Annotated in this window: 43 protein-coding genes, 2 tRNA genes and 1 pseudogene; 26 read left to right on the forward strand and 20 right to left on the reverse strand. The window is 64.6% G+C overall.

From position 1 onward, the window contains the following. The first annotated feature begins 18 nt into the window (after positions 1 to 18). Positions 19 to 1,062 carry an AraC family transcriptional regulator gene (locus QM467_RS17270; RefSeq protein ID WP_283367582.1) on the forward strand — a complete coding sequence of 348 codons (1,044 nt, stop codon included), beginning with the start codon at positions 19 to 21 and terminating at the stop codon, positions 1,060 to 1,062. Between the two features lie 31 nt (positions 1,063 to 1,093). On the opposite strand, the gene QM467_RS17275 is transcribed toward QM467_RS17270, so the two are convergent. Next, on the reverse strand, positions 1,094 to 2,131 hold the full coding sequence (locus QM467_RS17275; protein WP_283367583.1) for a YeiH family protein: 1,038 nt from the start codon (positions 2,129 to 2,131) through the stop codon (positions 1,094 to 1,096). Positions 2,132 to 2,231: 100 nt separating this feature from the next. Here QM467_RS17275 and QM467_RS17280 point away from each other — a divergent pair, with 100 nt between their 5' ends. From QM467_RS17280 to QM467_RS17290, 3 genes are all read left to right on the forward strand, one after another. Then, positions 2,232 to 3,149, forward strand: coding sequence for a LysR substrate-binding domain-containing protein (locus QM467_RS17280; protein ID WP_283367584.1), 918 nt, complete (start codon positions 2,232 to 2,234; stop codon positions 3,147 to 3,149). An 810-nt stretch (positions 3,150 to 3,959) separates the two neighbouring features. After that, positions 3,960 to 4,412 (forward strand): nuclear transport factor 2 family protein, encoded by a 453-nt coding sequence (locus tag QM467_RS17285; RefSeq protein WP_283367585.1) that lies wholly within the window; start codon positions 3,960 to 3,962, stop codon positions 4,410 to 4,412. Between the two features lie 192 nt (positions 4,413 to 4,604). Further along, on the forward strand, positions 4,605 to 4,730 hold the full coding sequence (locus tag QM467_RS17290) for a hypothetical protein (protein WP_283367586.1): 126 nt from the start codon (positions 4,605 to 4,607) through the stop codon (positions 4,728 to 4,730). A gap of 139 nt (positions 4,731 to 4,869) precedes the next feature. On the opposite strand, the gene QM467_RS17295 is transcribed toward QM467_RS17290, so the two are convergent. After that, positions 4,870 to 4,945: transfer RNA gene (locus QM467_RS17295), tRNA-Lys, on the reverse strand. 206 nt (positions 4,946 to 5,151) lie between these two features. Here QM467_RS17295 and hflK point away from each other — a divergent pair. From hflK to QM467_RS17310, 3 genes are read left to right on the forward strand one after another with little or no spacing between them, the layout of a single operon-like run. Next, positions 5,152 to 6,183, forward strand: coding sequence for an FtsH protease activity modulator HflK (gene hflK, locus QM467_RS17300; protein ID WP_283367587.1), 1,032 nt, complete (start codon positions 5,152 to 5,154; stop codon positions 6,181 to 6,183). Then, positions 6,180 to 7,070: a protease modulator HflC gene (hflC, locus tag QM467_RS17305; RefSeq protein ID WP_283367588.1), complete on the forward strand. Its 891-nt coding sequence runs from the start codon at positions 6,180 to 6,182 to the stop codon at positions 7,068 to 7,070. Before hflK ends, hflC begins: the two co-directional genes overlap by 4 nt. 26 nt (positions 7,071 to 7,096) lie before the next feature. Further along, positions 7,097 to 8,053, forward strand: coding sequence for a YjbE family putative metal transport protein (locus QM467_RS17310; RefSeq protein WP_283367589.1), 957 nt, complete (start codon positions 7,097 to 7,099; stop codon positions 8,051 to 8,053). 23 nt (positions 8,054 to 8,076) lie between these two features. Here the strand turns inward: QM467_RS17310 and QM467_RS17315 are convergent, their stop codons facing one another. Then, positions 8,077 to 8,445, reverse strand: a complete 369-nt coding sequence (locus tag QM467_RS17315) for a hypothetical protein (protein WP_283367590.1) — start codon at positions 8,443 to 8,445, stop codon at positions 8,077 to 8,079. Positions 8,446 to 8,717: 272 nt separating this feature from the next. Here QM467_RS17315 and QM467_RS17320 point away from each other — a divergent pair, with 272 nt between their 5' ends. Beyond that, positions 8,718 to 10,325 carry an undecaprenyl-phosphate glucose phosphotransferase gene (locus QM467_RS17320; protein WP_283367591.1) on the forward strand — a complete coding sequence of 536 codons (1,608 nt, stop codon included), beginning with the start codon at positions 8,718 to 8,720 and terminating at the stop codon, positions 10,323 to 10,325. A gap of 278 nt (positions 10,326 to 10,603) precedes the next feature. Here QM467_RS17320 and irrA read toward each other — a convergent pair whose 3' ends face one another. Further along, a complete protein-coding gene (gene irrA, locus QM467_RS17325) occupies positions 10,604 to 11,116 on the reverse strand; it encodes an iron response transcriptional regulator IrrA (protein WP_283367592.1) in 513 nt (170 codons plus the stop codon). Between the two features lie 412 nt (positions 11,117 to 11,528). On the opposite strand from irrA, the gene QM467_RS17330 reads away from it, so the two are divergent. The 8 genes from QM467_RS17330 to ccoG all read left to right on the forward strand — a co-directional run bounded on the left by QM467_RS17330 (position 11,529) and on the right by ccoG (position 19,707). Then, positions 11,529 to 12,572, forward strand: a complete 1,044-nt coding sequence (locus tag QM467_RS17330) for an FAD-dependent oxidoreductase (RefSeq protein WP_283367593.1) — start codon at positions 11,529 to 11,531, stop codon at positions 12,570 to 12,572. Then, a complete protein-coding gene (gene thiS, locus QM467_RS17335) occupies positions 12,526 to 12,723 on the forward strand; it encodes a sulfur carrier protein ThiS (RefSeq protein ID WP_283367594.1) in 198 nt (65 codons plus the stop codon). Before QM467_RS17330 ends, thiS begins: the two co-directional genes overlap by 47 nt. Before the next feature lies 1 nt (position 12,724). Then, the gene (locus QM467_RS17340; RefSeq protein ID WP_283367595.1) at positions 12,725 to 13,504 is read left to right on the forward strand and encodes a thiazole synthase; all 780 of its coding nucleotides are present in this window, start codon (positions 12,725 to 12,727) and stop codon (positions 13,502 to 13,504) included. After that, positions 13,501 to 14,106, forward strand: a complete 606-nt coding sequence (locus QM467_RS17345; protein ID WP_283367596.1) for a thiamine phosphate synthase — start codon at positions 13,501 to 13,503, stop codon at positions 14,104 to 14,106. Before QM467_RS17340 ends, QM467_RS17345 begins: the two co-directional genes overlap by 4 nt. A 68-nt stretch (positions 14,107 to 14,174) precedes the next feature. Next, positions 14,175 to 14,912, forward strand: coding sequence for a hypothetical protein (locus QM467_RS17350; protein ID WP_283367597.1), 738 nt, complete (start codon positions 14,175 to 14,177; stop codon positions 14,910 to 14,912). Positions 14,913 to 14,984: 72 nt separating this feature from the next. Next, positions 14,985 to 15,401 carry a hypothetical protein gene (locus QM467_RS17355; protein WP_283367598.1) on the forward strand — a complete coding sequence of 139 codons (417 nt, stop codon included), beginning with the start codon at positions 14,985 to 14,987 and terminating at the stop codon, positions 15,399 to 15,401. A 32-nt stretch (positions 15,402 to 15,433) separates the two neighbouring features. Next, positions 15,434 to 18,154, forward strand: coding sequence for a heavy metal translocating P-type ATPase (locus QM467_RS17360; protein WP_283367624.1), 2,721 nt, complete (start codon positions 15,434 to 15,436; stop codon positions 18,152 to 18,154). Positions 18,155 to 18,282: 128 nt separating this feature from the next. Then, on the forward strand, positions 18,283 to 19,707 hold the full coding sequence (ccoG, locus tag QM467_RS17365) for a cytochrome c oxidase accessory protein CcoG (protein WP_283367599.1): 1,425 nt from the start codon (positions 18,283 to 18,285) through the stop codon (positions 19,705 to 19,707). Between the two features lie 42 nt (positions 19,708 to 19,749). Here ccoG and QM467_RS17370 read toward each other — a convergent pair whose 3' ends face one another. Further along, positions 19,750 to 20,832: a helix-turn-helix domain-containing protein gene (locus tag QM467_RS17370; protein ID WP_283367600.1), complete on the reverse strand. Its 1,083-nt coding sequence runs from the start codon at positions 20,830 to 20,832 to the stop codon at positions 19,750 to 19,752. Positions 20,833 to 21,080: 248 nt separating this feature from the next. On the opposite strand from QM467_RS17370, the gene QM467_RS17375 reads away from it, so the two are divergent. Continuing rightward, positions 21,081 to 22,112 carry a Hint domain-containing protein gene (locus tag QM467_RS17375; RefSeq protein WP_283367601.1) on the forward strand — a complete coding sequence of 344 codons (1,032 nt, stop codon included), beginning with the start codon at positions 21,081 to 21,083 and terminating at the stop codon, positions 22,110 to 22,112. Positions 22,113 to 22,245: 133 nt separating this feature from the next. Here the strand turns inward: QM467_RS17375 and lpdA are convergent, their stop codons facing one another. From lpdA to QM467_RS17430, 11 genes are all read right to left on the reverse strand, one after another. Beyond that, the gene (gene lpdA, locus QM467_RS17380) at positions 22,246 to 23,985 is read right to left on the reverse strand and encodes a dihydrolipoyl dehydrogenase (protein WP_283367602.1); all 1,740 of its coding nucleotides are present in this window, start codon (positions 23,983 to 23,985) and stop codon (positions 22,246 to 22,248) included. Between the two features lie 13 nt (positions 23,986 to 23,998). After that, the gene (aceF, locus tag QM467_RS17385; protein WP_283367603.1) at positions 23,999 to 25,297 is read right to left on the reverse strand and encodes a dihydrolipoyllysine-residue acetyltransferase; all 1,299 of its coding nucleotides are present in this window, start codon (positions 25,295 to 25,297) and stop codon (positions 23,999 to 24,001) included. Positions 25,298 to 25,446: 149 nt separating this feature from the next. Beyond that, positions 25,447 to 28,107 (reverse strand): pyruvate dehydrogenase (acetyl-transferring), homodimeric type, encoded by a 2,661-nt coding sequence (gene aceE, locus QM467_RS17390; protein ID WP_283367604.1) that lies wholly within the window; start codon positions 28,105 to 28,107, stop codon positions 25,447 to 25,449. Between the two features lie 113 nt (positions 28,108 to 28,220). Further along, positions 28,221 to 28,877, reverse strand: coding sequence for a LutC/YkgG family protein (locus QM467_RS17395; protein WP_283367605.1), 657 nt, complete (start codon positions 28,875 to 28,877; stop codon positions 28,221 to 28,223). Further along, the gene (locus tag QM467_RS17400) at positions 28,874 to 30,277 is read right to left on the reverse strand and encodes a lactate utilization protein B (RefSeq protein WP_283367606.1); all 1,404 of its coding nucleotides are present in this window, start codon (positions 30,275 to 30,277) and stop codon (positions 28,874 to 28,876) included. Before QM467_RS17400 ends, QM467_RS17395 begins: the two co-directional genes overlap by 4 nt. Beyond that, positions 30,274 to 31,077, reverse strand: a complete 804-nt coding sequence (locus QM467_RS17405) for a (Fe-S)-binding protein (RefSeq protein ID WP_283367607.1) — start codon at positions 31,075 to 31,077, stop codon at positions 30,274 to 30,276. Before QM467_RS17405 ends, QM467_RS17400 begins: the two co-directional genes overlap by 4 nt. A gap of 123 nt (positions 31,078 to 31,200) precedes the next feature. After that, positions 31,201 to 31,971: an FCD domain-containing protein gene (locus QM467_RS17410; protein ID WP_283367608.1), complete on the reverse strand. Its 771-nt coding sequence runs from the start codon at positions 31,969 to 31,971 to the stop codon at positions 31,201 to 31,203. Positions 31,972 to 32,092: 121 nt separating this feature from the next. After that, complete coding sequence (locus tag QM467_RS17415; RefSeq protein WP_283367609.1) at positions 32,093 to 33,646, reverse strand: bifunctional aminoglycoside phosphotransferase/ATP-binding protein; 1,554 nt, start codon at positions 33,644 to 33,646, stop codon at positions 32,093 to 32,095. A gap of 29 nt (positions 33,647 to 33,675) precedes the next feature. Next, the gene (locus QM467_RS17420) at positions 33,676 to 34,467 is read right to left on the reverse strand and encodes an SGNH/GDSL hydrolase family protein (RefSeq protein WP_283367610.1); all 792 of its coding nucleotides are present in this window, start codon (positions 34,465 to 34,467) and stop codon (positions 33,676 to 33,678) included. Further along, entirely contained in the window at positions 34,416 to 35,519 is a 1,104-nt protein-coding gene (locus tag QM467_RS17425) for an OpgC family protein (protein ID WP_283367611.1), read from the reverse strand. The genes QM467_RS17420 and QM467_RS17425 overlap by 52 nt, the downstream gene beginning before the upstream one ends. 176 nt (positions 35,520 to 35,695) lie before the next feature. Continuing rightward, entirely contained in the window at positions 35,696 to 36,037 is a 342-nt protein-coding gene (locus QM467_RS17430; protein ID WP_283367612.1) for a HesB/IscA family protein, read from the reverse strand. A 192-nt stretch (positions 36,038 to 36,229) separates the two neighbouring features. On the opposite strand from QM467_RS17430, the gene QM467_RS17435 reads away from it, so the two are divergent. The 5 genes from QM467_RS17435 to QM467_RS17455 all read left to right on the forward strand — a co-directional run bounded on the left by QM467_RS17435 (position 36,230) and on the right by QM467_RS17455 (position 41,596). After that, on the forward strand, positions 36,230 to 37,447 hold the full coding sequence (locus tag QM467_RS17435; protein WP_283367613.1) for a deoxyguanosinetriphosphate triphosphohydrolase: 1,218 nt from the start codon (positions 36,230 to 36,232) through the stop codon (positions 37,445 to 37,447). Between the two features lie 213 nt (positions 37,448 to 37,660). Then, a complete protein-coding gene (locus QM467_RS17440) occupies positions 37,661 to 38,959 on the forward strand; it encodes a homoserine dehydrogenase (RefSeq protein ID WP_283367614.1) in 1,299 nt (432 codons plus the stop codon). A gap of 69 nt (positions 38,960 to 39,028) precedes the next feature. Continuing rightward, complete coding sequence (locus tag QM467_RS17445) at positions 39,029 to 39,628, forward strand: glutathione S-transferase family protein (protein ID WP_283367615.1); 600 nt, start codon at positions 39,029 to 39,031, stop codon at positions 39,626 to 39,628. Further along, positions 39,618 to 41,420: a single-stranded-DNA-specific exonuclease RecJ gene (gene recJ, locus QM467_RS17450; RefSeq protein WP_283367616.1), complete on the forward strand. Its 1,803-nt coding sequence runs from the start codon at positions 39,618 to 39,620 to the stop codon at positions 41,418 to 41,420. Before QM467_RS17445 ends, recJ begins: the two co-directional genes overlap by 11 nt. A 100-nt stretch (positions 41,421 to 41,520) precedes the next feature. Next, positions 41,521 to 41,596 (forward strand) — tRNA-Glu (locus tag QM467_RS17455). Between the two features lie 347 nt (positions 41,597 to 41,943). On the opposite strand, the gene QM467_RS17460 is transcribed toward QM467_RS17455, so the two are convergent. Further along, positions 41,944 to 42,633, reverse strand: coding sequence for a trimeric intracellular cation channel family protein (locus QM467_RS17460; protein WP_283367617.1), 690 nt, complete (start codon positions 42,631 to 42,633; stop codon positions 41,944 to 41,946). Positions 42,634 to 42,980: 347 nt separating this feature from the next. On the opposite strand from QM467_RS17460, the gene QM467_RS17465 reads away from it, so the two are divergent. The 4 genes and pseudogenes from QM467_RS17465 to QM467_RS17480 all read left to right on the forward strand — a co-directional run bounded on the left by QM467_RS17465 (position 42,981) and on the right by QM467_RS17480 (position 49,280). Continuing rightward, positions 42,981 to 44,639, forward strand: coding sequence for an NAD(P)-binding protein (locus QM467_RS17465; RefSeq protein WP_283367618.1), 1,659 nt, complete (start codon positions 42,981 to 42,983; stop codon positions 44,637 to 44,639). Then, the gene (locus tag QM467_RS17470) at positions 44,636 to 45,940 is read left to right on the forward strand and encodes a hypothetical protein (RefSeq protein ID WP_283367619.1); all 1,305 of its coding nucleotides are present in this window, start codon (positions 44,636 to 44,638) and stop codon (positions 45,938 to 45,940) included. The genes QM467_RS17465 and QM467_RS17470 overlap by 4 nt, the downstream gene beginning before the upstream one ends. 12 nt (positions 45,941 to 45,952) lie before the next feature. After that, a pseudogene (gene nifJ, locus QM467_RS17475) lies at positions 45,953 to 48,262 on the forward strand (pyruvate:ferredoxin (flavodoxin) oxidoreductase); the annotation flags it as partial. A 10-nt stretch (positions 48,263 to 48,272) separates the two neighbouring features. Then, complete coding sequence (locus QM467_RS17480; protein WP_283367620.1) at positions 48,273 to 49,280, forward strand: dihydroorotate dehydrogenase-like protein; 1,008 nt, start codon at positions 48,273 to 48,275, stop codon at positions 49,278 to 49,280. Here QM467_RS17480 and QM467_RS17485 read toward each other — a convergent pair. The 3 genes from QM467_RS17485 to QM467_RS17495 all read right to left on the reverse strand — a co-directional run bounded on the left by QM467_RS17485 (position 49,253) and on the right by QM467_RS17495 (position 51,840). After that, entirely contained in the window at positions 49,253 to 49,918 is a 666-nt protein-coding gene (locus QM467_RS17485) for a glutathione S-transferase family protein (RefSeq protein ID WP_283367621.1), read from the reverse strand. The genes QM467_RS17480 and QM467_RS17485 overlap by 28 nt on opposite strands. 353 nt (positions 49,919 to 50,271) lie before the next feature. Next, on the reverse strand, positions 50,272 to 50,499 hold the full coding sequence (locus QM467_RS17490; protein ID WP_283367622.1) for an MliC family protein: 228 nt from the start codon (positions 50,497 to 50,499) through the stop codon (positions 50,272 to 50,274). A 312-nt stretch (positions 50,500 to 50,811) separates the two neighbouring features. After that, the gene (locus tag QM467_RS17495; protein WP_283367623.1) at positions 50,812 to 51,840 is read right to left on the reverse strand and encodes an AraC family transcriptional regulator; all 1,029 of its coding nucleotides are present in this window, start codon (positions 51,838 to 51,840) and stop codon (positions 50,812 to 50,814) included. Between the last annotated feature and the right edge of the window lie 630 nt (positions 51,841 to 52,470).

The raw sequence follows: 52,470 nt of genomic DNA on the forward strand, positions 1-52,470 counted from the left end.
TCGACGTGGTGATCGGGAATGGGTGGCCGTACGACCTCATCGGCGTGGATTCAGGGGATCGTCGACATGCTCGCCGACGTCGGTCTGGATGTCGCCGCCATCCTGGCCGAGGCCGGCATCGATCCGGCGTTGCTGGCGAATCCCGACAGTCGCGCGCCAACAGAATTGGTGAGCCGCCTTTGGCGCGCGGCGGCGGAACATTCCGGCAATCCCGCCGTCGGCCTGCTCAGCCCACATGTGCCCAAGCCCGGCAATTTCGACATCGTCGGATATGCGATGTTGACGAGTCCGAACTTGCGCGTCGCGATTGAAAATTTCGCGCGGCATTTGCGGCTGGTCAGCGACGCCGCTTCGATCGATCTCGATTTCAGGGAACGGTCGGTCATGCTGCAATTGCGGCTGTTCGGCGGGCGCGAGCCCATCCCCCGGCAAAGGATGGAATTCGATCTTCTGACCTTGCTGACGTTCTGCCGCTGGGTCGCGGGAAAGACGATCAAGCCGCTCGGAGTCTATCTCGTCTGGCCGGCGCCCGCGGATGTCGCGCCATTCGAAAACGCGTTCCAATGTCCCCTTCATTTCGAGGCGGATTTCAACGGCGTCGAATTTACGCGCGCCGATTTCGACGCGAAGCTGCCGGGCTTCAACCCAGGATTGGCCGGAGTGCACGAAAGTCTTGTGCAACAAAGGCTTGTGGCCCTTGATGGAGCTGGCGTCAGCGTGAAGATCCGCGAGCAAATCATTCACCGGCTGTCCGGCGGCGAACCGCGTCGCGAGGAAATTGCGCGCGCGCTCCATCTCAGCGACCGGACGCTGACGCGACGCCTCAACGAGGAGGGAACGTCCTTTCAGAAGCTGCTCGACGAGACGCGCTGCGATCTGGCGCAAAATTATCTGGCCAAGCCGAACATGACTTTGGCTGAAGTCGCCTATCTACTTGGCTTCGCTGATCAAAGCGCGTTTTTCCGCGCCTGCAGGCGCTGGTTCGATTCTTCACCCGGTCAATATCGCGCTTTTCTGGGCGGAGCGGGCGCGAGCAGGGCGCCGAGTCTGCAACGCGTTTGATCGCGCGCCTTGAGCGCATTGGGAACCGCCTTCAGGCGGTCCCCATCAGGCGGATCAGGGCGTAGCTGATTGCGATCAACGTCAACAGCGAGAGGGTGACGGCGATCGTGGCCCGTCCGCCGACGCGCCGGAGGTTGCCCGGATCGACTTCGAGGCCAAGCGCCGCCATCGACAGGACCGTCAGGACCGTCGTGAAACGCTCGATGACAGGCAGGACTGCTTCCCGAATCAGTCCTCCCGAGCGCAGCACGGCGAGCGCCAGAAACCCGAGGATGAACCAGGGAACGAGTCGCTTCAGCGAGGGGCGCGCGGGCGCCTCGACACCGGTGTCGCGCTTGCCCAAAGCGTTTTGCAGCAGAGATACGCCGAAAAGGACCGGGCCGAGCGTCAAGACGCGGATCAGTTTGACCAGGGCGCCGATCTGGACGCTGAGAACGCCGACCGGGACCGTCGCCGCAAGAACCTGCGGCACGGCATAGACGGTCAGGCCGGCCAGCACGCCATACTGCCCATCGGAGAGACCCAGCAAGGGAACCAGGCCGGGCAGGGCGACCACGGCGATGACTCCGAGAATTGCCGTGAAGGAGATCGAGGCTGCGACGTCCTCTCCATCGGCCTCGATGACAGAGGCGACGGCCGCTATGGCCGAATTGCCGCAGATCGAATTGCCGCAGGCGACGAGCAAGGCCATCTTGTGCGGAAGGCGGAACAGGCGCGCGATGCCGTAGCTTGCGACGAGCGAGCCTGCGACGACAATGGCGACGCCGCCGAGCAGGACTGGACCGGCGGCCGCCAACGCACCCGCGCTCAGCGATGCGCCCAGCAGCGTCACCGCAAGCTCCAGCATGAACTTGCCGCTGAACTTCACCCCTGGCTTCCAGCGCTCGGAGGGCGCCCAGAAGCAGCGCACCAGAGCGCCGCCCAGAATCGCGAGCACGAGCGCCTCGAGGGCGGGGCGGCCGAGGAAATGTTCTTCGAGCGCCTGCCCGCCATAGGCGATGGCGGAGACAGCCGCGCAAAGCGCGACGCCAGGAAGCGTGAGGGAGAGTTTTTCCAATAATGCAGTCATGAGGAGAGCTTTCCACCTGCCATTTCGTGAGGAATGGCTTGCGTCAACTCTCATCATGTATCAAATTCAATTATTTCACAATTCTATGAGATAAACTCATATGTCGATCAATCTGCATTTGCTACGCATGTTTGTCGCCGTCGTTGAACACGGCGGCTTTTCTCCGGCGGCTTTGACGCTCAATGTTAGCCAATCGGCTGTTTCCAAGGGCGTCAAGGAGTTGGAAGGCCAGCTGGGCGGCTCCTTGCTGGAGCGGCGCGCAGGGATGCGCCCGACGGAAACGGGCGCTGTCTTGCTGCGCCATGCGCAAAGGCTTTTCGCAGCGGAACGAAGCGCCGAGGAGGAGTTGCGCGCCCTGCAGGGACTGACGCAAGGCGAATTGCGGCTCGGCGCCAGCACGACGGTGGCGACCTATATGCTGCCGCCATTGCTCGGCGCCTTTCACGCCGCGCATCCGCAGATCAGAATCCGTCTTACCAGCGAGAATACGCGCCAGATCGCCGATCGCCTGCTGGCGCGCGAAGTCGACATCGCGGTCGTCGAAGGCCCGGTGGACGATCCCGAAATCGACGCGAACGCCTGGCGGATCGACGACATGGCGCTGATCGCCGCGCCCGGCCATCCACTCGCTGCACAGATCGGCCCGATTGACCCCGTTGCGTTGGCGAAAATGACCTTGCTTGTCCGCGAGCCCGGGTCGGGCACGCGAGAAGTCGTCGCCGCCGCGCTCGAACAGGCGGGCGTGCATCCGGGCGAAACCATAGAAATCGGAAGCACCGAAGCGATCAAGCAACTCGTCGCCTCAGGCTTCGGCGTCGCTATCGTCTCGCTGGCGGCATCGCAGGATCAGATCGCCTTGGGCGCATTGAAGCCCGTGGAGATGGCCGGGTTGGCGATCAGCCGTCCAATCCACCGGCTTCGTGTCACAGGGCGTCCACTGGCGCCCGCCGCCGCCGAATTCGAGCGCATGCTCTATGGCGAAGCGCCGCTCACACGAACCAGACGAACCAACCGATAGGGGCGAATTTTTGGGCGCTTCGCTAGCGCGGCGGCGCCAGGGCTGCTGCCGCCGCGCGTTGCGGTCTAATCCCGAGGATCGTCGCGGCGCGCCGGAACGAGGCTGGAGTGATCGGCCGTGTGGCCAAGCCTGTGAAAGATCGCCGCACCCCTCTCAAAATCCACTTATCGAGCTGGCAAATCTCTAAAGCCACTCCTATTTTCGACGTCATGTCGAGACGGTCGTCGTTTGATTCTTGACCGCCTCTCCCCAAATCTGCGCGCGAAAAGCAGCGCACGCTCAGGAGAGCCGACGTGAACAAGATCCTCACATCATCAGCGGCGGTGGTTGCCGTCTTTTGCCTTACGACGAGCGCCCCGGCAAATTCGCAGGAATTCTTCGCGAGCGCTTACGCCCGACCCGCGGAAATGGTCGATGGACTCCATGTAGGCACGCGCGTCGAAGGCGCCGGTATATTTGCTCCGGCGAGAGTGGCGGCGCAAAATTGTCACGCGGGAACCGCGTGTGGGCGGCGACTGATCGCGCATTAGGGATTCGGCCGGGGATCCGTCGAGTCCGACCGAACAGTTAGGTTATTCATCGCATTCGGCGCTTCTCCCGCTGCGAAATAGATTGATTTAACCGTCACAAGTTGCGACCAAGCGCTTGGCCTCCGCTTGCCAAAAACCAAATTAGGGATAGCTTTTCACCCCTGCTCGACGGCTGCCCGATATGGCCAGCCCAATAGTCGGCACGAGACCGCCGGAGTTTTCGCATGGCGCGTGGACTCACGTGCATACGATGGCGAGCCGATAGGGGGAGGCGGTCATCATGGACAATGTTCAATTTGTTCAGTCGATTTACGCAGCTTTTGCGCGTGGGGACATAGACTCCGTCGTCGCGGCGTTTGATTCCGACATTGCCTGGATTTCCAATTCCGATCCCGCGCTCCTTCCGTTCGGCGGGGAACGCAGGGGCATCGAAGGTGTCCGGTCGTTTTTCCGCGAACAGGCAGCGAATATCGAAATCGATTCCTACCAGCCGCGGGAATTTCTCTGCGGCCTTGATTTCGTCGCCGTGCTCGGTCGTTCTATCAGCCGCTCAAAAGTGACCGACGAGCCTTTCGAAGACGACTGGCTGCATCTGTTGAGGATCAGGAACGGGAAAGTGACCGAGTTCCGGATTTTTAACGATACCCATGCGTTGGTGCAGGCCCATTATGGCGGAGACATTCATTCTGTCACTGTTGCGCCAACGGAGGCGACTGCAACGCTCCGGCGCTGACGCCGCCTGGAAACGCATCAAGCAACGGGGATCAGCCCACTTAGGAATTTTCAGGGACGACCGGCATAGGGCCTTTCGTCTTTAGGGAACGACGAGAGGCTGCTCGTCGGCGACAACGGAACGAGCGATGCCGCGCCTGGCGTCCCAGGTCCAACCCCGGACAATAATTGGGGCAAGACGGGACAGCACGTCATGATCTTGGGCGTGAGCGCCAAGTCGATGCCGGGCTATTCGCGCACGTTCGACCCGGACCCGACCAAGCCTTTTGGGATGTGGCCGGACATGCCCTACGAGCATCCGATGCTTCCGGTGAAATGAATCTTTGGGGCGGCCAAGGTCGGTGGGGCGATCCCCCATCGTTACCCCTAGAGTTACCCGAAAAGAAAAGCCGGAGGCGAAACACTCCGGCTTTTTCTTTAATTGTCGTTCTATCTTCCTGAAATACCGCTTTTTTCGATGGTGGGCGCTGTAGGGCTCGAACCTACGACCCGCTGATTAAGAGTCAGCTGCTCTACCAACTGAGCTAAGCGCCCATCGAAAAAAATTTCGGCGAGAACGTTTCGTCGTCGCCGAACGAGGCGGTGTTTAGCAAAGCGATACTCGCCTGTCCAGTCGGGCGGCGACGATTTTGCGATTTTGTGACGTCGAGCATTTGAGTCGCTCTGCTCACGGCGCCGTGATAAGAGCGCTGAACCGCCGAGGGCGGGACGGACAGAGGCGGGGCAGGGCCGAAATCGCCATGGATGAGACGCCAGATCAGCTGCGGGAAGCCCACCAAGGCGGCGTTCGCGAAAAATTCCTCGCCTTTTTCGATCTGCCGCGACTGGACCGGCGCGGCTGGGCGCTGCTCGCCGGCCTCGCCTTTCTGCTCTGGCTTTCGACCGGTTTGTACAAGGTCCAGCCGGACGAGCAGGGCGTCGTGCTGCGCTTCGGCGCCTGGGTCGAGACGGCGCCGCCCGGCCTGCATTTTCATTTGCCCTGGCCGATCGAAACCGCGCTGTTTCCCAAAATTACGCAGATTCGCCAGATGCAGCTCGGGCAGGCGGACAACGCCGCGCTCGGCGGCGCGCGCGAAAAGCAGATGCTGACCGGCGACGAGAATATCGTCGAGGCGGACGCTTCGCTGCTATGGCAGGTCAAGGACGCCGGGCAATATTTGTTCAAGGTCTCCGATCCGGACACCGCCCTGCGCATCGCCGCCGAGAGCGCCCTGCGCGAAGTGGTTGGCCGTACGCCGATCCAGGCGGTGCTGTCCGACAAGCGCCGCGAGGTGGCCGACGAGACGCTGAGCCTGCTGCAAAGCGTGCTCGACCGCGAGGGCGCGGGCATCCGCGTCGTGCAGGTGCAATTGTCGCGCGTCGATCCGCCAAGCACGGTGATCGACGCCTTCAATGACGTGCAGCGCGCCCGCGCCGATCAGGAGCGCGCCCGCAACGAGGCCGAATCCTACGCCAACGACATTCTGCCGCGCGCACGCGGCGACGCCGAGCGCATCAAGCAGGACGCCGAAGCCTACAAGTCCCAGACCATCAACCTCGCCCAGGGCGAGGCGCAGAATTATACCGCGATCTACCAGAGCTATGCGCAGGCGCGCGAAGTCACCGCCTGGCGGCTCTACCTCGAAAGCGTCGACGCCATGCTGCGGAAATCCTCGCGCGTGATCCTCGATTCGTCCGGCAAGGGCGCCGGCCCGCTCGCGCCTTATCTGCCGCTCAGCGAGATCAAGCCGGCGCCGCCTGCGCCTGCGCCGGCGGCGGGAGGCGGAAAATGAGAAAGGGCCTTGTCGTCCTGCTGGTTGTCGCCGCGGCGGCGCTCGTCGTCGCTTTGTCGAGCCTGTACACGGTGAATGAGGGCGAGAACGCCCTTGTCGTGCGCCTCGGCGCGCCGGTCGGCGTGGTGGAGACGCCGGGGCTGAAGGTCAAGGCGCCCTTCATCGATTCGGTCATCTTCAACGACGCCCGCCTGCTGCTGCTGGAGACGCCTTCGGAGCAGGTCATCCTTGGAGATCAGAAGCGCATCGTGGCGCAGGTCTATACGCGCTTCCGAATCGTCGATCCGCTGCGCTTCTATCAGAGCCTGCATTCGGTCGGCGAGGCGCGGGCGCAGCTGGCGCAGTCTGTCAGCACCGCGATGCGCCGCGAATTCGGCCAGATCAACCTGCCGACCCTGTTGTCGCCGCGCCGTCAGGAAGTGATTCAAGCGGTCCATGCGGAAGTCGGCGGCAAGTTCCGGCCGCTCGGCGTCGAGGTTACGGAAGTGCGGCTGCATCGCGCCGATCTGCCGCTGGAAACCAGCCAGGCGATCTATGACCGCATGAAGTCCGAGCGCCAGCGCGAGGCCAAGGAACTGCGCGCGCAAGGCTTCGAATGGGCGCAATTGATCCAGTCGCGCGCCGACCGGGACCGCACGGTGATTCTCTCGCAGGCCCAGCGCGCAGCGCAAATCGCGCGCGGCGAAGGCGAAGCGGAGGCGAGCCGGCTGCTCGCCGACGCGCAGAAGGGCGATCCGACTTTCTTCACGTTCTATCGCTCGCTGCAATCCTATCGTCAGGCCCTGGCCGAGAGCGCGCCCGTGCTGCTGCTGACGCCGGATGCGGAATTCCTCAAGGCGTTGAAATTCGGCCCGCCGGACACGCGCGGCCGGACCGACGCCAAATGACCCGCTCCTGAACCGGAAGATCTTTCATGGACGGAGCCGCCGCCGCCTCAACCCTCGGGGTTCTGCTGCAGATTCTGCTCCTGGACCTGCTGCTTTCCGGCGATAACGCTCTGCTGATCGCGCTCGCCTGCCGTCGCCTGCCGGAGAAGCAGGCGCGACGCGCGGCCTGGATGGGCGCGGCTGGCGCGATCGTCCTGCGGCTGGTCCTGACATCGATGACCGGCGTCTTGATGGCGCTGCCTTTCCTGCAATTGTTGAGCGCCTTGCCGCTGCTGGTCATCGCGCTGAATTTGATGAATGGCGAGGACGAGGGCGGCGCGGCGATCGACGACGCCGATGACGGAGGGCAGGAGTCGATGCTCGCCGCCGCGAGCGTCATCATCGTCTCGGACGCGGCGATGAGCCTCGACAATGTGATCGCGCTGGCGGCGGTCTCGGGGGGGAAGTTCTGGCTGCTCGCCTTTGGCCTCGCCGTCAGCATTCCCTTGATCGTCTTCGGCAGCTTCGGCTTTTCCAGCCTGTTGCGGGCCTATCCCCGGCTTGCGGATATCGGCGCCGCCATGCTTGGCTGGGTCGCGGGCGGCATGATCGTCGCGGATCCCCTGTTTGCCGGCTGGGTCAGGACGCAGGCGCCCGCGCTCGAACTGGCGCTGCCGCTGGCCTGCGGCCTTTTCGTCCTGCTGCAAGGGCGTTTCGCCCGCGACGCCGCCGTGCGCGAGGGCGTCGCGAGGCCTCGACCCCCTCGGCCAAAGCCTCGCGCCGCGGCGCCCCCCTTTGTCGAGATTCTCCCGCCGCCCGCCGCGACGCCGCGCGAAATCCCGGCGCTGACGGCGTCGCGGATTGCGGAAACCATCGGCGACGCCGTCGAAGCGCCGCAAGGGGAGGCCATGGAAGCCGGCGACCGCTGGATGATCTTCGGCCTGATCGCCCTTTTCATGATCTTTGGAATTTTCCTGACGGTCGTGGTGATGATACCCGATTAAAGGGTCATCGTCTCATCATCGGCTTACTGGTCCGGGCCTGCGGCGGCAGCGACCTCGGGGGAGGGCAAGCTGCTGACGGAAAAGCCCATCTGCCGGTTGAACTGCAATGCGGCCGTCTGCGCGTTCATCGCGTCGACGCGCTCGCTCGCGCCGCGCGGACATTGAAACGTCAGAGCGCGGTTCTTTCTGGCTCGGAAATATGCTTCGAAGCGATGCTCCAGCTGCGCGCTCTCGGCTGAACTGGCGAAGACGTCGGTGATCACGGCTTCATGGGCCGCCGGGACGACGCCGACGCAGAACCGCCATTCCTGCGCCAGGGCGTGGGCAGGCGCGCTGGTCAAGGCGAGGCCCAGAACCGGGAAAAGGAAAGCTTGGGGGAACAGGCGTGTCATGGGGCGGGCCGCGCGGATCGGCGAAGGGGCGTTTCCGCAATCATTTCGAAGGATGGTAAACAGGCGCTTAACCGGCACCGGAGGCGCCTATTGGGCGCGCAAGCCTTGCAGGAGGCGGAAAACCGATCGGTTCGGTTATTTTTCCGGCCCGGACGGGCGTTTGCGCGCATTGCGCTTCGGAGGCCGGCGCCATCCGCCCTGTTTTCCCGCCGCGATCCCGTCTTCGGAATCTACTTAAGGAAAACAAGATATTTACGAAGGGGGGCTAGAACTTGCGCACCGGCATTGTCGGCGGCGTAAACATTTCGAGTTGGTCGATCATGGGACTGGCGGACCGCCTTACCCCTCAAAACCCCGCGTCCCGCTCCAACAGGGAGAGCTGGTCCTATCCGGCCTTTCACGTCGCGGATCTGAGCGCGGCGTCGCGCTGCGCCGCGCAGGAGCCGCCAGGGGTCCCGGCGCCGGGCGCCGAGCGCATTTCACAGCCCATGCTCGTCGGCGCACTGCATCTGTTCGACGCCCTGAATTTTCCGGCGAGCGGGCTGCTGGCCTATCTGTCCGCGTCGCGGACCGCTTCGCTCGACGGCGTCTGGCTCTGGACGGGGCTCATCATGGCGACCCTGATCGGGCTGGCCGTTCTACAGGCGCGCTATTGCTACACGATCCGCGCCATGGGCAGTTTCGGCCGCCAGGCGGTCAGCCTCGCCCTGGCCTTCGGGCTGGCTCTCGCGCTCTGGAGCGCCGCCGCCATCCAGGCCGGCTTCAGCGAGCCGGAGCTTCTGCGCGGCTGGACTGTCCTCTGGTTCGCGGGCGGCTGGATGACCGGTTGCGGCGCGCGGGCGGTGTTCGCGGGCGCCGTCGTCTTGTGGACGCGGCAGGGCCGCCTCGCGCGGCGGACGGTCGTGGTCGGCGGCGGCGCGCATGCGCTGGAAACCATTCGGCGGCTGGAGAAATCGGGCAAGGGCGCCTTGCAGATTCTTGGCGTTTTCGATGATCGCAATCGCGCGCGCTTGCCGGAGGACATCGGTCGTTACCGGTTGCTTGGCGCCTTCGACGACCTCGACGCCTTCTGTCGCGATGAGAAGGTCGATCTCCTGATCGTCGCGATCCCGCTGAGCGCCGAGGCGCGCTTGCTGCAGATCCTTGGAAAACTGTGGGTTCTGCCGGTGGATGTGCGAATTTCCGCGCTGGGGACCAAGCTTACGCTGCGCGACAGGGTCTATCACCATATCGGCGACGTGCCCTTTCTGCCGGTCTTCGACAAGCCGATCTCGGACTGGGGCAATGCGCTGAAAGCCATGTTCGACGCCCTCGTCGCCCTCGCGCTGATCGTCGCGCTTTCGCCGCTGCTCGCCCTGATCGCGCTTGGCGTCAAGCTCACGTCGCCGGGGCCGATCATTTTCAGGCAAGTCCGCTACGGCTTCAACAATGAGCGGTTCGAAGTGTTCAAGTTCCGCTCGATGTACGACAATCTTTGCGATCCCACGGCGGAAAGGCAGGTCACCCGCCACGATTCCCGCGTGACTCCCTTGGGGGCTTTCATCCGGCGCACGTCGCTCGACGAACTGCCGCAATTGTTCAATGTCCTGCGGGGCGACCTGTCGCTGGTCGGTCCGCGTCCGCACGCCATCAGGGGCAAGGCCGCGGGGAGGGCCTATGAGCAGGTGGTGGACGGCTATTTCGCCCGCCATCGCGTCAGGCCCGGCGTCACGGGGTGGGCGCAGGTCAATGGCTGGCGCGGCGAGACGGATACGATCGAGAAGATCGAGCAGCGCGTCGCCTACGATCTCCAATATATTGAGAACTGGTCAGTCTGGCTCGACCTCAAGATTCTCGCCATGACGCCTTTCGCCGTGTTGTTCGGCAAAAACGCTTTCTGAACGGCGTCCGCAACGGAATGCCGCGTTCAAGGTTGCCATTTTGGTCTGGCGCGCTGGAAGTCACAGGCGGCGCGATCCGCAACAACGACATTGGAAGAGCTACGACGACCAATCAATCCACGTCGTGGACATGAACCGCCTCGACCTCGGCGGCAAGAATCTGCTCAAACCCTCCACCGCCAGCAAGCAGCCGGTCATCGACGTTTCGAAAGACTTGAAATAGCGCCAACGGCGCTCGCTCGACGCGGGCGCGGCGCACGCAGGCGCGCAGCGGTCGTTCAGGCAGGCTCGGATTCGTCGTCGGCGAGGCGGACGATGATGTCCACGCCGACAATCTTCTTGCCCTTGGGCGGCGTGAAGCGCAGCTGTTGGGTGAGGTCCTCGGGCATGTCGTAGAGCGAGGTCATGTCCTCGTCGTAATAATGGCAGTGCGAGCCAGTCTTGGTGTCGTACCAGACCTTCGAGCCATAAAGCGCGATCTCGCGCACCAGGCCCGCCGCGACAAACTGGTGAAGGGTGTTGTAAACGGTCGCGCGCGACAGCGGCATCTTCAGGGACTGCGCCTCGGCGAAAAGCTGGTCCACGGTCACGTGGCGGTCGCCAGCGACGAAGAGCAGGCTCGCCAGGCTGATGCGCTGACGGGTGGGCCGCAGCTCCACGGAGCGCAGCTTTTCCTTGACCAGTCTGGCGAGGGCGCCATTTTTCCAGTCATATGTCGGCTTTGCGACAATGCGCCTTGCCGGCGCATTCTCATGGTCTTGTAGGGTCTCGCCTGCCATTTTCCTGCTCATCCGCCAATTCAAGCACGAGGCTTGTGTTTTTTGAACGGTTCTAAACACGTTGTAAAGAGCCATTCGTGGTTCGGACCTCACTACGCAAGCTCGGCGCCAAGTGATCACGCAAGTTGCGCGCGGCGTTCTGTCCCTTGACGAGAAGGCCAGCCGCGACACATAACGTTCATCATGGCCAAGGGGAGCCCCGTCAGGGGGCTGAGAGGCTGGCGGCGGCGCTCCGGAGTTCGGAGCGGCGGCCCGGCGACCCTCAGGCGGCTCTCATTCGGGCCGCCGCACCTGATCCAGTTCGGACTGGCGGAGGGATGGCGCGAAACGAAGGTCTCCTTCGCTCACGCCCGTTTCCTTTCCGGGGCGATTTTCCCGGAAACTGCCGCTGCAAGGCTTGAAGGGCTTGAGACGAGGGCGAGACATGCGAATCCGCATCATTGGCGCCGGCGCGGCGGGACTCACCGCCGCTTTTGAACTGGTCACGCGGGCCCGAGCGGCAGGGCGCGAGCTTGCGCTCGAAATCGTCGAGAAGAATTCGGGTCCGGGGCAGGGCTGCTCCTTTTACGCGGGCGGCATGATCGCGCCCTGGTGCGAGGCGGAATCGACCGAGCCGATCGTCGCGAGTCTCGGCGCCGAAGCGTTGGATTTCTGGACGAACGTCGTTCCGGTCGCCGAACGCCGCGGCAGCCTCGTGGTGGCGCCGCCGCGCGACCGCGCCGAACTGGCGCAGTTTTCCCGCCGCACCTCGCATTTCGTCGCGCTCGACCGCGAAAGGCTCGCCGCGCTGGAGCCGGACCTCGCCGATAATTTCGCCTCCGCGCTTTATTTCGAGGAGGAGGCGCATCTCGCGCCGCGCGCCGCGCTGGCCCACCTCGCCGGGTTGCTCGCCGCCGAGCCGAACGTCGCCTTCCTTTACGGCGTTGACGCCGCGACCCTGCCCGACAATTGCGACTGGGCGCTGGACTGTCGGGGCTACGCCGCCAAGCCGCAGCTGTCCGGCCTGCGCGGCGTTAAGGGCGAGATGATGGTCGTGCGCTCGGCGGACATCAAGCTGTCCCGGCCGGTGCGGATGCTGCATCCGCGCCATCCGGTCTATGTCGTGCCGCGCCCGGACGGGACCTTCATGATCGGCGCGACCATGATCGAGAACGAGGAGCGCGCGCGGGTCACGGCGCAATCCCTGGTCGAACTGGTCAATTCGGCCTTCGCGGTCCACCCGGCTTTCGCCCAGGCCGAAGTGGTCGAGACCGGCTCGGACGTGCGCCCGAGCTTCGTCGACAATCTGCCGCGCCTCGTGCGCGACGGACGCAGGCTTTATCTCAACGGGCTTTACCGCCACGGTTTCCTGCTGTCGCCGGCTCTCGCCAGCCGCGCCGCGCGGGTCGTGCTGGAAGACGCCTTTTTTCCGGAGGTCATGGATGAAGATCGTGGTCAATGGCGAGACGCGGGACGTGCGCGCGCCTGATCTGGCCGCGCTGCTCGCCGAACTGGACTTTCCGCCGGAGCTTGTCGCGACGGCGGTCAATGAGAGTTTTGTCCGCGCCAGGGAGCGCGCGGGCAGGGCGCTCGCCGAAGGCGACCGGGTGGAAATTCTTACGCCCCGCCAAGGAGGGTGACATGAAAGATCCGTTGCGCCTTTACGATGTCGAACTGAGCTCGCGCCTGCTGGTTGGCACGGCGCAATATCCCTCGCCCGCCATTCTCGCCGAGGCGCTGGCGGCGTCGCGCACGGACGTTGTCACCGTCTCGCTGCGTCGCGAGGCGGGTGGCGGGCGCGCGGGCGAAAGCTTTTGGGGTTTGATCCGTGCGCTCGGCCTGTGCGTCCTGCCCAATACCGCCGGCTGCCGCACAGTCAAGGAGGCGGTGGCGACGGCGCAGATGGCGCGCGAATTGTTCGGTACAAACTGGATCAAGCTGGAGGTGATCGGCGAGGAGGACCTGCTCGCGCCGGACGTGTTCGGTCTCGTCGAGGCGGCGCGCATCCTCTGCGACGACGGCTTTTGCGTGTTTCCCTATACGACCGACGATCTGGTCGTCGCGGAGAAGCTGCTCGACGCCGGCTGCAAGGTGCTGATGCCCTGGGGCGCGCCGATCGGCTCGGGCCGGGGGCTCAACAATCTTTTCGCCCTGCGCGCGATGCGCGCCCATTTCCCGGATGTGCCGCTGGTGGTCGACGCCGGGCTGGGCGCGCCTTCGCAGGCCGCCCACGCCTTCGAGCTGGGCTATGACGCGGTGCTGCTCAACACCGCCATAGCCCGCGCCGGCGATCCAGTCGCCATGGCCCGCGCTTTCGCCGCCGCCTGCGAGGCGGGGCGCACGGCATTCCTGGCGCAGCCGATGGAGCCGCGCGACATGGCCGCGCCCTCGACGCCGGTGCTTGGGCGGGCGTTTTCATGAAGCTCGATCCTTTCTACCTCATCGTCGATCATGTTGATTGGCTGCGCCGCTTGCTGCCCTGCGGCGTCAAGCTGGTCCAGCTGCGGGTGAAAGAGGCCGACGAGGTCGATCTGCGCGCACAGATCGCCGAAGCGCACGATCTCTGCCGCCGGTTTGGCGCGCAGCTGATCGTCAATGACTACTGGCGCCTCGCGCTCGAACTCGGCTGTGATTTCGTGCATCTCGGCCAGGAGGATCTCGCGGTGGCGGATCTCGCGGCGATCCGGCGCGGCGGGCTGAAACTCGGCCTCTCCACCCATGACGAGGCGGAGCTGACCACGGCGCTGGCCGCGCAACCGGATTATATCGCGCTCGGCCCCGTCTTTCCGACCCTGCTCAAGAAAATGCCCTGGGCTCCGCAGGGGCTGGAAAAGATCGGCTTGTGGAAAAGCAAGATCGGCGGCCTGCCTCTGGTCGCCATCGGCGGACTGACGCCGGAACGCGCCGTCGAGGCCCTGCGCGCGGGGGCGCAGAGCGCCGCGGTGGTCACGGACATCACGCTGAACGCCGATCCCGAAGGCCGCGCGCGTAACTGGGTCGCGGCGACCCGGCCTTTCGTCTAGGAAAAAAACACGTTATTACCTCGGTTTCGAAGCCTCGCGCATGGCGGCGCGATGACCGGAGGCGAAGAATGACGGATGTCCGATATGACCAGCTCGTCGCGCACGCGGTGAAGTCGATCATGGATGCGGACGTCTTTTCCAAGCCCTACCCTCATATGATCTTCCGGCAATTCTGGCCGGCGGATTTTTATGCCGAGCTATTGGCCAACCGGCCCGACGACGCTGGCTACGTGCAGCTCAACGGCGCCAATACCCGCCGCCAGTTCACGCTTTTCGACGGCTCCTGCGACGCTGGCGACGACGCGCGCCGCAATCTGTGGAAACTGGTCTCCGACGTTTGCTCCGCCCCTGAGCTGGAGGCGGCCATGCGCACGCAGCTCGAAGAAGGCCTGCGCATCCGCTCCAAAGCCAGCAAGGAAGGATGGCCGGTGCCGATGTATCCGCGCCCGGTGCTCTACAATGATTATGACGGCTACAGGATCAAGCCGCATCCCGACACCCGGCGCAAGGTCATGACCATGATGATCTACATGCCGGAAGACGACAGCCAGAAGGCCCTCGGCACCACGATTTATCGCCTGTCGCCCAAGGGCCTGTTCTCGTGGAAGAGTTTCGGCCTGGCGGAAGACAAGACCGTTCCTTTCCTGCCCAATACCGGCGCCGCCTTCGTCGTGATCCACCCGACCTATGATTTCCTGCACACCAGCTGGCATGGCCGCGATTCGATCAGCCTCGACAATTCCAGGCCGCGCTTCTCGATCCTGAACACTTATTACGCCCAGCCGGTCCAGAAGGCGGTTTACTGACGCGCGCCGCCGTCGCACTATCGTTTCACGGCGCAGCTTGCGCCGCGACGGCGAAGCGCGCCACGGGGGAATATGTTTCGGACGGAAGACGGCGAGCGCCGCTGGGCGGTGCTGATAGTGCCGCTCATGCTTTGCGGATCGCCACTGCTCGCCATCCTGCTCAACCAGTCGCTGCCGGGCTGGAGCTTCATGCCCTATGAATGGCGCAACATCCTGTTCCTGCTGCTGATTCCCTTCGTCATTGGCGTCGTAAGCGAGACGCGACCGGTCCTCATCGGCGAGCTGGAGGCGCGCGACGGCGTGATGGTCTTCGCCGCCATATTGCTGATCGGCTGGTTTTTCCTGCTGCTGAAGGGCTGGGCCTTTGGCCTCTGGCTGAACCTTCTGCCCTTGGGCTATTTTATTTCTCAGGCCGGCGCATTCCATGCGGGGCGATGGATCGGACGAATCCCGCGCCATAAATTGCCGGAAGAGTCCGCCGACGATTGAATGCGCCGCAGCAGGGTCCCTATATCAGTCCCATGAATATTCAGGACAGAAACGACAGCAGGGCGCTCGCCCTTCCCATCGGCGGGATGACCTGCGCTTCCTGCGTGCGTCATGTCGAAGAGGCGCTCAAGGGCGCGCCGGGCGTGCGCGACGCCCAGGTCAATCTGGTCGGCGAGCGCGCCGACCTGACGCTGGGACCTGAGGCCGATCTTGCCGATCTCGCGGCGCGCGTGAAGGAGGCCGGCTACGAGCCGCGCCTGACCCATGTCGAGCTGGGCGTGGGCGGCATGACCTGCGCCTCCTGCGTCGCCCATGTCGAAAAGGCTCTGAAGGCCGCGCCCGGCGTGATGTCGGCGCGGGTCAATCTCGCCACCGAGCGCGCCTATGTCGACGGCCTGGAAGGGGTGATCACGCCCGCCGCCCTGGCCGAGGCGGTGCGCGGCGCGGGCTATGAACCGCGCTTGCAGACGCAGGAAAAAGCCGCGCTCGATCCCTTCGAGCGCCGCGCCGCCGAGACCGCGACGATGCGCCGGCGCTTCATTCTCGCCGCCGCGCTCGCCGCGCCGGTGACCATTCTGGAAATGGGCGGCCATATGTCGCCGGCCTTCGCCGCGCTGACGCATGGCGCTCTCGGCCATCAGGGCGTGATGCTTTTGACGGCGGCGCTGACGACGCTGGTCCTGTTCGGCCCCGGGCGGCGCTTTTTCACTTTGGGATTCAGCTCGCTGTTGCGCGGCGCGCCGGATATGAACGCCCTCGTCGCGCTCGGCGCCGGCGCGGCCTTTCTCTATTCCCTGATTGCGACCTTCGCGCCGGATGTGCTGCCGGAGGGGACGCGCCATTCCTATTTCGAATCCGCCGCGATCATCGTCGCCTTTATCCTGCTGGGGCGCTGGCTGGAGGCGCGCTCGCGCGGCCGCGCTGCCGATTCGATTGGCAAGCTGGCGCGGCTCCAGCCCAAGACCGCCCATGTGCGGCGCCAGGAGCGTCCGGGCATGTTCGCGGTGCGCGATCTCTCGGTGGCGGACGTGCTGGTTGGCGATGTGGTCGAAGTGCGGCCCGGCGAATCCGTGCCTGTCGACGGACTGGTGATCGAGGGCGCGAGCCATGTCGACGAGAGTTTCATTTCCGGCGAATCCGTCCCGGTTGTAAAAAAGCCCGGCGATTCCGCGATTGGCGGCAGCGTCAATTTGGCCGGCGCCTTCGTGCTGCGCGCGACCAGGGTCGGCGCGGACAGCTTTCTCGCCGACGTCATCCGCATGGTCGAAACCGCGCAGGGCGCGCGACTGCCCATTCAGGACCTCGCCGACCGCGTCACCGCGCGTTTCGTCCCGGTCGTGCTGATCCTCGCCGTGGCGACCTTCGCGATCTGGCTCGCTTTCGGCGGTCTCGCCGCTTTGCCGCTGGCTCTGGTCAGCGCGGTCAACGTGCTGATCATCGCCTGTCCCTGCGCCATGGGCCTCGCCACGCCCGCCGCTCTGGTGACAGGTACGGGCCGGGCGGCGGAGTTGGGCGTCATTTTCCGGCAAGGCGACGCTCTGCAAACTCTTTGCGGCGTCAAGACGGTCGCCTTCGACAAGACCGGCACGCTGACGCTCGGCAAGCCGACGCTGACCGGAATTATCGCGGGCGAGGGTTTTGACGAGGCGCGTCTGCTGTCGCTCGCGGCGGCGGTCGAGGCGCAATCGGAACATCCGCTCGGCCGCGCCCTTGTCGAGGCGGCCAAATCGGGGGCGGCGCCCTTGGCGGGACCGATCGCGCATTTCGCCTATCGTCCCGGTCTCGGCGTCACCGGGGAAGTCGACGGCGTCTCGGTTGCTGTGGGCTCGGCTGACCTGCTGACTTCGCTCGGCGCGGCGACGGACGTCTTCGCAGCGAAAGCCGAGGCGCTGGCGGGGCAGGGCGCATCCTGCTTCTTCATCGCGGTCGACGGCAAGCCGGCGGGCCTGTTCGCCTTTTCCGATCCGCCGCGCCCGGAGGCGGCGGAGGGCGTCGCGGCGTTGCGGGCGCTGGGCCTGCGGGTGGCGCTCATCACCGGCGACCGCGAGGCCACCGCGCGCGCCATTGCGGCGCGAATTGGAATTGACGAGATTTACGCCGGGCGCCGCCCGGAGGGCAAGGTCGCGGCGTTGCATGAACTCGCCAAGGCCGGGCCGGTGGCCTTCGTCGGAGACGGAATCAATGACGCGCCGGCGCTTGCCGCCGCCGATGTCGGGATCGCCATGGGCGCCGGAACGGATGTCGCGGTCGAAAGCGCGCAGGTGGCTCTGATGTCGAGCGATCTGCGCAAGGTCGCGCAGGCCTTCGCCCTGTCTCGCGCGACCCTGCGCACGATCAAACAGAATCTCGCCTGGGCTTTTGGCTATAATATCCTGCTGATTCCGCTGGCCATGGGTGCGCTCTATCCATCGAGCGGGCTGCTGCTCAATCCGGCGCTTGGCGCCGCCGCCATGGCTTGCTCAAGCCTGTTCGTTCTGGGCAATGCGCTGCGCCTGCGACAATTTGCCGTCCCTTCCCAAGATGTTGGAGAGAAATCCGTGGCTCAAGTTCCCCAAACCATCTTCGCCGTCTCCGACATGACCTGCGGCCATTGCGCCGACAGGGTACGGAAAGCCGCGCTTTCCGTGGCGCCCGGCTCTGACGTGCAGGTCGATCTGCCGTCCGGCGACGTCACATTGACGCCCGCCGCCGCCGACCCGGCGGCGGTGGCCAAGGCGATCACGGACGCCGGCTACCCGGCCGCCGCGAAATAGGCCGCAACAAGATACTTTATAATATTCGAATATATCTTTATCCTGCACTGGATCAATGCGGCGTGGCGGATTTGGCGCGACCATATGCATGCTTGGCCGCCTAAGCGTTTCCCTGTCAGGACTGCCCCATGAACGAAGACACCATCATCACGGGCCCGCTCTACGCCTCCCGCAAGAAGGTCTATCCGCAGGCGACCCACGGCACGTTCCGCAGGATCAAATGGTTCCTGCTCTGCGCGACGCTTGGCGTCTATTACCTGATGCCCTTCCTGCGCTGGGATCGCGGCCCGAACCTGCCCGACCAGGCGGTGCTGATCGACATGCCGCACCGGCGCTTCTATTTCTTCTTCATTCAGATCTGGCCGCAGGAGGTTTATTATTTCACCGGCCTGCTGATCATCGCGGCGATGACGCTCTTCATGATGAACGCCGTCGCGGGCCGGGTCTGGTGCGGCTATCTGTGCTGGCAGACGGTCTGGACCGACCTGTTCTACGCCGTCGAGCGCTGGGTCGAGGGCGACCGCCGCGAACGCATGCTCAAGGACAAGAAGGGCTTCACGATCCGCCACGCGTTCGAGATCGGCCTGAAGAATTTCCTTTGGCTGATGATCGCCTGGTGGACCGGCGGGGCCTTCGTACTCTATTTCGCCGACGCGCCGACCCTCGTGAAGCAGCTCCTCACCTTCCAGGCGCCGGGCGTCGCCTATACCTGGATCGCGATCCTTACCTTCACGACCTTCATGTTCGCCGGCTATATGCGCGAGCAGACTTGCATCTATATCTGCCCCTGGCCGCGCATCCAGGCCGCGATGACCGACGAATGGGCGCTCAACGTCAGCTATGAGCGCGACCGTGGCGAGCCGCGCATGTCGGTGAAGAAAGCCGCGGCAGCTCACGCCAAGGGCGTGCCGGCGGGCGATTGCATCGATTGCCAGCAATGCGTCGCGGTCTGCCCGACCGGCGTGGACATCCGCAACGGCTCGCAGCTCGGCTGCATCCAGTGCGGCCTGTGCATCGACGCCTGCGACAATGTCATGAAGGAGATCGGCCGTCCGCCGAGGCTGATCTTCTATGACACCGACATCAATATCCAGCGCCGCGCGCAAGGCCTGAAGCCGATCTATCGTCCGATCCGGCCGCGCACACTGATCTATCCCATCATGATCGCCCTGGTGGGTTCGGTCATGGTCTGGAAGCTGGCGACGCGCTCCGACCTCGGCGTCAACGTCCTCCATGACCGCAACCCGCTGGCCATGCCCATGGCCGATGGCGGCGTGCGCAACGGCTATACCGTGCGCCTGCTCAACAAGCAGCCCAATGATCGCGCGGTGAAGCTCTCGGTGTCCGGCGCGCCGGGTCTGAACCTGAAGATCATGGATGGCGCCACGGAGGGTCAGGCCACTGTCGGGCCGGACCAGACGCTGGAGCTGCGCGTGCTGGTCATCGCCCCGCCTGACGCCATTCCCTCCAGTCCGTCACCGATCACCTTCACCGCCGAAGATGTGACGGGACAGGCGAAAGCCAGCGTCAGCGACCATTTCTTCCCGAAATAGCCGAATGTATTGAGGGGCGCCAAGCTAAGACTCGGCGCCCCTTCATTTTGCGCGCGGCGCGCCGATCAGCGCCAACCAATAAGCAAGCGCGTTTCTGTCATGTGGGGCTGGACTTGCCGGCGCCGGGATCGCTGGCGCTATACGCGGCGTCCTTTCGCGCGCCTCGCGCGGGCTGACGCCGTAATGCGCCTTGAACAGGCGATTGAAGGCGCTGACGTTCCGGAACCCGAGCGAATAGGCGATGGGACCGATGCGGCGGCTGGAGTTTTCACTCGCCATCAGCTCCTGATAGGCCCGGTCGAGCCGCGCCTGGCGGATATAGCCGGCGACGCCGCCCACGGGTTCGAACAACCGGTAAAGCGAGGCGCGTGAAAGGCCGAACCGTTTCGTCAAGCTATCGGCATTCAAGCCGGGCAGAGTCAGGTGCTGGTCGATATGGCGCCGGATGATGGCCAAAGACGAGTGAGACCGCGACTCCGCGCCCCCGAGCCCCGCCAGCTCCGGCGCGAGCGCCTTGGCGATCAAGGCGACCACCCCGTCGCAGAGGGCGTCCATCTGCTCGGCGGAGATCTTTTTCGCCTGTTCCGCCAGCAGGCGCAGGCAACCGCCGATCAGGGCGCCGGCGGGCGAGGTTCCCGCGACGACGAATCCATGCAGGGCGTCGGCCCGGCTCATCGCCGCGCGCAATTTGCGGCGTGGAACCCAGATGGTCACATCGGCGGCGTCGCTGTCGCCCGCCGCCAGCGTCAGGTCGAGCGGCTGCTTCATGTCGAGGAACATCAAATCCCCCTCGCCCGCTTCGACGCCGCTTTCGCCGATGCGGGCAGCGGCGCGCCCGGAAAGCTGGAGGCGGAGGGCGAAAACGTCGAGGGCGCATTGCGCGATTGCCGTATCGGAGCGCGCCAGCCTGAGCGAAGGGCAGCGCGACTGGCTCAGAACATGATTGGCGGTGGCGTGCGCAATGTATTTCCCGTCGTCGGCGAGAGTGGAAGCCTCGCCGCCAATCTCGAAGACGCCGGCAAAAACCGCGCTCCATGAGGAAGCGTTTCCGCGCGCGGGTTCCGGCGACAGGGCGCATGGAGCGTCCGGTTGTGACATGCGCGCAGGAGCTGACGGCAATCCCATGGCGTGAAATCCTTCTCGGCCTTTTTCGCTCGCCAAGGAGGACCAGGGCCGCGTCATCAAAGATGCAGGGTCACGATAAAATTTGCAAACTGTCCTATAGACATATCAAAACGTCTCAAGCATCTTCCCTAACGTCAGGCTTTTGCTAGAACCTCTGTCAGCGCGCGGGTCCTGACGATTCGAAGGATCAGCAGCGGATACAGGCGGAGCAAACGCCGCCAGGAACAGATTTTTCACGGGAGCGCCTAATGGCAAATTTTACGATTGATTTCAATGGCTTTGGTACGGGCGGCAACGCGACGACGAGCTATAACGACTCGACGACGACAAATCCGACCGTGGTCCTCTTTAGCAGTGCGGCGATTACGTCGGCCAACAACAACAATGCGAATGATCGCCTCAAGACGCTGGTGCTGAATATTTCCAATCCGGAAGCGACGATGGCGTTCGGTGGATTGGGAAGCAATTTCTCCGTCAGCTTCAACAGCACGACCGGCAATATCACGATCACTTACATCGGCGGCTCGGGCGGCGCGACTTCGACGACGTGGAACGCCGCTCTCCAGAGCATGACCTATTTCAATTCGAATGATGAGTCCCCGACCACCCATACCATCACCTTCGTCTCGGCGACCCCGGCCTCGGGCAGCTATACCTCGTCGACCGCCGCCAATTTTGATACGATCAACGTGATCTGCTTCATGGCCGGCACTCTTGTTCGCACGCCGGACGGCGAAGTCGCGGTCGAGACCCTCAAGCGCGGCGATCTGGTGCTGACCACCGACGGCGTCGCCAAGCCGGTGCGCTGGCTCGGCCGTCAGACCGTTTCGAGCTTCTTCGCCGATCCGGCCCGCAGCTATCCGATCCGCGTCAAGGCCGGCGCCCTGGCCGAGAACGTCCCGAGCCGCGATCTGCTGGTGTCGCCCGATCACGCCCTTCTGGTCGATGGCGTGATGGTCCATGCCGGCGCGCTGGTCAACGGAACCTCGATTGTCCGCGAGGCCAAGGTTCCGACGGTCTTCACCTATCACCATGTCGAACTCGATGATCATTCGCTGATCCTGGCCGAGAACACCCCGGCCGAGACCTTTGTCGACAATGTCGACCGCATGAACTTCGACAATTGGGCCGAGCACCAGGCGCTTTATCCGGAAGGCAGGACGGTTTCCGAACTGCCTTATCCGCGCGCCAAGGCGCATCGTCAGGTCCCGGTCTATATCCGCGTCGCGCTGGCCGAGCGCGCCGAGATCATCGGCGCCGTGAAAAGCGCCGTCGCCTGATCCGAGACGCCATAAGGCAACAAACAAGCGGCGCCAAAAATGGCGCCGTTTTTTTGCGCGTGGATGCGCCGCGCCTCGCGAAATAAAAAAAGCCGCCGGACGATCATCCGGCGGCTTCATAATTGTGGGGTTGTTACTTCTTCTTCGGCGCGATCAGGTCGGTGATCGTGCCCTCGAACAATTCCGCCGCCAATCCGATGGTCTCTGACAAGGTCGGATGCGGATGGATCGTCAGGCCGATATCCTCGGCGTCGGCGCCCATTTCGATGGCGAGCGCGGCTTCCGCGATCAGGTCGCCCGCGCCGGGGCCGACGATGCCGCAGCCGATCAGCCGCTTCGTCTCCTCGTCGAACAGGGCCTTGGTCAGGCCCTCGTCGCGGCCGAGCGACAGGGCGCGGCCAGACGCGGCCCAGGGGAAGGTGGCCTTGCCGAATTTGAGCCCCTTGGCCTTGGCTTCGGTATCGGTCACGCCGACCCAGGCGACTTCCGGGTCGGTATAGGCGACGGAGGGGATCACTTTCGCATCGAAGGCCGACTTGTGGCCGCAGGCGACTTCCGCCGCCACCTTGGCCTCATGTGTCGCCTTGTGGGCGAGCATGGGCTGGCCGACGATGTCGCCGATGGCGAAGATATGCGGCACGTTCGTGCGCATCTGCTTGTCCACCGCGATGAAGCCGCGCTCATCCACCCCGACGCCGGCGGCCTCGGCGCTGATGAACTTGCCATTGGGCTTGCGGCCCACGGCGACGAGCAGCTTGTCGAATGTGTCGTCGCTCTTTGTCCCGTCGGAGGCCTCGAAGGTCACGCGCAGGCCGGCGGCTTCGGCCGAGACCGCGACCACCTTGGTCTTGAGCAGGATCTTTTCATATTTCTTGCCGATGCGCTTGGCGAGCGGCGCCACGATATCCTTGTCGGCGCCGGGAATGATCTGGTCCAGCAGTTCGACGACGGTGATTTTCGAGCCGAGCGCATGATAGACCGTCGCCATTTCCAGCCCGATGATGCCGCCGCCGAGCACCAGAAGGCGTTTCGGAATATCGCTCAGCTCAAGCGCGCCGGTTGAATCGATCACACGCGGATCGTCATGCGGGATGAAGGGCAAGGTCACCGGCTCGGAGCCCGCCGCGATAATGGCCTTGTCGAAACTGACCACCTTCTTCGAGCCGTCGTCCGCGATGACTTCAAGGCTGTTGGCCGAGGCGAAAGCGCCTTTGCCTGTCACGACCGTGACCTTGCGCTGCCTAGCCATACCGCCGAGGCCGCCGGTCAGGCGCTTGACGACGCCTTCCTTCCAGCCGCGCAGCTTGTCGAGGTCGATCTGCGGCGCGGCGAAGGCGATGCCGCCTTCCGACATGTCATGGGCTTCCTCGATCACCTTGGCGGCGTGGAGCAGAGCCTTGGACGGGATGCAGCCGACATTGAGGCAGACGCCGCCCAGCACTGGCCAACGCTCGACCAGCACAACCTTGGCGCCGAGATCGGCGGCGCGGAAGGCGGCGCTGTAGCCGCCGGGACCTGCGCCGAGCACCAGCACTTCGGCGTGCAGGTCGCCAGCGACGGCGGGGGCGGAGGACGGCGCCGTGGCGGGAGCAGGGGCCGCCGCCGGAGCAGAGGCCGGAGCCGCCGCGGCGCCGGCCCCCGCGCCTTCCAGCAGCAGGATGACGGCGCCTTCGCCGACCCTGTCGCCGACCTTGACCTTCACTTCCTTGACCACGCCAGCGACGGGCGCAGGCACTTCCATGGTCGCCTTGTCGGATTCGAGCACGATCAGCGGGTCTTCCGCCTTGATCGCATCGCCGGCCTTGACCAGCACTTCGATAACGGGAACATCCTTGAAGTCGCCGATATCGGGGACCTTGATTGCTTCGGTCATGTTCAGCTCCCGATCACAGCGCCAGCCGGCGGACGTCTTCGAGCAGCACGCAGAGCGCGCGGGCGAAACGAGCGGCGGCGGCGCCGTCGATGACGCGATGGTCGTAAGACAGCGATAGCGGCAGCATCAGGCGCGGGATGAATTCCTTGCCGTCCCAGACCGGAGCCATTTTCGAGCGCACGACGCCCAGGATCGCCACTTCCGGCGCGTTGACAATGGGGGTAAAGCCGGTCCCGCCAATGCCGCCGAGCGAAGAGATCGTGAAGGTCGCGCCCGACATTTCAGCCGGGCCGAGCTTGCCGTCGCGCGCCTTGGCCGAGAGATCGCCCAGTTCCTTGGAGATTTCGAGCACGCCTTTCTGATCGACATTCTTGATGACCGGCACGACGAGGCCGTCTGGCGTGTCGCAGGCGAAGCCGATGTGCCAGTATTTCTTGTTGATCAGGGCGTCCTTGGCCGGATTCAGCGATGAATTGAAATCCGGGAACTGCTTCAGGATCGAGACGCTGGCCTTCATCAGGAAGGGCAGCAGCGAGACACGGTACGGCTTTTTCGCCGCCTTTCCGGCATCGTCCAGCTCCTTGCGGAAAGCCTCGATCTCGGTGATGTCGGCCTCGTCATGCTGGGTGACAGCCGGGACGTTGAGCCAAGCGCGGTGCAGGAAGGGGCCGGACAGTTTCTTGATGCGCGAGAGCGGCTTTTCCTCGATCGGACCGAATTTCGAGAAATCGACCGCCGGAATTTCCGGGATGCCCGAGCCGCCCGAAACGCCCGCCGGGGCGGCTTTGCCGCCGGACAGGAAGGCCTTGACGTCCTCCTTGGTGACGCGGCCCTTCTCGCCCGTGCCGGCGACCTTGGTCAGGTCGATGTCCAGTTCGCGCGCGAGACGGCGCACGGCGGGCGAGGCGAAGACATTGCCGAAATCGGCAAGCGTCCCGCCAGGGCCGAGCAGCGGCGACGGGCCGGCGATCTTGCCGGTGTCGCCCTCGGTCACCGCGATCGGCTCCGGCTTGTATGCGGCCGGCGCTGCGGGCGCGGCGGCGGGCGCCGGGGCGGCTGCGGGCGCTGCGGCGCCTTCGGTCGTCAGAGTCAGGATGGGCGAGCCTTCGCCGACCTTGTCGCCGACTTTCAGCAGGATTTCGCCCACCACGCCGCCGGCGGGAGCCGGGACTTCCATTGTCGCCTTGTCGGATTCAAGCACGATCAAGGGGTCTTCGGCCTTGATGACATCGCCGGCCTTGACCAGGATCTCGATTACGGGAACGCTTTTGAAATCGCCGATATCCGGCACTTTCACTTCAATCTTGGACATTGTTTCAAACCCTGGGAGAAGAGAGCGAAGGGCCATAGCGTTTTCGAGCGATGAAGGTTCGTGTGAAGAACCGAAGGTCCGCGCAGCGAAAACGCGTCTTTACGAAAAGGTGGCGTCCAGATCCGGTTGCATCGGATCTGGACGCCAAATTAGGCGTGCATCGGATCCCGTTTTTCGGGGTCGAGGTGATAGAGCTCGATCGCCTCGGCGACTTTCTTGGCAGGCAGCAATTGTGACTCCGCCATGGCCTTCAGCGCGGCGACGGCGACGTAGTTGCGGTCCACCTCGAAGAAGGCGCGCAGCTTTCGGCGGTAGTCGGAGCGGCCGAAGCCATCCGTGCCGAGGACCTTGAAGCGGGTCGGCACATAGGCGCGGACCTGCTCGGCATAGGCGCGGATGTAATCGGTGGAGGCGACCACCGGGCTGTCGCCCCGCGCGGCAAGCTGCTGCGTGACATAAGGGACGCGCGGCTCCTCCAGCGGATGCAGCATGTTCCAGCGCTCGCAGAGGTCCGCCTCGCGCTTCAGTTCGGTGAAGCTCGTGACCGAGAAAATATCGGCGTGAATGCCGAAATCGCGCTCCAGAAGCTCCGCGCCGGCGATGACCTCACGCAGGATCGCGCCCGAGCCGAGCAGGGTCACGCGCTTCTCCTTCGGCGTGCCCTCGGGCGCCGCCTTGAAGAGATACATGCCCTTGACGATCCCTTCTTCCGCGCCTTCCGGCATGGCGGGATGCTCGTAATTCTCGTTGAGCAAAGTGAGGTAGTAATAGACGTCCTCGCCCTTGCCATACATGCGCTCCAGCCCGTTCTGGACGATGACCGCGACCTCGTAGCCGAAGGTGGCGTCATAGGAGACGCAGTTGGGAATGGTGGCCGAGAGGATATGGCTGTGGCCGTCCTCGTGCTGCAGGCCCTCGCCGTTGAGCGTGGTGCGGCCAGAGGTGCCGCCGAGCAGGAAGCCGCGCGCGCGCATGTCGCCCGCTGCCCAGGCGAGGTCGTGCACGCGCTGGAACCCGAACATCGAATAATAGATGTAGAACGGGATCATCGGCGTGTTGGAATTGGAATAGGACGTCGCCGCCGCGATCCACGACGCCATGGCGCCGGCTTCATTGATGCCTTCCTGCAGCATCTGGCCCGAGCGGTCCTCCTTGTAATAGGAGAGCTGGTCGGCGTCCTGCGGGCGGTAGAGCTGGCCGACCTGCGAGAAGATGCCATATTGCCGGAACATGCCCTCCATGCCGAAGGTGCGGCTCTCGTCCGGCACGATCGGCACGATGCGCTTGGCGATATTCTTGTCGCGCAGCAGATGGTTCAGCACGCGCACGAAGGCCATGGTGGTGGAGACTTCGCGGCCTTCGGTGGATTTGAGCTGCGCTTCGAACGCCGACAGGGGTGGGATGATCAGCGGCTCGCTCTGGCGGCGGCGTGAAGGCAGGTAGCCGCCCAGAGCCTTGCGGCGCTCGTGCAGATAATTGTCTTCTTCCGAACCCGCCGGGAACTTGATCAGCGGGAGGTGCTCGATCTCGGCGTCGGCGACCGGAATCTTGAAGCGGTCGCGGAACTGCTTGAGCGCCTCCAGGCTCATCTTCTTGGCCTGATGCGACATCATCTGCGCTTCGCCAGCCGAGCCCATGCCATAGCCCTTGACGGTCTTGGCGAGGATCAGCGTCGGCTGGCCCTTGTGCTCCGAGGCCGCCTTGTAAGCCGCGAAGACCTTGCGCGAGTCATGGCCGCCGCGGGTCAGGCTCCAGATCTTGTCGTCCGACCAGTCCTTGACCATGGCCGCCGTCTCAGGATAGCGGCCGAAGAATTTCTCGCGGATGTAGGCGCCGTTCTTGGACTTGAAGTCCTGATATTCGCCGTCGACGCATTCTTCCATCAACTGGCGCAGCCGCCCGGTCGTGTCGTTCGCGAGCAGTTCGTCCCAGCCCGCGCCCCAGACCAGCTTGATGACGTTCCAGCCGGAGCCGCGGAAATCGGCCTCCAGCTCCTGGATGATCTTGCCATTGCCGCGCACAGGGCCGTCGAGGCGCTGAAGATTGCAATTGATGACGAAGATCAGATTGTCGAGCTTTTCGCGGCCCGCGAGCGAAATCGCGCCGAGCGATTCCGGCTCATCCATCTCGCCGTCGCCCATGAAGGCCCAGACCTTGCGCTCATGCGTCTCGATCAGGCCGCGCCCTTCGAGATAGCGCAGGAACCGCGCCTGATAGATCGCCATCAGCGGCCCAAGACCCATCGAGACGGTCGGGAATTGCCAGAAGTCAGGCATCAGCCAGGGGTGCGGATAGGAAGACAGGCCCTTGCCGTCCACTTCCTGGCGGAAATTGAGGATCTGCTCTTCCGAGATGCGTCCTTCCAGATAAGCGCGGGCGTAAACGCCCGGCGAGCTGTGGCCCTGGATGAAGATCAGGTCGCCGGCGTGGGTGGCGTCCGGCGCGCGCCAGAAATGCATGAAGCCGACGTCATAGAGCGTGGCGGCGGATTGGAAGCTGGCGATATGGCCGCCCAGTTCCGACGACACCTTGTTGGCCTTGAGCACGATCGCCGCGGCGTTCCAGCGGATCGCGGCGCGGATCTTCGATTCGATCGCGCGCTCGCCGGGAGGCTCCGGCTGGTCGGCCACGGGGATCGTATTGATATAGGCGGTGTTCCAGGCGAAGGGCAGTTGCGCGCCATTCTTGCGCGCTTCCGAGACCACCTCGCTGAGCAGGTCGTCCACCCGCTCCACGCCTTCATATGCCTGCACCGAATTCAGGGCTTCAAGCCACTCGCGCGTTTCGGCGGTCGCATCTGATTTATCCATGCCCAGCTCCCTTGACGGCGGTGGCCGGCACAAGGCCCCGCTCTGGTTTTGGCGAATGATAAGCGGCCTTTTCAGCCGCGGCCTCTCAGCTTTTCGATGCTTAACCGAAAGGCTTAGTTGAAGATCACGATGTGAAGATTCCCCGGGCCGTGGGCACCGCGCGCCAGCACGCCTTCGATATCGGTGGTGCCGCTCGCGCCGGTGACGAGATTGACATTGCGCGGGACGGGCAGGCCGCTGGCGAAAACGGCGTAATCTTCCAGCAGCGGCATCAGGGTTTGCGCGTCCAGCGCAACCAGATGATGCAGCGGCAGGAAGCCGTACAAGGTCGGCGCTTCGGCGCCCGAATGGAAAATGAGCGAGCCGGTTTCCGCAATGCCGCCCAGGGCCAGCCCGACTGCGAGCGCGGTGTCGCGGCGCAAGGGCGCGCCGGGGCGCAGTTCGGCTCCGGGCGCATCCTGCCAGGCTAATTGCTGGAGGCGGGGATCGGGCTGCAGGGCGAAATCCGGGGCGAGGGCGTTGGTCGCCACATAGCGCGCGACGGCGCCGGGAAGGTCCGTCAGCCTGGCGACGCGCTCCACCGTCGCGCCGACTTTTTCAGCGCTGACGCGGGCGGTGAACAGACCGACCAGATCGCTGGCGTCGAGCGGCGGCAGAGTCCGCTTCATCGCCTGCGAACAGGCCTGCGCCTCGGATGCGATGCTCGTGGGCGCGGCGACTTCGGGCCGGGCCTTGCGGATCGCGGCGAAAATGTCGTTGCGGGCGCTCATGGCGTTCCGCCTTTCCGGATGCTGGTCAAGAAACTTTCCCCCGGCGGCTTGGGCAGGTCGCGCGCGGCGGTCCAGCCCGAGGCGAGCGGCAGCGAGGATATCCAGCCGCCTTTTGCGAACAGCCGCATCGCGGGCAGCGCGACGGCCTGCGCCAATTGGTAAAGTCTTGGACGTGCGGCGAAGAAGGCCCAGAGTCTGATGGCGGCGCGCAGCGTCTTGGGTTCGTAGCCGGCGCGCCAGCTCTGCTCGCGCCAATGCCGCAACATGGTCGGCAGCGGGATATCCACGGGGCAAACCTGCCGGCACTGGCCATTAAGGGTGCATGCGTTGGGCAGGTCGCGCGTCTGCTCAAGCCCATCGAAGACCGGGGTCAGCACCGAGCCCATCGGGCCGGGATAGGCGCCGCCATAGGCGTGGCCGCCGATGGCGCGATAGACCACGCAATGATTGAGGCAGGCGCCGCAGCGCAGGCAGCGCAGCATTTCCGGCATTTCGGTCAGCATTTCCGTGCGGCCGTGATCGACCAGGACGATATGGAACTGATCCGGCCCGTCGAGGTCGCCCGGGCGCTTCGGTCCGCAATGGAAGGTGGTGTATTGGGTCAGGTCGGCGCCGGTGGCCGAGCGCACCAGCAGGCGGGTCAATTGCAGCGCATGTTCGGTGCTGGCGACGATCTTCTCGATGCCCGCCGTCACGATATGGACGCGCGGCGGGGTCGTGGTCAGCTCGGCATTGCCCTCATTGGTGATGGTGCAGATCGCGCCAGTGTCCGCGCACAGGAAATTCGCGCCGGAAATGCCGACATCCGCCGCGAAGAAATCCTCGCGCAATTCCTTGCGCGCCGAGCCGACCATGCTGACCACGTCATGGGCGGTCGGCTTTTCGCGGTGATGCTCGTCGAAAAGTTTGGCCACGTCCTCGCGGGTGCGATGGGCGGCGGGCCAGATGATATGCGAGGGCGTCTCGCCGGCAAGCTGGATGATGTGTTCGGCGAGATCGGTCTCAACGCGGCGGATGCCGGCGCCGGCCAGCGCATGGGGCAGGCCGATTTCCTCGCCGAGCATGCTCTTCGAGCGGGTCACCGTCCTGGCGTTCGCAGCCTTGCAGATGTCGACGACGATCTTGCAGGCTTCGTCGGGGTCGCGCGCCCAATGCACCTGCGCGCCGGAGGCGAGCGCATTGCGCTCGAACATCTCCAGATAATAGGCCATATGGGCGATGGAATGGTCCTTGATCGCGGCGGCGGCGGCGCGGGCGGCGACGAAATCCGGCCAGGCCTCGACAGCGGCGGCGCGCTTGCGCCGCGCATTGCCGGTGGTGCGCTCCAGCGCGACCTTGAGCTGGGCATTGCCGAGCGCCTTGTCGACGCGCTCCTGAAAAGTCCCGGATGGCGCGCTCATTTGGCCTCCTTGCCTGCGGCGCCTGTGGATTCCTCGCCAATGGCGTAAGCGGACATTCCGGCCAGAATTTCCGCGGTGTGGAAGACGCGAGTCTTCGCGCCTTCGCGGCTCAATTTGCCGGCCATGTTCATCAGGCAGCCCAGATCGCCGCCAAGCAGCAGGTCGGCGCCGGTCGCGACGACGTTTTGCGCCTTTTCGCCAACGATCGCGTTGGAGATGTCGGAATATTTCACGCAGAAGGTCCCGCCGAAACCGCAGCAGGTCTCATCGCCTTCCAACGGGCGAAGCTCCAGTCCCTTTACCGATGACAGCAGCGCGCGCGGCTGCGCCTTGACGCCCAGTTCGCGCAGGCCCGAGCAGGAATCGTGATAGGTCGCGCTGGCCTTGCAGGCGACGTTCTGCGGGCGGAAGCCGCGCACATCGACAAGGAAGCTCAGCAATTCATGGGTCTTGGCCGCGAGGCGCTTCGCCCGGTCGAGCCAGATCGGATCATCCGCGAAAAGTTCGGGGTAATGCGCCTTGATCATCCCGGCGCAGGAGCCGGACGGCGCCACCAGATAATCGAAAGGTTCGAAGGTCTCGATGACCTGCCGGGCGATCGGCTTGGTCGCTTCATCCGCGCCGCTGTTGAAAGCGGGCTGGCCGCAGCAGGTCTGGGCGAGCGGAATCTCAACCTTGCAGCCGGCGGATTTGAGCAGGGCGACGGCGGCGAATCCGACATTCGGCCGCATGGAATCGACCAGACAGGTCACAAACAGGCCGACACGCGGCGAATTAGGGGCATTCCCACGTTCCGGCATCGGCCTGAGCCCTTCTCCAGCGAGGTCAAGGCGACCTTATAGCGAGGAAAATTCCTTGGTCAAATGATTTTACCAACTTTCATTCCAGCGGCGTCGGCTATTGACGAGTCAATGGCCGCGGCGTCATTCGCTGTGCCGAGCCAGCAGTTCAGAGCGGCCCATCCGTCGCAGGGCGCGGGCCACTCGGGTCTGTTCCTCGCGCATTTCACTGAGGGTCTTCGCGATGCCGTTGATATGGGCGGCGGCGGCGAGGCCCGCTGTTTCGGGATCACGCGCAAGGATCGCCTCGGCAATGGCGAAATGCTGGTCGAGCAATTCGTCGCGCGATCCGGGCTGGGTATAGAGCTGGCGCCGGTTGTAGAAGGCGTCGCTGCGCAGCATCTCGTAAAAGGCGCGCATCACATGCAGCAGCACGAGATTATGCGTCGCCTCATAGATCAGCATATGCAGTTCGGCGTCGGTTTCCGCCTCCGCCGCGATGTCGTTGGCCTCATGGGCCGCGCGGAGCTTTTCTAGGCAGGCCGAAATGGCCTCGCGCTCCACGTCGGTTGCGCGGGCGGCCGCGAGCCGGGCGGCCTCGCCTTCGATGAGGCAGCGATATTCGAGATAATCGGTCAACGACTGGTCGCTTGACTGGAACAATGCGGTCAGCGGGTCCGTCATGGGCGTCAGGAAGCGGCTGACGAAATTCCCGGCCTTGTTCGTCTCAATCAGTCCGCGCGACTGCAGCTTGTCGAGAGCCTCGCGCAGCGAGGGGCGCGAGACTTCCAGCGTGGCCGCCAGTTCGCGTTCCGGCGCCAGTTTCTCGCCGGGCCGCAGCGCGCCTTCGAGGATCAGCTGCTCGAGGTGGTCGGCGAGCGCGTCCGCGAGCTTTGGCGTTCGCAAGGGATCCATGAGACGTCCTGTTTGGCCCGCATCCTTGACGGATGAGGCTTGTTCTTTCGGGTTAGGTCAAATGATTAGACCACAAAAGAATTCGGTCAGCCAGATCGAAACGCCCGAAGCCTGCTTTGGTTCATCGCGCTTCGGCCAGGGCGGACCGAACGATCTTCAGCGCGCGTTCGCGCAGGTCGGGCAGGGAGGAATCCAGGCGGATCCAGTCGATCTTGCCGGCGTCGCGATGCAGCTGGGCTTCGAGCACGTTGAGATCGGCGTCCGAGACGCCCTTGGGGCGGTCATGGACGCGCTGGCGCAGCACGTCCGTCGGCGCGTCGAGCCACAGGCCGACGAAGGGCGCGCCGCATTCGCGCGCGAGCTTGGCCACGGCGTCGCGTTCGTCCGGCGTCGAATAGACCGCGTCGAGGATGATGGAGCGCCCTTGCCCGAGCGCATCCATGGCGCGCGAGAGGAGGCGCAGATAGACCGCCGCCGTGATGTTGATCTCATAGGCCGCGGGCGGCAGCTTGTCGTTGGGCCTTGTGCGGTGCATTGCCTTGCGCGTGCGGTCGGAATTGAGCGTGCGCGCGCCCGGCGGCGGCCCGATTTCGCCTGCGATGGCGGCGGCAAGCGTCGATTTGCCGGAGCCGCTGAAGCCGCCGATGGCGACGATGGCGTTGGGACGCGGCGCGAGCAGATCCTCGGCCAAAGCGAAATAGGCTCGGGCCTCGCGCTCCCGCGCGGCATCGGTCTCGATATCGCCGGTATGGGCCTGGGCCGCCGCGATATGGGCGCGGATCGCGGCGCGCAGCGCCATGAAGAAGGGCAGCGCCGCATAGCCGTCGCGGGTTTTCGCCGGCATGTCGGGCAGGGTGCGCGAAAAGGCGCTGACATAGCGGTTGAACAGCAGGTTGGCGAGGTCGTGGCGCCCGAACAGCCAGAGGTCCATAAGGGTGAAGGCGACGTCATAAAGCGTGTCGATCCGCGCGAGCCGGGGGTCGAATTCGATACAGTCGAACAGGGTCGGGCGGCCCTCGAACCAGCAGATGTTGCGAAGATAGAGGTCGCCGTGGCACAGCCGCACGAAGCCGCTCGCGGCGCGCGCGTCGAGCAGTGGCGCGAGCTTTCGCAGCTCCGCGCGGAACAGGGCGTTGAGCCGGACGAGGTCCTCCTTTGCGAAAATTCCGCTATGGGCGAAGGAAATCTCGTTGAGATCGAGCAGATGGGTAAAGACGGCTGCGCCCTGCGGCTCCTTGAAGCGCTGGGCGCTGGCGTGGAATTTCGCGATGGTCTCCGCCAGCGACTCGATGTGGGCGGGCGTTAGCCGGCCTTCGCGCGCCATGACGTCGAACAGGCCGGATTCATCGAACCTCCTCATCACCACAATGCAGTCGATCAGCCGTCCTGGCCCGTCGAAGGCCAGTCCGCCAGGCTCGCGGGTGATGCGGCGCACGCCGAGGTAAAGATCAGGCGCGGCGCGAGAATTCAGCGCCAGTTCGGCGCGGCATGCCTTTTCGCGCAGGCTGGCCTTGGAGAAGTCGAGATAGGGAAAGGCGATCGCGCGTTTCAGCTTGAACACGAGGCCGCCGGCGAGGAATAGCAGCGAGACGTGGGTCTGCTTGAATTCGACCGGGGCGCCGGCCTCACGCGCCAGGGCCTGCGAGATGAAAGCAATGGCAGCCGATTGGTCCATGAGGTCTCGCCCAGATTTGACGGCGCGGGTCAGGGTTCGATAGGGGCGGGGCGGGTGCGGCGCAGCACCATATTCGCCACCAGCGCCTGCGCGACCTGTTCGGCCAGGCACTCATAGCCGATTTCGGCGGCGAAGGGCTGGTCGCCCTGTTCGATCCGGTCGCGCGTTCGCGTCGCGAATTGCATCGCCTCGTAGCGGCGCAGATAAAGCACGTTTTCCGCCAGCGCGACGCGGCGGGTCGCCTCGCGGATGGCGTCCGCCTCGCGGTCGTCATGCAGCCAGGGATTGGCTTCGAATCCGACCAGCAGCACGTCGAGGCCATTTTCCTTGGCCCAGCGCACGCCCTCGCGCAGATGGGACTCGTAATCCTGCGGCGCGACATGCTGGAGCGCGTCATTGGCGCCGACTTGCCAGATCAGCAGGTCCGGCCGCGACAGCGCGACCTCTGTGCGCATGCGCTCGGCGGCGGTGGCGGCGATCTCTCCGGAAACCGGCCGGTTGGTGATGATCACGTCCACGCCGGTCAGGGCGCGCTCCAGCAAGGTTTCCAGCGCTGCGGGATAGGATTTGTGCTGGCCGCGACCCATGCCGATGGGCGAGCCGATGATCAGGATATTGAGCTTTTCGCTTTTCTTCAGCGCGGCGGCGACGCGGGACAGGGGCGCTGGCGCGGCGAGCGCATCCGGCGGCGCCTCGCAGGACAGCGCCGGACGGACGCCGTCCTGCGCCGCCGATGCGGCGCCGACCGCCAGCCCGCCGAGCCCCAGGCTCAGGCTGAGGCCAATTGCCGCGCGCGCGCCACGGCGAGCCTTTTGCGCCATTCCGACAACCATGCAACTGCGCCTAATCCAGTCATTCCAACAAGTAGCACGAGGAGATCGATTTCCAAACGCCCGTTGAAACGGTAGCGGGCGACCTGTCCGCACAGGCTCAGAACCGATCCTGCGCAGAAAACATTCAAGGAATTGCGACCGAGCATCGCCAGATATTCCGTGAGGAAAGGCAGCCAGCGGTCGATATATTTGAAGGCCCCCATGAAGAAGCAGGCCAGGGCCAAAGCGTGGACGACGCGCGCCGGCGAGAGATAGGTCTTATCGAACACGAAGAAGAGTTTCGGGCTCGGCAGCACGGCGGGATCGGGCGTGAAGTCCGCCAACGCTATGGTCAGGCCGATGAGGGTCTGGAGGCCGGCAAGCCAGAACAGGACCTTCTTGGTGCGCGGCGACCAGCTCGAATAGCCTTTCGGCCCACTCAGCACGAAGCCGAGAATGAAGATGAACTGCCAGGCGAAGGGGCTGAAGAACCACGTGCCTTCGACGGGCCAGGTCGGCAGGTTGAGGCCCGTGGCCACGGTGTAGAGATAGACCGCGAAGGAGAGCGGCAGCAGCAGACGCGGCGCCAGCCGGTCGAAAATGCCGATGGTCGGCCCCATCGCCATCAGCACCACATAGAGTGGCAGAATATTGAAATAGCCGAGCTGGTAGCGCAGCAGGATCAGGCCGATATGGGCGTCGACCGGATCCTCGAACACTGCCGCCGCATTATGCCATTGCAGGATATAGGGCTGGTCCAGCGCCTTGGCGGCGCCCGCGATGATGGCGATGGCGAAGGCGGTGATGACGATCTGCGCGAAATAAATGGTCAGGGCGCGGCCCGCGAGCCGGTACAGCAGCGCGCTCAGAGGCTCGCTGGAGAGGGAATTGATCACATAACGCAGGGAGACGCCGGCGAGAAAGACGAACAGCTCGGCGGAATCGGAGAGCGAATATTCGCGGAAGGTGTAGCGCTCGATGAAGATGCCGGGGACGTGGTTGACGAAAATCGTCACCAGAGCGAAGCCGCGCCAGAAATCGACCGAATTCGGCGCCCTCATGCGGTCCATCCTCGACCCGCGCCCCTGCCAGAAGGGCGCAAGCCGGCGATGCGGGAGGGTTCAGCGGCTCGGCTCGTCATGGCTGGCGATCTTGGCGGGTCGATCTTGGCGGGCGGGTTCTGGTTCGGGCGCGATTCGCTAGCGCGAGTCTGCTGCGGACCCGCGCACAAATTTCTTCAAATCGCGAAGCTTGTCCCGCAGCCGCACGACGCCGTGGCGTTGGGATTCTCGATCCGGAAAGAGGAGCCCATCAGGTCGTCGACGAAATCGATCTGCGCGCCCTTGATGTAATCGAGCGAGATCGGATCGAGCGCCAGCCGCGATTCGGAATCGCCCAGGATGATGTCGCCTTCCTCGGCGGCGGGCACGATGTCGAAGGAATATTGGAAGCCGGAACAGCCGCCGCCATTGACCGAAATCCGCAGGAAAGAGCCCGGCGCTTCGTCGCGCAGCACTTCGGCCACGCGTTTGAGCGCGCGTTCGGTGGCCACGACCTGTTCCGCCACAAGTTCAGTCATCGGTATTCTCCGCCTTGTTCAAGAACTGAACATAGTCCTTGCCGGGGCAGGGTCAATGCGGCGCAGCGCGCTTTTCCCTTCCGCCGCGGAAACGTCGTCTTGCGCAATTACAACGGGTGAACTCGACGCCGTCGCGTCCGGCGTGATATGCGCCGCTGATAGTTCCGTCGCCTCCGTCCTGTGCAGGGTCCCTTGTCCGTCGCGCCCGGTCCGAATTTTCTCTCTGTCAAGCCGCTGGCGCCCTACGCCGCTGACTGGCGTCGCAGCCGAGGCCGGCTTTTCCCCGAGCCGGCCTCGCCGACGCGCGGCGAATTCCAGCGCGACCGCGACCGGTTGATCCATTCGACCGCCTTCCGCCGTCTCGCCCACAAGACCCAGGTGTTCATTCCGCTGGAAGGCGACCATTTCCGCACCCGCCTGACCCACACGATCGAAGTAGCGCAAATCTCCCGTGCGCTGGCGCGCGGGCTGGCGCTGGACGAGGACCTCGCCGAGGCGACGGCGCTCGCCCATGACCTCGGCCACACCTGTTTCGGCCATGCCGGCGAGGAAGTCCTCAACCCTTGCATGGCGCCTTTCGGCGGCTTCGACCACAACGCCCACGCCCTGCGCATCGTCACGAAGCTGGAGCGGCGCTACGCAGGCTGGGATGGGCTCAACCTTTGCTACGAGACGCTGGAAGGGCTGGTCAAACATAACGGGCCGCTGCGCGGACCTCATGCGCGACATGACAATGAGGGTGATATTCCATTCGAGATCAAGGAATTCGACGCGATATTTCCACTTCATCTTGAGCAATTTGCTTCGGCTGAGGCGCAATGCGCGGCGCTCGCCGACGATATCGCCTATAACGCCCATGACATCGACGACGGCCTGCGCGCCGGTCTGTTCGACCTTGAAGACCTGCACGAGGTTCCCTTCCTGCGTCACCTGCTGGAGGAGATCGCGGCGCGCCATCCGGGGCTGGAGCGGGTGCGCGTCATCCACGAACTGGTCCGCCGCGTCATCACCCGCTTTGTCGAGGACGCCCTGACCGAGAGCGCGCGGCGGCTGGCCGCGCTGGCGCCGGCGAGCATCGAGGACATCCGCCGCGCGGATGCGGCGGTGGCCGCCTTCTCGCCCGCGATGGAGACGGCGAAGGCTGAGATCAAGGCTTTCCTGTTCGTGCGCATGTATCGCCACAGCGCCATTCTGCCGGTCTGGAAGGACGCCCGGAGGATCGTGAGGGGGCTGTTCGAGAAATTTCTGGCCGAGCCGGAGGCCATGCCAGAGGAATGGGCGCAGGCGGCGCGCAATCGCAGCGAGGCCGAGCGCGCGCGGGTTGTTTCGGACTATATCGCGGGCATGACGGACCGCTACGCCCAGGCCCAGGCGGATAAATGGCTCGGAAAGGCCGTGAGCCGCCGCTGACGGCGCGAGGGCAGTTTAGGGCCTCGCCAGTTTCCCGTGCGTTGGTCTTTCGCTCTTATCTGGACATTTAGGCGACGTCCGGGCAGGGCGGGTTGCGTTCCGCTTGCGTCGCCCGCTCCGGAATGAGCGCCTGCCGCCTGTGACCCGCATTGATCCCCCGCGCGAAATGAGGCACAACGCCGCCAAATCCTGAAATCGGGCGGGGACCGGAACATGAGTGAAGTTTTGCGCGTCGGGATCGCCGGTCTCGGAACGGTGGGCGCCGCCGTTGTTCGCCTCCTTCAGACGCAGGCGGGCGATCTCGCCGCGCGCACGGGCCGCAGCATCGTCGTCGCCGGCGTCTCCGCCCGCGACCGCAAGCGCGACCGGGGCGTGGACCTTTCCGGCGTCGAATGGTTCGACGACCCCATCGCCCTTGCGCGCTCGGAAAAGATCGACCTTTTCGTCGAACTGATCGGCGGCGACGAGGGCGGCGCGCGCGCCAGCGTCGAGGCGGCCCTGAAGGCTGGCAAGTCCGTGGCGACCGCCAACAAGGCGCTGCTGGCGAAACATGGGCTGGAACTGGCCCGCCTCGCCGAATCCCATCATTCCGCCCTGGCTTTCGAGGCCTCGGTCGCGGGCGGCATACCCATCGTCAAGACCTTGCGCGAGGGACTCGCCGGCAACAGCATCGCTCGCGTCTATGGCATTCTGAACGGCACCTGCAATTACATCCTCTCGCGGATGGAGCTGGAGGAGCTGTCTTTCGCCGAATGCCTGAGCGAGGCGCAAAGGCTCGGCTATGCCGAGGCCGATCCGACCTTCGACATTGGCGGCTTCGACACCGCGCACAAGCTCGCCATTCTTGCCTCGCTCGCTTTCGGCGTGAAGCTCGACGCAGAGGCGATCAGCATCGAGGGCATCCAGGATATTTCGCTGGCCGATCTCCACGCCGCCCGCGAACTCGGCTATCGCGTCAAGTTGCTCGGCGTCGCCCAGCGCACGCCGCATGGCGTCGAACAGCGCGTGCATCCGACCATGGTTCCGCTGTCGTCCCCGATCGCGCAGGTCATGGGCGTCACCAATGCGGTGACCGTGGACGCCGACGCCGTGAATGAATTGACGCTGGTTGGCCCCGGCGCCGGCGGCATGGCGACCGCCTCGGCGGTTGTCGCCGATATCGCCGATATCGCGCGCGGCATCCGCTCCGCGCCATTCGGCCTGCCGGTCGATCACCTCGCCACGGCGCAAAAATCGCCGATGCAGCGCCATGAGGGCGGCTATTACATCCGGCTCGCGGCCCGCAACCATATTGGCGCGGCGGCGGCGATCGCAACGCGCATGGCCGAGCGCGGCATTTCTCTGGAAAGCATCGTCCAGCGCCGCGGCTGCGCCGCCGACGACAGCGTCGTGCCGGTGGTGCTGGTCACTTACGCAACCACCGAAGCCTCGGTGCGCGAAGCGCTCGCGGCAATTGTCGCCGACGGCCATATCGCCGAAAAGCCGCAGGTCATTCGCATCGAACGCGAATGATTTCGCGGCTTGACGCCGCGGAGTTATGTTCCTATTTTGTTCGCACCTGAGCGAGGCGAGGAGGAATTCATGCGGCTTTACTGGGCGCCCCAGACGCGGTCCCTGCGGGTTCTATGGATGCTGGAGGAGATCGGCGCGCCTTGCGAGCGCGTGCGGGTCGATCTGAAATCCGGCGAGCAGCACAAGCCGGCCTACCACGCCATCAATCCGATGGAGAAGGTGCCCGCGCTGCAGGACGGAGAATCCTGCGTGGCGGAATCCGGCGCGGTCATCGCTTATCTGGCGGAAAAATTTCCGCAGGCGGGGCTGGCGCCTGCCATCGGCGAGGCTGCGCGCGGGCGCTATCTGCAATGGCTGTTCTTCTCCGGCTCCTGCATCGAGGCCGCGATCACCCAGAAATTCGCCAATGTTCAACTGCCTGAAGGCTCGGCGGGATGGGGGTCGTTCGACAAGGTCTTCAATGTCCTGGCGGAGGTTCTCTCCGCGAGCCCCTATCTGCTCGGCGAAAAATTCTCCGCCGCCGACGTGCTGATCGCGTCGGATCTGCATTTCGTCATCAATGTCTTCAAAATGCTGGAGCCGCGCCCGGAATTTTCTGCTTATCTGGAGCGTTGCCGCTCGCGCCCGGCCTTTTTGCGCGCGCAAAAAATCGACGCCGATGGAATCTGAGGCCCGGTTGCTGCTCGGCGTCGAAAGCAGCGCGATGGGGCGGCTGTGGCGCGATCGGCTCGACGCCGCGGGCGGCGCGCGGGCCTTGGCGATCGCGCAGCAGACCGGCCTGCCGGATCTGCTGTCGCGCGTGCTGGCCGGGCGCGGCGTCAACCCGGAGACCGCTCTCGCCCATCTCGATCCCACCCTGCGCGCCCTTCTGCCCGAACCTTTCACGCTGACGGCGATGGAGGAGGCCACGGAGCGTCTGGTCCGCGCCGTCGAGCGGCAGGAAACCATCGGCATTTTCGGGGATTATGACGTCGACGGCGCCTGTTCTTCGGCGGTGCTGGCGGAATTTTTCGATTATTGCGGCGTCCCGCGCCTGATCCATATCCCCGACCGGATCACCGAGGGCTATGGTCCCAACAGCGAGGCGATCCGCGCGCTGGCCGCGCGCGGCGCGACCTTGCTGGTCACGGCGGATTGCGGCACGACCAGTTTCGAACCATTCGCCGAGGCGCGGCGACTGGGAATGGATGTGATCGTTCTCGACCATCATCAGGCGCCGGAGGTTCTTCCGGAGGCCATCGTGGTCAATCCCAACCGCCAGGACGACGTCTCGGGGCAGGGCGCGCTTTGCGCCGCGGGCGTGGCCTTCGTCACGCTGGTCGCGCTCAACCGCGCCCTGCGCCAGCGCGGCTTCTGGCGCGAGAGGCTGGAGCCTGACCTGCTGGCGTCGCTCGATATCGTCGCCCTCGCCACGGTCGCCGACGTCGCGCCGCTGACCGGCCTCAACCGGGCCTTCGTGGTCAAGGGCTTGTCGCTGATGAAGTCGCGCGGCCGCGTCGGACTGCGCGCGCTGGCTGACGTCGCCGGCCTCAACGGACCGCCGCGCGCCTATCATCTCGGTTTTTTGCTCGGCCCGCGCATCAACGCCGGCGGCCGCATCGGCGATGCGGCGCTGGGCGCCAAATTATTATTGCTGCGCGATGATCACGAGGCCGGCGCCATCGCCGCCGAGCTGGACCGGCTCAATGGCGAGCGCCAGATCCTCGAAAAGCAGATGCTTCAGGAGGCTTTGGGCGAGGCCTACAAGCAGATGGGGCCGGCAGAGGAGGGCGCCTTCGTGCTGGCCGCCGCGGCGGACTGGCAGCCCGGAATCGTCGGGCTGGTCGCCTCGCGCCTGAAGGAGCTGTTCCGGCGTCCGGCCTTCGCCATCGCCTTCGACGGAGAGGTCGGAACGGGCTCTGCGCGTTCGATCGCGGGCGTGGATCTCGGCAAGGTTGTGCGCGCGGCGGTCGAGACCGGCCTCATCGCCAAGGGCGGCGGCCACGCCATGGCGGCGGGCGTGACCGTGCGGCGCGACCAGCTCGCCGCGTTCCAGTCCTTTCTCGAAGAGCGGCTCGCCGAGCCGGTCGCCCGCGCCCGCGCCAACGCGGGGCTCTCGGTGGATGGGCTGCTGACCGCGAGCGCCTGCACGCCGGCCCTGGTCGAGGAAATCGAGAAGGCGGGGCCTTTCGGCGCGGGCAATCCCGAGCCGGTCTTCGTGCTGCCCGAGCATAGAATCACCGATGTCCTGCCCTTCGGCGCCGACAATTTGCGGCTTCGGGTCCAGTCGGGCGACGGCGCGCGGCTGGAGCTGGCGGCGTTCCGTGCTGCGCAGTCGCCCATCGGCGCAGCGCTCGCCAAGGCGCGCGGCGAGCGGGCGCATCTTGCCTGTTCGCTCTCGCTCGATCATTGGGGCGGACGCACCAAAGTCAGCGCGCGGCTGGTCGATCTGGCTATTTGCAAGCCGGGGCTCGGACGCTGAACAAAAATCCGTGGCGAAGGGGGATGAAAGGCTTGCCAGCATGAATTGGCGCGTTTATACGTCGCCCCACTTCGCAAGCGGCCAACCTGCTTCGCGCTCCGCGCCCATCGTCTAGCGGTCTAGGACGTCGCCCTTTCACGGCGAAAACAGGGGTTCGATTCCCCTTGGGCGCGCCAATAAAATCAATTAGTTAGCACAAGTCGTCGATCGAGCGTCCAAGATTCGTCCGATATCCAGGGGCGGATAAATGCGAAATTTCGCGGATGTCTCGGCAAATTTTCCGGCCATGCGGCATACCGCCGACAAGAACCGCCGCTGGCGATTATCCATCTTCGCTCGATGGGACTTACCGGCGCCCTTGGCGCTGGCGTCGGCTTCGATCGGTTCACAGCGGTCCTGTCCCGTGTGTTGGATGTTCCTGAGGAATACTGTGCCCCGGCATGCCCGGCGCCGGCGCTCCGCCATCATTTTCTCGGCGCGCTTTGTCCCGCCGCCGCAACGCAATTCCTGCTCGGCTCCTGACTCAGCCGCCGTGGCGTGGCAAGGCCAGTCCCCAGCGGATCGCCGCGCCCCGGAGGGCAAAGCCGCTGGCGGCGCCCGCGAGCGACGCCGCCGGCGCCGAGAGGCCCAACACGTCAAGGCCGACAAAAAGCGCGGCCGCGAGCACTGCCGCCGTCACATAGAGTTCGTTGCGCAAAAGGATTGAGGGCAAGCCCGCCACGACGTCGCGAATCACGCCGCCCATGCAGGCGGTGACGATTCCCATGGCGGCGGCCGGAAGAGGCGCAATCCCGACGCTCAGGGCCTTTCCAGCGCCATAGACAGAATAGGCTGAGAGCCCGGCGGCGTCGAACCAGTCGAGCGCCCGAACCGGCCACCAGCGCAGCGGGACCAGCCAGACCGCGACCGCAACCGACAAGCATATGACCAAGGGCGCCGGATCCCGCATCCAGAATACGGGCGCGCCGATGAGAACGTCGCGCATCGTCCCGCCGCCGATGGCGGCGACTATGGCGAAAAAGCAGGCTGCGACAATATCGAGCCGTTGGCGCGCCGCGACCAACGCGCCCGAGACGGCGAAAACGGAAAGCCCGGCGAGGTTCAGCCAGCGCAGCACGGGCTCGATTGTGGCAAGTGTGATTTCGGCGTTCATGCGGGCGATATAGCACGGTCCGGCGCCTGTCGCCGACCACGGAAAAGAAACGTCCGCCACTAAATGCGTGGCCGGCGTTTCAGCCTTTACCGCACGGAGCCTGGAAATTGTGACTGAACCTTGAAGGCGAGCACGTCGGTCCGGGGAGAAGTCGGTCCCGTCTTCCTCTAAGGGCGCTTCGAGCACCGCGTTGCGAACCAGCTTCTTATTGACGAATTGCTGGATGCCCATGCCTTGATGGGACTTTCGGGTGGTCGGCCGCTCAATCCGGAGAATTTCCAGGAAGCCGATTTCATATGGGCCGGAGCTATCGTTCTGTCGCTGGTTCTGACATTCTTCCTGCGTGAAACCGGGACCGCGCGCCTTGCGCAGGTCGCGGGCGCGCAACCCCGGGAGCGAGAGCGCAAATGACCGCCAGGCAATCGGATTTCACACCCGTGATCGACCTGCTGCGTGAAAAGGGGACCGGTCCGGTCCGCGAAAACAGGCCGGTCTATGCCGATCTCATGCCGCCCTGCAACAACGCCTGCCCGGCAGGCGAGAATGTGCAGGCCTGGCTTGATCTCGCCCAGGCGGGAAAATTCCAGGAAGCCTGGCGGGCGATTCTCCGCGACAACCCTTTTCCCGCCGTGCATGGGCGCGTCTGCTATCATCCCTGCGAAACCAGCTGCAATCGCGCCCAGCTCGACAGCGCCGTCAGCATCCACGCTGTCGAGCGATTTCTCGGCGATCTGGCGACAGAGCAGGGCTGGACGCCGGACGAGCCCGCCGCCTCAAGCGGCAAGCGCGTTCTGGTCGTCGGCGGCGGACCGAGCGGATTGTCGGCGGCCTATCATCTCGCCCGTCTCGGCCACGCCGTCGAAGTGCAGGAAGCCGGCCCGCTGCCCGGCGGCATGCTGCATTTCGGCATCCCCGCCTATCGCCTGCCGCGCGCCGAACTGATGAAGGAAATCGCCCGCATCGAGGCCATGGGCGTGAGGATCGTTCTGAACCACAAGGTCGAGGACATCCTCGCCGAGCAGGCGGCCGGCTCATTCGACGCCGTGTTTGTGGCCATCGGCACGCAGATCGGCAAGAAGATCGATATACCGGCGCGCGACGCGGCGAAGGTCATCGACGCGATCAAGCTGCTCCATGATGTCGAAACCGGCGAAGCGCCAAGCCTCGGCCGCCGCGTCATCGTCTACGGCGGCGGCAATACCGCGATGGACGCCGCCCGCATGGCGCGCAGGCTCGGCGCAGAGGAAACGCTGATCGTCTACCGCCGCGACCGCGCCCACATGCCTGCCCAAGCTTTCGAGGCCGACGAGGCTTTGTCCGAGGGCGTCAAGATCAAATGGCTCAGCGCGATCAAGGATATTGGCGAAGATTCGCTCACGGTCGAGACCATGCGGCTTGACGAGTCGGGCCGTCCGCAACCGACCGGCGAATTCGAGACCCTTTCGGCGGATTCCGTGGTGCTGGCGCTCGGCCAGCAAACCGACTGCGGTTTCCTGCGAAACGCGCCCGGCGTCGCTTTCACGGCGGACGATCTGGTGATCGTCGATTCCAACATGATGACCGGAAGGCCGGGCGTTTTCGCCGGCGGCGACATGGCGCCGGGGCAGCGCAGCGTCACGGCCGCCGTCGGCCACGGCAAGAAGGCCGCGCGGGCCATAGACGCCTTTTTGCGCGGCGCGGCGGCGCAAACTTCCGTCAAGCATCCCATTGCGACATTCGATTTGCTGCATCTGCCGATCTATGCCGACGCGCCGCCCTCGGTGCAAAGCGAGATGCCGGTCGCAGAGCGGCTGGCCCATGGATTCGCGGAAACAATGGCGGGCTTGAGCGAGGCGCAGGCGCATCATGAAGCGCGGCGCTGCCTCTCCTGCGGCAATTGCTTCGAATGCGACCAGTGCTATGCCGCTTGCCCGGAACAGGCGATCGTCAAGCTCGGACCGGGCCGCCGCTACCTGTTCGATTACGCGCGCTGCACCGGATGCGGCGTCTGTTTCGAGCAATGCCCATGCCACGCCATCGAGATGAAGCCCGAACCCGCGAGAACAGCGCCGGAGGCGTCAGCATGAGTGTCGCCGAACCCCGCCAGACCGACACGATTGACGGCAATACCGCCGTCGCCCATGTCGCCTATCGCGTGAATGAAGTCTGCGCGATCTATCCGATCACGCCGTCCTCGACCATGGCCGAACTGGCCGACGAATGGACCTCGAAAAATCTCCGCAATATTTTCGGAAGCGTCCCGCTGGTGCAGGAATTGCAAAGCGAGGGCGGAGCGGCGGGCGCGGTGCACGGCGCGTTGCAATCGGGCGCGCTGACGACGACCTTCACCTCGTCGCAGGGGCTGCTGCTGATGCTGCCCAATATGTTCAAGATCGCGGGCGAACTGACCTCGACCGTGTTCCACATCGCCGCGCGCTCTCTCGCCACCCAGGCTTTATCAATTTTCGGCGACCATTCCGACGTCATGGCGATTCGCTCCTGCGGCTTCGCCATGCTCGCCTCGGCCTCGGTGCAGGAGGCGCATGACATGGCGCTGATCGCGCAGGCGGCGACGCTTGAGAGCCGGGTTCCCTTTGTGCATTTCTTCGATGGATTCCGCACCTCGCATGAGGTGAACAAGCTCACGCTGCTGTCCGACGGCGACATCAGGGCGATGATCCGCGACGATCTCGTGCGCGCCCATCGCGACCGCGCGCTGACGCCCGAGCATCCCGTGGTGCGCGGCACGGCGCAAAATCCCGACACGTTTTTCCAGTCGCGGGAAACGGTGAATCCATTTTACGCCCGCACGCCCGAAATCGTCGAACAGGCAATGGCGGCCTTCGCCGCGATCTCCGGGCGCGCCTATCAATTGTTTGAATATGCCGGCGCCGCCGACGCCGACCGCGTCATCGTGCTGATCGGCTCGGGAGCCGAAACCGCGCGTGAAACCGCCGCCTTTCTGAACCAGGCCGATGCGCAGAAATACAAACTCGGCGTGGCGCAGGTGCGGCTTTACCGGCCTTTTTCCGCCGGGCATTTTCTGGCTTCCCTGCCCGAGAGCGTCCGCTCGATCGCCGTGCTCGACCGCACCAAGGAGCCGGGCGCCAGCGGCGAACCGCTCTATCTCGACGTGATCGCCACGCTGGCGCAAGCTGTCGCCAGCGGCGCGCGCAAAACCATGCCGCGCGTGATCGGCGGCCGTTACGGCCTGTCGTCGAAGGACTTCACCCCGGCCATGGTCAAGGCGGTGTTCGACGAACTGGCCCGGCCGCAGCCGGTCAACCGTTTCACCATCGGCGTCAATGACGATGTGTCCGGCTCAAGCCTCGCATTCGATCCGAAATTCACGATCGAGACCGACGATGTTTTCCGCGCGGTGTTCTAGGGGCTCGGATCGGATGGCACCGTCGGCGCCAACAAGAACAGCGTCAAGATTCTGGCGGAAGACCCGGATCGCTTCGCCCAGGGCTATTTCGTCTATGATTCCCATAAATCCGGCGCACAGACGGTGTCGCATCTCCGCTTCGGGCCGCGTCCGATCCAGTCGCCTTATCTGATCGCGGCGGCGCACTTTATCGGCTGTCACCAGTTCGCCTTTCTCGACAAGATCGACGTGCTCAAGATCGCCGCGCCGGGCGCGATCTTTTTGCTCAACTGCCCCCATGAGGCCGACGAGGCGTGGGATCGCCTGCCGCGCTCCGTCCAGCAGGCGATCATCGACAAGAACCTGCGCCTGTTCGTGATCGACGCCTCGAAGGTCGCGCGCGACACCGGCCTCGGCGGGCGGATCAACACCGTGCTGCAAACCTGCTTTTTTGCGATCTCCGGGGTCCTGCCGCGTGACGAGGCCATGGCGCGCATCAAGCACATGATCGAGAAGTCCTATGGCGGCAAAGGCGGCAAGGTCGTCGCGGAAAATTTCGCCGCCGTCGATCATACGCTGGCCCGACTCCACGAAGTCACGATCCCGAAAGAGGCGACCAGCCTTGTCGAACGTCCGCCGATCGTTTCACCCTCGGCTCCGGACTTCGTGCAGAAATTCACCGCTGAAATCATGGCCGGGCGCGGCGACGAGTTGCCGGTCAGCGCCATGCCGGTCGATGGAACATTCCCCTCCGGCACGGCGGCCTGGGAAAAGCGCAATATCGCGGAAGAAGTTCCAGTCTGGGAAACCGACCTATGCATCCAGTGCGGCCAGTGCGCTATCGCGTGCCCGCATTCGGTCATTCGCGCCCGCTTCTATGATGCCGCCCGCCTGAACGACCCCGCTGTCCCGGCGCCGCAGGGCTTCAAATCGGCCCCGGTCAATGCGCGCGGCTATCCCGACAGCCGCTTCACCCTGCAGTTTTACGTCGAGGATTGCACCGGCTGCGGCGTCTGCGTCGAAGTCTGCCCGGCGCACAGCCCCAGCGCGCCGGCGACCAAGGCGATCAACATGGCCGCCAAGGCCCCCTTGCTGGAATCGGAGCGCGAGAACATCGCTTTTTTTGAGCATCTGCCCGTCAACGATCGCGCGCTGGTCGATTTCGCCAATGTGCGCGGCATTCAGTTTCTGGAGCCACTGTTCGAATTCTCCGGCGCGTGCGGCGGCTGCGGCGAGACGCCCTATCTGCGCCTGCTGTCGCAATTGTTCGGCGACCGCCTGCAGATCGCCAACGCCACCGGCTGCTCGTCGATCTATGGCGGCAATTTGCCGGTCACGCCCTGGACGAAGAACGGGCAGGGACGCGGCCCCGCATGGTCGAATTCGCTGTTCGAGGACAATGCCGAATTCGGGTTGGGCTTCCGTCTCGCCGCCGACATGCATGTGGCGCTGGCCGAGCGGCTGGCGCGCGAACTGGCGCCAAAACTCGGGGTGGAACTGGTCGAGGCGATTCTCGCCGCGCCGCAGATCCGCGAATCCGAGATTCTCGCGCAGCGCGGCCGCGTCGCGGAACTGACGCGGCGATTGCGCGAATTGGGCGACGAGCCCGAGGCGAAAAACCTGCTGTCGGTAGCCGATCATCTGGTTCGCCGCAGCATCTGGCTCGTCGGCGGCGACGGCTGGGCCTATGACATCGACTATGGCGGCCTCGACCATGTGCTGGCCGCCGCGCGCGACGTCAACGTGCTGGTGCTCGACACCGAGGTCTATTCCAATACCGGCGGCCAGGCGTCGAAGGCCACGCCGCTCGGCGCCGTCGCAAAATTCGCCGCCGCCGGCAAGCGCGTGGCGCGCAAGGACCTGGCCTTGCAGGCCATCGCCTATGGCAATGTCTATGTCGCGCAGGTCGCGCTGGGCGCCAATCCGCAGCAGACGCTGCTGGCCATGCGCGAAGCCGAAGCCTGGCCCGGCCCCTCGCTGATCCTCGCCTATAGCCATTGCATCGCGCATGGCTTCGATCTGCGTTACGGGATGGCGCAGCAGGATCTCGCCACGGCGTGCGGCTACTGGCCCCTGTTCCGTTTCAATCCCGCGATGCGCAAGGCGGGCGAGGCGCCGTTCCGGCTGGATTCGCCGCGCCCGACGATTCCGCTGAAGGACTATGCCTACAAGGAATTGCGCTATCGCAGCCTTGCCAGCAGCCGGCCGGACGAAGCGGCCGAACTGCTCGCGCACGCCCAGACGGCCGTCACTGAAAAATACGCGCAATATGAAGCGCTCGCCAGAAGCGACGGCAGCCGATTCCATCCCGACGCCCGGGTGCGCGCCGGCGAGAATTTTTGAGGAGCGCCAAATGGATCTCAGCACGCGCTATCTCGGCCTCGCCCTGCGCAATCCGGTCATCGCATCGGCCTCGCCGCTTTCCGGCGATCTCGACGGCGTCAGGCGGCTGGAAGATTGCGGAGCCGCCGCGATTGTCCTGCCCTCGCTATTCGAGGAGCAGCTTCGACAGGAACAAGAGCTGGCCGAGGCGTTGTCGAGCGTCGGCGCGGACAGCTCGCCGGAAGCGAGCTCCTATTTTCCCGCCGCCAGCGAATACAGATCCGGCGCGGCGGCCTATCTCGATCTGATCGCCAAGGCGCGCGCCGCCGTCGACATCCCGATCGTCGCCAGTCTGAACGGGTCGACCGAGTCCGGCTGGATCGATTACGCCTGCCAGATCGAACAGGCCGGCGCCAGCGCCCTCGAACTCAACATCTACCGGATCGCGTCCGGCCCCGACGTCAGGATCGGCGAGCCGGAGGCGGATTGCCTGGCTCTGGTCAAAGCCGTCCGCGCCCGGGTCAAGCTTCCGCTGGCGGTCAAACTGCAACCCAGTTTCGCCGCCTTCGGGGCGCTGGCGCAAGGCCTCGATGCGGCGGGCGCCGACGGGCTGGTTCTGTTCAACCGCCTTTATCAGCCGGATATCGATCTGGCGCGACTGAGATGGACCAATGAGATCGCATTGAGCGGCGCCAACGAGATCCGACTCGGTCTGCTGTGGGTTTCACTGCTGGGCGGCCGGCTGCCGCGCGCCAGCCTCGCCGCAGGATCGGGCGTGGAAACGGCGGATGAAGTCATCAAATTTCTGCTGGCGGGGGCCGACGCCGTCATGACCGCGTCCGCGCTGCTGCGCCATGGCCCCGAACATTTGCGAACCATGATCGCAGGCCTGGAAACCTGGCTGGCCCAACGCGGATTTGCGTCGGTCAGCGCGATCAAGGGATTGATGAAGCATTCACGCGGCGACGCTGAAGCGCAGGAGCGCAGCGATTATATTCACAGCTTGTTGGGCTATCGCGGTCGATATGTTCGGCGGTGATCGGGCGCCCGCATAACGGTTTCATGGAGCGTCGAGCAGTGACGCGCGAGATTCGGCCGAGCGGAAACGAATTGCTTCAGCGGCGTCTCTATGTCGTAAAAATGGATATTGGCGATAAAGCCATAGACGGCCGCATCGACGCTCGTCGGCTTCGCCCCGTGGATGAACGCGCCCTCGGGAATAAGATCGGCGAGGACGCCAAGATCGGCAAGGCCGCGCTGATAGGCCGCTTCCGGCTCGTAACGGCCGATTCCCTGGAAATGATAGCGCTGGAAATTGAATTCGCGGGCCATTGCCAGTCCATCCTCGGTCAGGCTGGGGTGCTCCCGCAGGAGCGCGGCGCGAAAAGCCGGCCAGTAGCGCTCGTCCTTCCAGCGTGAATAGGACATCACCCAATAGAGGTCGTCGAGCAGACGGGTCACGAGCAGGCTCAGGTCTCGGTCACGCGCGCCCAATGCGGCGTCGATCGTCAGGTGAAATTTGCGGATGAGATGGGCGATGATGGTTTCGCTGTCGCCGATGGTCTCACCGTCGTCGACAATATAGGGCAGCTGTCCGCGCGGGGCGGACGAGGCGTCGAACAGATGCTCATGGGCGAAGGGCAGGCCCGCGAGGCGCAGGAAGGCGAAGACCTTCAAGCCATAACCATTGTTGTCGGCGACGCCGAAAAGCGAAGGAAAAGCGAAGGATAGGAATAAAGCGTGATCATCGCTGAAGCTCCTCGCGCGCGAGGCCAGGGGCGTGCTTGGCTTTCATTTCCGCCTCTTCTTCCGGTCTCAACTCAGCGTGTGTTCGGAGGCCTTTCAGCGTCAAAGGCAGAGGTTGTTTTTCACATTCCTGAGAAACATGATTTTCGCGGCGTCGCGCTCCGGCAAGCGAAGGACGCTGCATTCGCCATGCAAGATGCAAGGCAGGCCGCCGTCGCAAACAGCAACTGGCCAGCAACTCTCGCTGCGCGCATTGGAACGCCAATCTCCCAATGGGACTGTGTTCATTGCGCCGAACAGGTTTCGCTGACGCCGTTGCGGGTCAGGGTCGCGCTCCGTCCCTTGATCCAGAATTCAACGCCATTGCCGGCGTAGCGTCCCCCGTCAGCGGAGATTGCTTGCGGCAAAGTGATCTCGCGCCCCGCATCGAAGGTCAGCGTGACGCTTCCCCTCTGGGCGCCGGACGCGGAGGAGACGAACCGAGCGGCCGGCCGGTCGCCGCCGCTGCACATGTATTGCGCTTCGGTTGCGGAGGCAGCGCGGCTGAGACCCAGACTCGCAATCGCCGCCGTAATAAGGCATGGCCATTTCCAGCGGCTCGCAGCGTGTCCTGTTCCCCATGCTACGTTGCTGTGTGGCGATGACCTTTTTATCATGCCGCCATTCCTTCATGATTGGCCGCGCCGCTCAAAGCGGATTTGGGAACATGGTCAATCGGCCCCGGTCTTCCGTCAATAATCATAATGCAATCCGTCATTTGCGTTTTCCGCTCGCCGCGACCTTCGGAGATCGCGCAGGGCCTCTCGCGTCGCGCCGGAATTGCGCTAGTCGGCGGCTTTCCTGGGGCGCTCAAGGATCGAGGCGCGAAACTGGCTCGGGGAAGCGCCGAACCAGCGTTTGCAGGCGCGGAAAAATGTTCCGGGGTCGGCGAAGCCGAGCAGATAGGCGACTTCCGCCGTCGTCAGGCTCGATCGTGCAAGATAATGCTGGGCGAGGTCGCAACGCGTCCCGTCGAGCAGGCGTTCGAAGGGCGCGCCCTCGTCGCGCAACCGCCTTTGCAAGGTTCGATCGCTCATCTTCAGCGCGTTGGCGATGGACTCGCGCCGCGGTTCGCCCGCCGAAAGCTGGCGCGCGATTTCGCGGCGCACGCGCACGCTGAGACTGGCGCCGTCGAACGCTGCGAGACGCTGCTGCAGAAGGTTGTCGTGCAGCTCCGCGACCATGGGATTGAACGCGGGCAGGGGGGCGTCGAGGGCCTCGGCCGTGAAAATCCAGCCGTTGAATTGCGCGCCGAACTGGATCGGGCAGCGGAAGGCCTTCTCGAACTGCGACAGGTCGTCAGGCGCCGCGAACACCGTCGCCACGCAGACGGGCTCGATCGGCCGCCCCGCGACCCAGCGGCAGAAATTGAGGATGGTCAGGAGATCATATTCAATTCGCTCGCGCGGCACCGATTCCCGCCCGCCAAAAAGGTCGAAGCGGACATGAATATTCTCGCCATGAGGCTCCAGCGAGAGTTCGGCGGCGTCGCTGACCAGCCGCATATGACGCGAAATCGATTCAAGCGCCGCCCGCAGATTGCAGCTCGACAGCATCGAATATCCGACGACGTCGAAATTGCCCGGCATTGGCAGATCCGAGCCGATAAGGCCGATTTCGAGATTGCCCGAACGTTCGGTCGCGATCCGCCACAAGCGGCTCATCTTTTCCGTGGGGACGCGCGCTTCGCGATCCAGCAGAATGCCGGGATCGATATCCGCCGCCCGCATCAGTTCGGCAGTGTCCAGCCCCGCGACCGCCATCATGTCGATGACGCCACGTAGCCACGGCGACGACGTGGTTCGGTTGGTCATGAAATTTTATCTCGATCCCCTTCCGCCAATCCGCCAGCGCGCTGGTCCGATGACGGCCCTTTATCAATTTTCCGCCAATTTAACATAGCGTTTTCGGGATTAAAGAATGTTTTGCTGAACTGGCGAGCTAAACTTTCGTCTTTCGTATCGTTATTGCGCGTTTCAAGAACCGTTCCGGAACTCCGCGGCGGATCTATTTCAAGTCGATTTTAGTTGGCCGCGACAATGGCGTCGCCGCGCCATGTAAAAGCGAGGGATCTGCTTGCGGCCCCGCTTCGGCGCCAAATAGATCTGCATCTCGTTCAACGGCGCCAGCGTTAAACTATCGTATTAGTGCGCGCGCAGATGTTTGCGTTGTCGCCGGCGATTTGGCCCGCTCAAGGGCAAATGTGTCCGCAAAGCCAGAGTTTTGGCGTTCCAGCGCCAGTTGTCGCGCGGGGGAGCCAAGCTATTCTTCCGCGCTCAAGAAAACGCCTTGCTGACCCCCGCCAAAAGCCGGGGGCGAAGCAGCGCCACAATAAACCCTGGAGAGGAATAATGGCGAAAGCCGATCCCTACGCCGTCGGTCTAGACCGCAACCGCGCCAATTACGCGCCGCTGACGCCGCTGAGCTTTCTCGCGCGCACCGCC

The organism is Rhodoblastus sp. 17X3 (assembly GCF_030056575.1).
Lineage (GTDB): Bacteria > Pseudomonadota > Alphaproteobacteria > Rhizobiales > Beijerinckiaceae > Rhodoblastus.

Coding starts and splice junctions, on each gene's coding strand:
- QM467_RS17270 (WP_283367582.1), top strand. CDS start 19: ATGGGTGGCCGTACGACCTCATCGGCGTGGATTCAGGGGATCGTCGAC.
- QM467_RS17275 (WP_283367583.1), bottom strand. CDS start 2,131: ATGACTGCATTATTGGAAAAACTCTCCCTCACGCTTCCTGGCGTCGCG.
- QM467_RS17280 (WP_283367584.1), top strand. CDS start 2,232: ATGTCGATCAATCTGCATTTGCTACGCATGTTTGTCGCCGTCGTTGAA.
- QM467_RS17285 (WP_283367585.1), top strand. CDS start 3,960: ATGGACAATGTTCAATTTGTTCAGTCGATTTACGCAGCTTTTGCGCGT.
- QM467_RS17290 (WP_283367586.1), top strand. CDS start 4,605: ATGATCTTGGGCGTGAGCGCCAAGTCGATGCCGGGCTATTCGCGCACG.
- hflK (WP_283367587.1), top strand. CDS start 5,152: ATGGATGAGACGCCAGATCAGCTGCGGGAAGCCCACCAAGGCGGCGTT.
- hflC (WP_283367588.1), top strand. CDS start 6,180: ATGAGAAAGGGCCTTGTCGTCCTGCTGGTTGTCGCCGCGGCGGCGCTC.
- QM467_RS17310 (WP_283367589.1), top strand. CDS start 7,097: ATGGACGGAGCCGCCGCCGCCTCAACCCTCGGGGTTCTGCTGCAGATT.
- QM467_RS17315 (WP_283367590.1), bottom strand. CDS start 8,445: ATGACACGCCTGTTCCCCCAAGCTTTCCTTTTCCCGGTTCTGGGCCTC.
- irrA (WP_283367592.1), bottom strand. CDS start 11,116: ATGAGCAGGAAAATGGCAGGCGAGACCCTACAAGACCATGAGAATGCG.
- QM467_RS17330 (WP_283367593.1), top strand. CDS start 11,529: ATGCGAATCCGCATCATTGGCGCCGGCGCGGCGGGACTCACCGCCGCT.
- thiS (WP_283367594.1), top strand. CDS start 12,526: ATGAAGATCGTGGTCAATGGCGAGACGCGGGACGTGCGCGCGCCTGAT.
- QM467_RS17340 (WP_283367595.1), top strand. CDS start 12,725: ATGAAAGATCCGTTGCGCCTTTACGATGTCGAACTGAGCTCGCGCCTG.
- QM467_RS17345 (WP_283367596.1), top strand. CDS start 13,501: ATGAAGCTCGATCCTTTCTACCTCATCGTCGATCATGTTGATTGGCTG.
- QM467_RS17350 (WP_283367597.1), top strand. CDS start 14,175: ATGACGGATGTCCGATATGACCAGCTCGTCGCGCACGCGGTGAAGTCG.
- QM467_RS17355 (WP_283367598.1), top strand. CDS start 14,985: ATGTTTCGGACGGAAGACGGCGAGCGCCGCTGGGCGGTGCTGATAGTG.
- QM467_RS17360 (WP_283367624.1), top strand. CDS start 15,434: ATGAATATTCAGGACAGAAACGACAGCAGGGCGCTCGCCCTTCCCATC.
- ccoG (WP_283367599.1), top strand. CDS start 18,283: ATGAACGAAGACACCATCATCACGGGCCCGCTCTACGCCTCCCGCAAG.
- QM467_RS17370 (WP_283367600.1), bottom strand. CDS start 20,832: ATGGGATTGCCGTCAGCTCCTGCGCGCATGTCACAACCGGACGCTCCA.
- QM467_RS17375 (WP_283367601.1), top strand. CDS start 21,081: ATGGCAAATTTTACGATTGATTTCAATGGCTTTGGTACGGGCGGCAAC.
- lpdA (WP_283367602.1), bottom strand. CDS start 23,985: ATGACCGAAGCAATCAAGGTCCCCGATATCGGCGACTTCAAGGATGTT.
- aceF (WP_283367603.1), bottom strand. CDS start 25,297: ATGTCCAAGATTGAAGTGAAAGTGCCGGATATCGGCGATTTCAAAAGC.
- aceE (WP_283367604.1), bottom strand. CDS start 28,107: ATGGATAAATCAGATGCGACCGCCGAAACGCGCGAGTGGCTTGAAGCC.
- QM467_RS17395 (WP_283367605.1), bottom strand. CDS start 28,877: ATGAGCGCCCGCAACGACATTTTCGCCGCGATCCGCAAGGCCCGGCCC.
- QM467_RS17400 (WP_283367606.1), bottom strand. CDS start 30,277: ATGAGCGCGCCATCCGGGACTTTTCAGGAGCGCGTCGACAAGGCGCTC.
- QM467_RS17405 (WP_283367607.1), bottom strand. CDS start 31,077: ATGCCGGAACGTGGGAATGCCCCTAATTCGCCGCGTGTCGGCCTGTTT.
- QM467_RS17410 (WP_283367608.1), bottom strand. CDS start 31,971: ATGGATCCCTTGCGAACGCCAAAGCTCGCGGACGCGCTCGCCGACCAC.
- QM467_RS17415 (WP_283367609.1), bottom strand. CDS start 33,646: ATGGACCAATCGGCTGCCATTGCTTTCATCTCGCAGGCCCTGGCGCGT.
- QM467_RS17420 (WP_283367610.1), bottom strand. CDS start 34,467: ATGGCGCAAAAGGCTCGCCGTGGCGCGCGCGCGGCAATTGGCCTCAGC.
- QM467_RS17425 (WP_283367611.1), bottom strand. CDS start 35,519: ATGAGGGCGCCGAATTCGGTCGATTTCTGGCGCGGCTTCGCTCTGGTG.
- QM467_RS17430 (WP_283367612.1), bottom strand. CDS start 36,037: ATGACTGAACTTGTGGCGGAACAGGTCGTGGCCACCGAACGCGCGCTC.
- QM467_RS17440 (WP_283367614.1), top strand. CDS start 37,661: ATGAGTGAAGTTTTGCGCGTCGGGATCGCCGGTCTCGGAACGGTGGGC.
- QM467_RS17445 (WP_283367615.1), top strand. CDS start 39,029: ATGCGGCTTTACTGGGCGCCCCAGACGCGGTCCCTGCGGGTTCTATGG.
- recJ (WP_283367616.1), top strand. CDS start 39,618: ATGGAATCTGAGGCCCGGTTGCTGCTCGGCGTCGAAAGCAGCGCGATG.
- QM467_RS17465 (WP_283367618.1), top strand. CDS start 42,981: ATGACCGCCAGGCAATCGGATTTCACACCCGTGATCGACCTGCTGCGT.
- QM467_RS17470 (WP_283367619.1), top strand. CDS start 44,636: ATGAGTGTCGCCGAACCCCGCCAGACCGACACGATTGACGGCAATACC.
- QM467_RS17480 (WP_283367620.1), top strand. CDS start 48,273: ATGGATCTCAGCACGCGCTATCTCGGCCTCGCCCTGCGCAATCCGGTC.
- QM467_RS17490 (WP_283367622.1), bottom strand. CDS start 50,499: ATGTGCAGCGGCGGCGACCGGCCGGCCGCTCGGTTCGTCTCCTCCGCG.
- QM467_RS17495 (WP_283367623.1), bottom strand. CDS start 51,840: ATGACCAACCGAACCACGTCGTCGCCGTGGCTACGTGGCGTCATCGAC.